This is a genomic window from Streptomyces sp. NPDC091280 (assembly GCF_044768565.1).
Taxonomy (GTDB): Bacteria; Actinomycetota; Actinomycetes; order Streptomycetales; family Streptomycetaceae; genus Streptomyces.
Genome location: NZ_JBIVUZ010000007.1, coordinates 230,687 through 288,134, shown reverse-complemented (window position 1 = coordinate 288,134; position 57,448 = coordinate 230,687). Strand labels below are relative to the sequence as shown.

Here is a 57,448-nt window from a genome sequence, read left to right as displayed (position 1 = left end):
CCCTGCCTCCTCGTCCACGGAAAGCTCCCGGCACCACAGGGCGTACGGACGTCGGCCCGTCCTCGCGGTGGCGGTCAGGACGACTCTCCACGCGGCGCCCCGGACCGTCCACCGCCCGTCCCATCAACCGGGACCGGCACCGACACCCCTGGTCGCACGCCTCCTACACTCGACCGGCCGTCGCAGGCCGACGTCCGCGACCGCCCCCCGCCCACCACGCCCAGGAGGCCGGCCCGTGGCCGAGACCGTGACCACAGACATCCTCATCGTCGGCGCCGGCCCGATCGGGCTCTACGGCGCCTACTGCGCGGGCTTCCGCGGGCTGCGGACCGTCCTGGTCGACGCGCTGCCGCAGTGCGGCGGCCAGATCACCGCGCTCTACCCGGAGAAGGAGATCCGTGACATCGCCGCCGTCCCCGGCACCCGTGGCCGCGACGTCGTCACCGCCCTCAAGGACCAGGCCGACGCGTTCGGTCCGACGTACCTCCTGGGCCGCCAGGCGGTCGGCCTCGCGCACGCGGCGGACGGACGACCGCAAGTGACCCTCTCCGACGGCGTGACGGTCGACGCGGGAGCGGTCGTACTGACCGCGGGCATCGGCACGTTCACCCCGCGGACCCTGCCGGCCGGTGAGGAGTTCCTCGACCGGGGACTGAGCTACTTCGTGCCCGACCCGGCCGAACACACCGGCCGTGACGTCCTCGTCGTCGGCGGCGGGGACAGCGCCGTCGACTGGGCCCTCGCCCTGCACCCGGTCGCCCGCTCGGTGACCCTCGTGCACCGCCGCGGCACCTTCCGGGCCCACGCGGCGAGCGTCCGCGAACTGCACGAGCGCGGGGTCGGCATCGTCACCAACGCCCAGGTGGAGACCCTGGCCGGCGACGAGCGGCTGCGCCGGGCGCATGTGCGCGTGGACGGGGAGGCCGAGGCCCGGGTGCTGGAGGTCGACGCGGTCGTGGCCGCGCTCGGGTTCATCAGCAACCTCGGGCCGCTCGCCGACTGGGGCGTGCGACTGGAGCGGCGCACCATCGTCGTCGACACCAGGATGCGCACCACGGTCGAGCGGATCTACGCGGCCGGCGACGTCACGGCCTACCCCGGCAAGGTCCGCCTGATGTCCGTGGGCTTCGGCGAGGTGGCGACGGCGGTCAACAACGCGGCCGTCGCCCTGGACCCCGCGCTGTCCCTGTTCCCCGGCCACTCCACCGAGTCCGCCTGAACCCGCTCGGCTCCCTCTCGAATACGCACCTTTCGAGAGGGAGCCGGGCGGCAGCGGATTCACGCACGTCTCGTGCCTAGCGGCTCCCGTCGGCCATGTCGACGGCGGCGATGTAGGAGAACGCCATCGACGAACCCACGGGACCGCCCGCGCCCGGGTAGATCCGGCCGGACATCGGCGCCATCGTGTTCCCGGACGCGTACAGCCCGGCGATCACCGAGCCGTCCGGCCGCAGCACCCGCGCACGCTCGTCCGTCCTGAGTCCGCCCTTGGTCCCCAGGTCGGACAGCACGATCGAGGCCGCGTAGTACGGCGGCTTGTCGATCACCCCGAGGCAGGGGTTGGGCCCGTCGGTGTGGGCCCCCGCCATGTGCGTGATCATCAGGTCCCAGGGATCCTCACCGCGACCGAACTCCTCGTCCTTGCCGCCGCGGGCGTACCCGTTGAACCGCTCGACGCTCTCGGTCAGCGCACCCGGCGGCACACCGATCGACTCCGCCAGCTCCTCCAGCGTGTCGGCCCGCTTGAGCACACCGGCGGCCAGGAACTTCTCGACCTCGAACCAGCCCGGCACCTGCGGTGCGACCGGCAGCCCGGCGAACGCCCTCCGGTTGTCGAGCTGCCGCTGGTCGAACACCCAGTGCGTCGGCAGGTGCGACACGCCCGACGACCTGTGCGCCTCCAGCATCTCGTGACCGGCGCGGTCGTAGGGCAGCCGCTCGTTCATGTAGCGCTGCCCGGCCGCGTTGACCCAAATGCCGCTCCAGACCGACGTGTAGAACACCGGGCGGGTGTCGGGCACGACCAGGCCCGGTGCGAACCAGGACTCGTCGAGCAGGTCCGTCGCCGCGCCGATGTCCATGCCCGCGAGGAGGGCGTCGCCGGTGTTGCCCGGGCAGCCCTGGGTCCACTCGTCGCCGACTCCGGGCTGGAACCGCTCGCGCAGCTCGCCGTTGCGCTCATAGCCGCCGGCCGCGAGCAGGACGCCCCGGCGGGCCCGGAACTCGACCGACTCGCCGCCGCTCAGGGCCTCGACGCCGACGACCGCGCCGTCCTCGACCAGGAGGCGCGTCAGCCCGGTGCCGGTCCGCACGGTGCCGTTGCCCGTCTCGGTGAACGCGAGCAGCGCCCGGCCGATCAGGGCCTGCCCGCCGATCATCCTCGGACCGACCTCGACACCCCAGCGTTCCGTCCACAGCGGCCTGCGCACCAGCGGTTCCAGCGCGCCGAGTTCGGACCGGTCGAGGTCCGGGGGGAAGATGGTGCGCCCCTGCGGCAGGCTCCCCGGCCGCCCGGCGAAATAGTCCGGCACGCCCTGCCAGACGAACTGCCCGAACCGCGGATTGCGCTCCAACTCCTCGATCAGGACCGGCCCCGCCCGCAGGAAGGCCTCCCGCAGCGCGGCCGGCGAGTCGTCGCCGACGATCGCGTCGAGATAGGGCCGGGCGACATCGGGACCGTCCTCGACCCCGGCCCGCTGCTCGGCCGCGTTGCCGGGCAGCCAGATCCCGGCGCCCGAGTAGGCCGTGGTCCCGCCGACGTACTCCGTCTTCTCGATGACCAGCGTACGGAGTCCGCGGGAGGCCGCCGCGTACGCGCCGACGAGCCCCGCGCCCGAGCCGACGACCACGACGTCGTAGGTATCGGCTGTGCCTTCGTCGCTCATGCCGTTTCCTCTCCCCAATTCCCTTGTCAACGGCCCGCGTTCGACGCGGCCTCAAGGTGTGCGAACCCCTGGGCGGATGCCTCGTCCAGCTCCATCACCTCGACGTAGTGGCCGAGTTCGGCCGTCATGTCGAGATAGCCGAACCGGATGCCACCGCTGTCCCCGTACTGCTTCCAGGTCCGGCCGCTCGCGGCGACGATCGCGGACGCCTCGTCGAAGTCGGCGACGCGGAAGCCCAGATGATGGAGCGTCGCCGGTTCCCCGGGCCGGACCGCGCCGCGATAGAGGTCGACCGCGCCGCCGACCGGGCGGATGATCTCCAGGTTGGTGGGCCCGGCGTTGACCAGCGCCACGTCGATGACCCATTCGTCGGCGGGCGTTCCGTCCACCACCACGAAGGGCGCGCGCGGGGCACCGGCCCCGACCGGCGGACGGCCGCCGCCCAGCGAGGACTTGAAGTGCTTGACGCACCGCACGGTCCCGAGCCTCGATTCGAGGAACGTGGCCGCCGCGTCGATGTCGTCCGTCACGTATCCCAACTGCATGAAATTGCGGAAGAGGTCACTCAACGACCGCACTCGGCACCCCCTGCTCTGGCTGGCCCGGCGGACCACGGGGCACCGACTGTCCACCCGCCGCCCGGGACCGTCCACCGGATGTCCCACCAGACGGAATCGGCGGCCCCGGCCCGGAACCCCCGTGGCACGATGCGGCGATGACCACATCCAGCGCGGGAGCGGCTCACCTGCCCGTGGACCGGGCGTCGATCGAGCACCGGCTCATCACCATGCGCAAGTCGGTCGGCCAGCTCGACGGGCTCGAAGCGCTGGACAGCGCCCGCCTGGCCGCCGATCCGGGAGCCGGGCTCGTCATCGAACGCATCCTGGCGCTCCTGTACGACCTCGCCGCGGCCGTCAACTCGGCCGCGCTACCGGGCCATTCACCAGGCACACCGGCGACCTCGTTCGGCGCGGCCGAGGAGGCCGGCATCATCGACGCCGAACTGGCCGGCGCCCTCGCTCCGGCGGACGGCCCGCACCACGTCCTCGTCCAGCTGTACCTGGACACCGAACCCGAGCGGGTCCCCGCGATCGTGGCCGCCGCGCGGTCCGCGTACCGGGAGTACGTACGGCGGGTGACCGACTGGATCGCCGCCGGTCCCGGCGAGGACTGAGCAGGTCAGGACGGCCATTCCGGTTCGGTGACGGTCATGGCGAGCGCGTCGAGGAGCACCTGGGCGGGCTGGGACGCGGGCGGTTTGCCGTGGACGGCGGCCACGACCTGGCGGCGCATTCCCGGGACGGGGTGGAGGCGCACCCCGGGATGCCTGTTGGCCAACAGCGTGAGGCCCGGCAGCAGGCTCACCCCGAGACCGGCCGCGACCAGCGCCTGCACGGCCACGTAGTCGTCGGTCTCGAACTCGACCACCGGCTCGAACCCGGCCCGCCCGCAGGCCGCGACGAGATGCTCGCGGCAGCGTTCGCACCCGGCGATCCAGCGCGCGTCGGCATAGGTGGCCAGCTCCGCCCGGGGGCCGTCCCAGCACCGGTCCGCCGGGGTCACGATGTACAACGGCTCGTCGAGCAGCGGGATCATCGTGGTGTCGCGGCGGTCGCGCTGGGGCGGATCGCCGTGCTCGAAGATCAGCGCCACGTCCACGTCGTTGTTGCGCAGAGCGGTGAGCGCGTCGGGCGGTTCGGCCTCCCGCAGGGTCAGCCCGACGGCGGGATGCTCGGCGGACACGCGGGCGGCGGCGAGCGGCACCAGGGTGGCCAGCGCGGAGGGAAAGGCCGCCAGCCGGACCCGGCCGGTGCGCAGTCCGGCCAACTCGTCCAGTTCCGCGTGCACCGACTCCACCTGCGCGAGGATCGACTCGGCCCGGTCCACCAGCAGCCGGCCGGCGTCGGTGAGCCGGATCCCGCGCCCCATCCGCTGCAACAGCGGAACCCCGACCTCGGCCTCCAGCTTGGCGAGTTGATGACTCACCGAAGGCTGTGCGTAGTGCAGCGCCTCGGCGGCTGCCGTGATCGAACCCTCGCGGGCGACGGCGACCAGGACGCGCAACCGACTCAAGTCGATCATTCGCGAATCATAGACCGCGTCGATGAAAGCCTCGAAAACACGCATTGGACCATTACCGGGCTCACTGCGACGGTGAATCGATAGTGGGTGCGAGAGATCTCGGCCGTACGTGTCCCGTCGGCGATCTCACCCCTCACGCCTGCCCGGATCCCGGACCCCGGGCGCCGAAAGGAGATGGCGCATGACCACGGCTGTGAATCCACCGTCGCGATCGATGTCGGTGAGCGACAGCGCGGCGCGGACCCTCGCGAACGCCACCAAGACCGTTCCCCAGATGAGCTCCATCACGCCTCGCTGGCTGGTGCACCTCATGTCCTGGGTCCCGGTCGAGGCCGGCATCTACCGGGTGAACAAGGTCGTCCACCCCGAGTCGGTGCGCATCGAGTGCGACAACTACGACGAGTCGCCGCTGCCGGACACCTTCGTCGACTACGAGCGGGAGCCCCGCGAGTACCGGCTCAAGGCCGTCCAGACCGTCCTGGACCTCCACACCCGTATCTCCGACCTGTACTCCAGCCCGCACAACCAGACCGCGCAGCAACTGCGGCTGACCATCGAGGCGGTGAAGGAACATCAGGAGGGCGAGCTGATCAACAGCCCGGAGTACGGGATGCTGGCCAGCGTCGCGGACACCCAGCGGATCTCCACGATGGGGGGCCCGCCGACCCCGGACGACCTCGACGCCCTCATCACGAAGGTGTGGAAGCAGCCCGCCTTCTTCCTCACCCACCCCGAGGGGATCGCCGCGTTCGGCCGGGAGTGCACCCGGCGGGGCGTACCGCCGGCCACGGTCAGCATGTTCGGCTCGCAGTTCCTGACCTGGCGCGGCCTGCCGATCATCCCCTCGGACAAGGTCCCGCTGGAGAACGGCAAGACCAAGTTCATCCTGCTGCGCACGGGTGAGTCCCGCCAGGGCGTGGTGGGACTGTTCCAGCCCGGGCTCTCCGGCGAGCAGGGAATGGGCCTGTCGGTGCGCTTCATGCAGATCGACCGCAGCGCCATCGCCTCCTACCTGATCTCCCTCTACTGCTCGCTCGCGGTCCTCACCGACGACGCGCTCGCCGTCCTCGACGGTGTCGAGGTGGACAAGTTCCATGACTACGCGCCGAGTTACCGGTAGCCATGACCACGCCCTCAACCACCGGTAACGAACCCGCCCCGGCGTGGCTGCCGGACGAGGAGACGTTGAGCCGTATGGCCGGGGAGTTCTTCCGAGCACTCCCCGGCCAGTCGGCGGCGGACACGTCTCCCGCGGCAGCCACAGCGGCTACGGCCCCCGCGGGACCACCGGCCGCGGCGTCCGCGCCCGCGGTCCCCGCGGGTCCACCGGCCCCGGTTCCGCTTCCGGCCACGCCGACCGCGGACCCGCTGCCTCCCCTGCCCACCGGTCTGCCGTCCATGGACCCGCCGCCCCCGGCACCCACCGCCGGGGCGAGTCCGCCGTCCGGGCCGCCACCCACCAGCGCGCCCGCCACGTTCATGGCGAGCCCCTACGCGGTGGGCGCGCCCATCGGCGCCGGACCTGCCCCGCAGGCACCGGTCCCGCCGGAGGCCCCGGGGCCGCCGCCGGTCCCGTCGCCCGCCGCGCCACCGCACCTCCCCGACCCCGGGCCGTACTACTTCCTCGCCGAGGCCGCCGGGTACCCCGCCCAGGCGCCGGAGCTCCCCGGCTTCGGGCACCTCGGGCTGCCGCGCCTGCCTGAGGCGATGGCACCGACCGCGACGAGCGCGCCGTACTACTTCGTCCAGGAACCGGAGGCGGCGGGCGCGCCGTCGGGACTGCCGATCGACCAGCACCCGGGCTTCGACGTGCACGCGGTGCGGCGGGACTTCCCGATCCTGGCCGAGCTGGTCAACGGCCGTCCGCTGATCTGGCTCGACAACGCGGCGACCACGCAGAAGCCGCAGGCGGTGATCGACAGGCTGGTCGAGTTCTACTCCCGGGAGAACTCCAACATCCACCGCGCGGCGCACGAACTGGCGGCCCGCGCGACCGACGCCTACGAGGGCGCGCGGAAGACCGTCGCCCGGTTCGTGGGGGCCGGTTCCGCCGAGGAGATCGTGTTCGTCCGGGGCACCACCGAGGCGATCAACCTGGTCGCCAAGGCCTGGGGTCCCGCGCACATCCGCGAGGGCGACGAGATCGTGCTCTCCCACCTGGAGCACCACGCCAACATCGTGCCCTGGCAGATGCTCGCCGAGCAGACCGGTGCCGTGATCAAGGTGATCCCGGTCGACGACAGCGGTCAGCTGCTGCTCGACCGGTACACCGCGCTCCTGTCGGAGCGGACCAAGCTGGTCGCGGTCACCCAGATGTCGAACGCGCTGGGCACCGTCGTACCGGTCGAGGAGATCATCGAGATCGGGCACCGGGCCGGGGCACGTGTCCTCGTCGACGCGGCGCAGTCCGTCCCGCACCTGCCGATCGACGTCAGGGCGCTGGACGCGGACTTCCTGGTCTTCTCCGGGCACAAGCTGTTCGGACCGACCGGCATCGGAGTGCTCTACGCCAAACGGGAGGTGCTTGAGGACATGCCTCCGTGGGAGGGCGGCGGCAACATGATCACCGACGTCACCTTCGAGAAGTCCACCTTCCAGCCGCCGCCGGGCCGCTTCGAGGCCGGTACCGGCAACATCGCCGACGCGGTGGGACTGGCCGCGGCCATCGACTACGTCGAGCGCATCGGCCTGCCGAACATCGCCGCCTACGAACACACCCTGGTCGAGCACGCCACCGAAGGCCTGCGGTGCGTACCCGGGCTCCGGCTGGTCGGCACGGCACCGAACAAGGCGAGCATCGTGTCGTTCGTCCTCGACGGCTACGAGCCGGCCGAGGTGGGCACCGCCCTCAACGAGGAGGGAATCGCGGTCCGTTCGGGCCACCACTGCGCGCAGCCGATCCTGCGCCGGTACGGCCTGGAGGCCACCGTCCGGCCCTCGTTCGCCTTCTACAACACCCACGCGGAGGTGGACACGCTGATCACGGCGGTCAGGCGGCTCGCGGACCGCCGGGGTGCGACCCGCTAGTCGGACCACCCTTCTTGAACCGGTGCGGCGGAGACCTGAACGACGTCTCCGCCGCACCGGCCTGCCACGCCTCGACGCCGGTCGCCTCTCCGGCCGTCCGGCTCAGGGCAGTTCGAAGCGGTGCCGGGGCGCGGACCAGTCCGCCGCCGCGGCCGTCGCACGGTCGACGTCCTCGACCGGCAGCAGCCGCCGCGCCGCGAGTTCCTCGGCCGCCGCCCTGATCCGGGCCACGTAACCGGCCGCGTCGCCGTACCGCTCCTCGACGCTCGGGCGGGAGTCGCCCGTGATCAGCCGCTCGTCCTCGGTGGCCGCGAACGGGAACGTCGAACCGCTGAACTCGTGCAGCGCGCCGTGCCCTTGACCCGGGGCGCGGGTGTTCCAGCCGGTGTAGGTACCGAGCGGCACCGACACCATCGGGGCGCGCACGCCCGCCGTCTCGTTGCCGTCGCCGTCGACGGCCGGGACCAGCACCGTGTAGCCGTGCGCGCGGTCCGCGACCGGCGGCACACTCGAACGGTCCACGGCATACAGCTCGTTGGGCCCGTACGGCCGCAGCGCCGAGGGCACCGCCGGGAACCGCCGCGACCACTCCGCCATCGTCACCAGGCTGCCGTCGGCGACGGTGGGCACCGTGCTCGGCGGCGGCTCCACCTCCTCGCTCACCCATGCGTCGAGCGCGTCGAGGACGCCCCGGAACAGCGCGGACGTGGCGACGACGTTCTCGACGTGATTGCAGATGCCCTTCCCCGGAGACTGCGGCGTCGGACTCGCGACATGCTGGCTCGACGACCACAGATAGCCGCGCACGTTCGGCGGAAATCCCAGGTCCCGCCCGTCAGTTGTGGTGTGGACCAGCGAGCCCCGGCGCTGCCAGTACTCCGTGGACGTCTGCGTGTGCAGCACCTTGGGATCGCTCGCGCGCTTCATGATCGCGTCGCGTGCGCCGGTCAGATGGTCCACCGTCTCGGCGTACGCGAAGGGGAAGGCGTCGGCCGCGTTGAGATGGTCCTCGTACTGCTGGCCGCCCGGCACCGTCAGGTTGGCGAACCGTGCGGTGTCCAGCCGTCCCGCGCCGGAGACGTGCGGCAGCAGTCCGTCGAACACCCGGCGGCCTTCGGCGTCCTCGTTGAGACCCCGGTGGATGAAGTCGCGGATGGCGCGCCCGGTCTGCGAACGCCCCCAGCCGTACACGTAGTTGATCTCACCCACCGGTTGCGCCGGGTCGTACCGCAGAGCGCTGACCAGGTCGCGCACGGCGACGAGACCGAGGCCGAGGACGAGGGGTTCCTCGGCCTCGTAGGTCAGTTCGTAGATCCAGCCCGGGCGCAGTCCGCCGTCGACATACAGGTCGCCGCGGCTCGGTACGACGGCGACGGCCTGTGACCTCAGGTCGGTTCCGCCGCCCTGCAACCGGGCGAACCGCCATGCGGCAGCAGGGAGTTCCTCCGGCGTACTGTGCGCGTACCGTCGCCGGGTGAGCCGCGCGGTGTGTTCGCTCGCCGCGCTCACGGGGGACGGTCTCGTGCTCGTCCAGCGCGACAGCGGCAGCGAGAAGGTGGGCTCCTCGACGATGAACTCGGCCGTGGTCAGGCCGCGTACGGGCTCCGTGCCGCGCCTCGCCACGGGCAGGTCGAGCAGCAACCGCCCGTCACCGGGCAGCAGATCACCCTGCCAGGCGCCGAAGACGACCGTGTAGCCGCGCCGTAGAAGGTAGCCGTTGCCCGCGTCGGCGAGGGTGCGGGGGCGGTTGGTGTGCGGGGCGTCGCAGAAGTACTGGACGGCCCGCTTGTTGCCCCGGTTCCCCCAGTCGAAGAACAGCCGTCCGCGTCCGCCGTCGACCGGTCGCAGGATCTCGACGTCCCCGCTGAAGCGCACCAGACCGTCACCGTCGCGCGGCGCGAGGTCCAGATCGGTGATCGAGCGGAGGGCGGGCGCCTCGGGGTCCACGGCGTAGTGGGCCGTGGCGGTGAGCACTTCGTACGCCCCACCCTCGGCGAAGCGATGACCGTCCGCGAACGGCTCCCTGCGCCGGACTTCCAGTCGTACGGCGTTCATCGCGCGGCCTCCAACCGCGCCGGGCGCCAGCCCAGTTCGGGCGCGACCAGGTGCAGCACGTCGTGCAGGATCTGTTCGTACTCCTCCCGCCGGAACTCGTACGGCAGCTCAAGACGCAGCTCCGAGACCCCCGACACCACGGGATCCGCCGCCAGTTGCTCCAGGATCTGATCCGCCGTGCCGACCACATCGGGCGCGAACAGGGTCCGCCTGGGGCCCTGCGGGGCGAGGGTGCGGGCATGCCGGCTCTCGGCGTACGCCCGGTAGCGGGCCCTGGTGGTCCGGTCCGCGCCGTCGAACGGGACGACGACGCGGCCCACCGCGACCCGGGCGGCGGGCTGGACGCGCCGGTACGCGGCGAGCAGGTTCGCCTGGGCCGTGGTGAAGTCGTCGGTGTGCTCGCCGGTGACGATGTTCCCGGACAGCAGATTGAGGCCGCTCTCACCGGCCCAGCGGGCCGAGCGCAGACTCCCGCCGCCGTACCAAATCCGGTTCACCAGGCCGGGGTTGTGGGGTTGCAGGCGCGGTCGCTGGACGTTGCCCGGTGACTCGATCACCGTGTCCGGGCCGCCCAGGTAGTCGCCGCGCAGGTTGTCGACGACACGGGCGACCCGGCCGTACGACAGGTCGAAGGCGCGCCAGTCGCCGTCGTACACCAGGTCGCCCAGCAGCTCGGCGTGCGGCATGCCGGTGCTGAAGCCGACCTGGAGCCGCCCTCGGGACAGCACGTCGGCCAGTGCCAGGTCCTCGGCCAGCCGGAACGGGCTCTCGTAGCCGATCGGGATGACCGCGGTCCCCAACTCGACGCGCTCGGTGCGTTGTCCGGCCGCGGCGAGGAACACCGCGGCCGAACCGACGCCGTGTTCGAGGTGCCGCTGCCGGATCCAGGCGCCGTCGTAGCCCAACCGCTCGCCGTACTCGAAGAGTTGGAGGGTCTCCTCCAGGCCCGTGTAGGGGTCGTCGTCGGCGAAGTTGCCCGGGGTGAGAAAGGCGAGGGAGGTGATGCTCATGCGGTCCGCGTCCTCAGGTCGTGGTCGGTCCGTCGGCCGGGGATCGCCGCGAGCAGTTCGCGGGTGTATTCGTGCTGGGGGTGCGTGAACAGGTCCTCGGGGGCGCCGGTCTCGACGACACGGCCGGCCCGCATGACCGCGACCTCGTGCGCGATCTGCCGTACGACGGCCAGGTCGTGCGAGATGAACAGGTAGGCCACCCCGATGTCGGCCTGCAACTCGGCGAGCAGGTCGAGGACTTGGGCCTGGACGGAGACGTCGAGGGCGGACACCGGTTCGTCGCACACCACGAGATCGGGGGAGAGGGCGAGCGCCCGTGCGATGGCGACGCGCTGCCGCTGTCCGCCGGAGAGTTCCGCCGGGCGGCGGTCCAGGGTCGCGGCGGGCAGGGCGACCCGGTCGAGCAGGTCGCGGGCCCGGTCCAGCCGGGAGGCGCGGTCGCCGACCTTGAAGGCGCGCAGCGGCTCGGTGATGACCTCGCCGATGGTGAACCTCGGGTCGAGCGAGGCGTACGGGTTCTGGTAGACGAGCTGGGCGCGTCGGCGCAGTTGCCGGGCCTCGGCGCCCCGGGCGGTGGTGATGTCGGCGCCGTCGAACAGGATGTGTCCGGAGCTCGCGTCGGTGAGGCGGAGCACCAGGCGGGCGGTGGTGGACTTGCCCGAGCCGGACTCGCCCACCAGGGCCAGGGTCCGGCCGCGGTGGAGGGTGAGGCTCACGTCGTCGACCGCGCGCAGGGTCCGGGACTCGCCGCCCGCCCGGGGGAGCCTGAACTCCTTGACGGCGTTGCGGAGTTCCACCAGCGGCGTCGGGTCGGTGGCCGGAGGCGCGGTCGCCCCGGCGCGGGGGATCGCGGTCGTCAGGCTCGGCGCGCTGGCCAACAGGCGTCGGGTGTACTCGTGTTGGGGGTCGGCCAGCACCTCGCGGGTCGCCCCGGCCTCGACCACCCGCCCCTGGGACATGACGACGAGGCGCTGTGACCGGTCGGCGGCCACCGCGAGATCGTGGGTCACCAGCAGGATCGCGGTGCCCGACTCCTCGGTGAGGCTCTGGAGATGGTCGAGGATGACGCGTTGCACGGTGACGTCGAGCGCGCTGGTCGGCTCGTCCGCCACGATCAGCCTCGGCCGGGCGGCGATCGCGATGGCGATCAGGGCGCGCTGCCGCATGCCGCCGGAGAGTTCGTGCGGATACTGCCGGGCCCGGGTGGCCGCGTCCGGCAGTCCGGCCCGGTGCAGGATGTCGACCGCCTCCGCCGGCGCGGAGCGGCGGGTCGCGAGGCCGTGGATGCGCAGCACCTCGGCGACCTGCTCGCCGATGCGTTTGACCGGGTTGAGGGAGACCGAGGGGTCCTGGGGGACCAGGCCGATCCGCGCGCCGCGCACGGTGCGCAGTTCCGCCTCGCTCAGCGTGGTGAGGTCGTGCCGGCCGAAGCGGATCGTGCCCGCGTCGATCGTGGCGTTGGCCGCCAGGAGCCGGGTGATGGCATGCGCGGTGGTGCTCTTTCCGGAGCCGGACTCGCCGACCACCGCGGTCACCTCGCCCGGACGCACGTCGAGATCGACGTCCCGCACGGCCGGTACGGTGCCGCCGCGGGTGCGGTACGACACGGACAGGCCGCGTATCTCCAGCGCGGCGTCCGCGCCCGCGCCGGGGTCCGGGTCGGTGCTCGGTGTCGTGCTCAAGTCCTCATCCGTTCCAGGTGTGTTCGGCGGGTGACCGGTCATGACTGCCGGGACCATTCGCCGTCCAGCGCGCGTGCGACGCGGTTGGTGGCCAGCACGGTCGCCGCGATGGCGAGGCCGGGCAGCGCCGTCAACCACCAGGCGTTGGCGAGGTAGTTGCGGCCGTCCGAGATCAGCGTGCCCCATTCCGGTGCCGGTGGCGGGGCGCCGTAGCCGAGGAAGCTCAGGGCCGACACGGCGAGGATCGAGGAGCCGAAGTCGAGGGTGGCCAGGACGATCACCGGACCGGCCGCGTTGGGCAGGACGTGCCGGCCGAGCACCGAGTACCAGCGTGCCCCGCACGAGCGCGAGGCCTCGACGAAGACCGCCTGCCGTACCCGCAGCACCTCCGCCCGGGTCACCCGCGCGAAACCCGCCACGCTGGCGACACCGACGGCGACCGCCACCTTGACCGTGCCGTAGCCGAGCGCGGTGACCAGGGCCAGGGAGAGGAACAGTGCCGGGATGGAGAGGAGCACGTCGACGAAGCGCATCAGTACGTCGTCGACCCAGCGGCCCACGAAGCCGGCGACCAGCCCGATCAGGCTGCCGACGACGAAGGCGACCGCGACCGCGATGAGGGTTGCCTTGAGGGAGAGTTGGGCGCCGTGGACGACCCGGGAGAACACATCGCGGCCGAGTTCGTCGGTGCCGAACCAGTGCGCGCCGCTCGGGCCCCGGAAGTTCTGCGAGGGTATCCCCGCCAGCGGGTCCCGGGAGGTGAACAGGCCGGGCCGGAACGAGGCCAGCACGACCAGGACCAGGACGAGGACGGAGAGCAGCAGACCGGGACGGCGCACCAGGAACCGCAGGACCCGGCGCACCTCGACGCGGCGTCCCGGCCCGGACCCTGGCCCGACCGGCCGCGCGGGGCCGAGCGCGGCATCGGCGGGGGTGCCGGCGGCGGTGTCGTCGACAAGACCCTGACTCATACGGTGACCGCCTTCCGGCCCGAGGTCATCACGATCCGCGGATCGAGCAGTGGGTAGACGAGGTCGACGAGCAGGTTCGTCAGGACGAAGATCAGCGCGCCGAACACCACCACGCCCTGCACCAGCGGGATGTCCTGGGCCGTGACCGCGGCGGCCGTCACCCGGCCGAGGCCGTCGCGCGAGAACACCGTCTCGACGACCACCGAACCGGCGATCAACTGCCCGACCAGCAGGCCGACCACGGTGAGCGCGGGCAGGGACGCGTTGCGCAGGGCGTGCCGCAGATGGACGCGCCACCGCCCGGCGCCCTTGGCCCGGGCGGTCTCCACATAGGCCTGGTCCAGCGCGGTGAGCAGGCTCTTGGCCAGGACCTGTGCCACCTGCGCGCCGGTCGGGATCGCCAGCGTCAGGGCCGGCAGGATCAGCCCCCGCAGCCCGTCGTTGCCGAACGCGGGGAACCAGTGCAGGCGGAAGGAGAACGACTCGACGAGCAGCAGCCCCACCCAGAACGTCGGGACCGACACCCCCAACGGCGGCAGGGACAGCAGCAGTTGGCGCAGCCACCGACGCGAGGTGTAGGTCGCGACCACCGCCAGGCCGCCGCCGAGCAGCACGGCGAGGAGCAGCGCGGCGCCGGTCAGCTGGAGGGTCTGCGGCAGGGCGTCGGCCAGTGTCGAGGACACCGGCCGGCCCGTGGAGACGGAGTTCCCGAAGTCCCCGCGCACCGCCCGGCCGAGGTAGTCGGCGTACTGCGCCAGGACCGGCTTGTCGAAGCCGTACTCGTGGCGCAGCGCCGCCAGTTGGGCCGGGTCGACCGTCCCGGAGTCCATTCCGGCACTCGCCATCGCCGTGACCGGATCGCCCGGCAGGAAGTCGAGGACCAGGAAGGACACCGTGTAGGCGGCCCACAGCACGCCGACCGCCTGGGCGAGCCGTTTGATCGCGTAGCGGCGCACGGGTCAGCCGATCCAGGTGTCGTGCAGCTGGATCCGGCTGGAGGCGTCGAAGTTCAGGGCGTGCACCTTCTTCGCCACGCCGATCTGGGTCTGGAGCTCGACCACCGGCGCGTAGTAGGCGTTCTTGACGAGCAACTCCTGCGCCTGCTGCACGAGTTGGGCGCGCTTCGCGGTGTCCGTGGTGGCCGCCTGTCCGGTCAGCGCCGTGTCGAGCGGGCTCGCGGGCAGGCGGTAGAAGTTCGCCAGCTTGGTGGAGAAGGAGCTGCGCAGGATGTCGGGGTCGGCGCGGGTGATGTTGCTCCACGCCACGTCGAAGTCGCCGGACTGGAGGGTCGGGGCGAGCTGGGTGACCTGGAGCTGCTTGAGCGTCAGACCGATGCCGACGGCCTTCAGTTGCTGCTGGATCAGCTCCAACGCGGGCTGGTTCGTGGCCGAGTTGGGGATCCAGTCGACGGTGAGGCTCAGCTTCTTGCCGTCCTTCGTCCGGACGCCGTCGCTGCCGGTCTTCCAACCGGCCGCGTCCAGCAGGGACTTCGCCTTGGCCGCGTCGGTCGTCAGGTCCGAGGACAGGTCCGTGTAGTCGGGTGTGGTGTGCGCCAGGACGCTGGTCGCGGGCTGGGTCCCGGTCGGGAACACCGCGTCGGCGATCTGCTTGCGGTCGATGGCGAACCCGATGGCCTGGCGCACCCGCGCGTCCTTCAGGACCGGCCGCGAGTTGTTGAGCGCCAGCCCGAACACCACGCCCGGATTGGCCCGCCGCTGGAGGGTGACCTGACCGCCCTTGAGCGCCGCCTCGTTGGCCTTGCCGACGCTGCTGATCGCGTCGACCTGCCCCGACTGGAGACTGCCGGCCCGTACTCCCGCCTCGGGCACGACCTTGAAGACCACCTTGTCGAGGTAGGCCTCCCCGCTCTTGCGCCACAGCGAGGAACCCCACGCGTATCCGGTGCGCTTGGCGAGCGTGATCGACTGGTTCTGCACATACTGCTTCAGCACGAAGGGCCCGGAGCCGACCACGCCCTTGCTGCACTTCTCCTGCGGGCTCCGCTGCACGCTCGCCGACGACTCGATGCCCAGCGAGTGTGTCGAAGTGGCTTGCAGGAACTGGGCGTTGGGCTGCTGGAAGGTCACCTTCACGGTGAGCGGGTCGACCACGGTGGTGCTCTTGAGGCCGCTCAGATAGCCCTCGGCGAGGGTGCCCAGCGCGCCGAGCTTCGGCACCGCGTCGAAGTTGTCCTTGACCACCTGCGCGGTCAGCTTGGACCCGTCGCTGAAGGTGACACCCGATCTGAGATGGAACGTGAACGTCGTCGCGTCGGAGCTGATGTCCCAGCTCTTCGCCAGCCACGGCACGATCTTGCCGGTCTGGGGGTTTTGGTCGGTCAGCGAGTCGACGATCTGCCGCACCGAGTAGATGGTGTCGTTGCTGGCCACCTGCTGCGGGTCCACGCAACCGGCGTCGGAGCCCACCGCGAAGGTCAGCGTCCCACCGGACGTGGCCCGGCCGCCGGTGTCGCCGGCGCCACCGCCCCCCGATCCGCAGGCGGTCAGCAGGAAACTGGTGGTCACGAGAGCGGCCGTAGCCGCCCGTCGGGTGGTTCGGGAGACCGGATGTGCTGTCACGGGAGAGGTGCTCCTACTCGTGTCACCCCGTGCACACGGACCTGTGCGGAACGTGGCGGGGCGCGCGGACGGTATCGACCCCGGCGGGGTGGATCCGGTGGGGCGGGGAGGACGTGCCGGCCGGCACGGGACGCGCCCGCGCGCATGTCGACTCGTCGAAGAAGGGAAGGTGAAGGGGGAAACGGGGCTGTGCCGGAGAAACAGCGGTGACGGATGTCAGGCTCTGCGGCCGGACCTGGTCAGCTGTGACAGAGACAGCCGGCGCAGCGCTTCAGGTCGATGTGGCGCCGACGGGAGAGCCGGGAGAAAACCACGGCGTCGGGACAGGAGGCACTCAGGTCGTAGCTGTCGGGCACGCCGTCCTCCATGTCCGGGACCCCGGTCACGGGGTCGCGCGCTTGCAGAGTCGTCAGTGTCTCTGCCGGGCTTTCACCTGGAGCACCCCACCGCGTCGGAGGGTTGCCGGTCAGCCAGCCAGGGCTTGTTGCTGACACTCGATGCCACTGGAGATCGTAGGGAGTCGTCTCGCTGTGCGTCAATGCCGGGGCAGAGGTCCGGCGTCGGGGAAACTTCTGAACCTGCCGTCGCGCGGTCGCGGACGAGGCTCTCCCCGCCCTGCCCCCACGGCACTGAGTCGATCGCTCCCTCTTCCCGAACTGCCGTCTGCCGCCTGCCGGTTCACGGCCACCAGAGGACCCACCATGAAGCGCTACATCCTCACCGGCGCGCCCGGTGCCGGAAAGACCACGATCCTGCGCCGGCTGCGCGCGGACGGATTCGACGTCGTCGAGGAGGCCGCCACCGCGGTCATCGCCCACGAGCAGGCCGGGGGAGACGCCGAGCCCTGGACCCGGCAGGGCTTCGTCCGGAAGGTGGTCGATCTGCAGCGTCTGCGACAGGTGACGTCCGTGACGGAGGGCGTGACCCGGCAGGTCTACGACAGGTCTCCGGTGTGCACACACGCCCTCAGTACCTACCTCGGCCGCCCCGCGCCGGCCGCGCTGCTCGCCGAGATCGACCGGGTCACCCGTGACCGGATCTATGAACCGCAGGTCTTCTTCGTCCGCAACCTCGGATTCTGCGAGCCCACGGCCGCCCGCCGGATCAGCTTCGAGGAGTCCCTCGTGTTCGAGCGCGTCCACGAAGAGAGCTATCGGCGGTTCGGCTACGACCTCGTGGAGGTACCGGCCGGTGACCTGGCCGACCGGGTGGCGCTGATCGCGGACACCATCGCCCGACTCACCGACGACGTGTCCGACCGCGGGGCCTGAGCGGTGGTTCCGGGAGGGTGCGGTCACCGCAGCGGTCGACGCCCCCGGTCGTCCCACCGCTCGGACGCGTGGTGGACGCACCTTTCCGGGTGTGCTTTGATCCGGCCATGGACACAACTGGCCAGGCACACACGGTGCTGCTCGACCCGTTCTGGGTGAGCCGCCGCGCCGACCAGTTCGACGAGGTCTGTTGCTGATCGCCGTTCCACGGCCCCTTCCCCGCACCCCTTCGCTCCCTCGCAACCGGTAACCCCCGTACGGCCGTTGAGTCGCTGTGCGAGGAGACGCCGAGCGCCGTCCGCTCCCTCTTCGCGCTGCCCGACGACCCACGGGTGGTGACCGGGCACGTCGACTCGCGCCGCTTTCGCGGCTCCACGCGCACCGGTGCCGAGGACCGGCGGACGGCCCCGACCAGCCGCACGCCCACCAGCCGCACAGCAGTCGCCGCAGAGGAGAACGCCATGACCACCGCCGCCCGTCTCGACATCCTCAGGGCAGGGCCCCGCTTCGGCGCCGAAGTCGCCGGCGTCGACCTGACCGCGCCCGTCGACGAGAGCACCGCCGAGGAACTGCGCCGGGCCTTCCGCGACCACAAGGTCCTCGTCTTCCGCGGTCAGCATCTGACGCCCGATCAGCAGGTCGCCGCCGTAGGCCTGTTCGCCCGGCCCTTCGACCACCCCACCGCGCTGAAGCACCCGGACAACCCGCTTGTGTATCCGTACGACGTCAAGCACACGGGCAAGGCCAGCACCTGGCACATCGGCGGGCTCTGGCGCGAGCCCGTCTTCGCGATCGAGTCCCTCACCTACGAGGTCGTGCCCGAACTCGGCGGCCACACCCTGTGGGCGGACCTCCAGGCCGCCTACGACGACCTGTCGGAGCCGTTCAAGGTGCTGCTGGAATCGGTCGGCGCCCTCTACGCGGGCAACGCCGAGAACTACGCGCAGGGCAGCAGGAAGAACGCACCCGGCGAGCCCGTCGAGCACCCCGTCGTCCTCACCCACCCCACCACCGGCCGCAAGGGCCTCTTCATCAGCAGCTCGGCGAAGCAGCTCACCGGTGTCACCCCGGCGGAGAGCAAGGTCCTCCTCGACCATCTGCTGCGGCACGCCTCCTCGCCGGACTACACGATCCGCTTCGGCTGGCGGCCCGGCGACTTCGTCCTCTGGGACAACCGGGCGACCTGGCACTACGCCGTCGACGACTACGGCGACGGAGAGCGCGTCTACCGCAAGGTCCTCGGAGTGGAGCCGGACGCGGGCACCACGGCGCGGCACGCCTGAATGCTCCCCGGAGAAGACCGCGCCGCCCGCCGCGTCCTGCTGGTGTGTCTGGCCGCGGGGGCAACCACCCTGCTGGACCAGGCAGTTCTGAACATCGCGGTCCCCAGCCTGCGGCACTCGCTGGGGGCCGGCGCGGCGGACGTCCAGTGGATCGTGGCCGGTTACTCGCTGGCGTTCGGACTGGCCCTCGTACCCGGGGGCAGTCTCGGCGACCTGCACGGCCGCAAGCGGCTCTTCCTCGCCGGAATGGCCGTCTTCCTCCTGGCCGGGGTGGTGGCCGCGACCGGCGGCGGGCCGGGGACCGTGATCGGCGCCCGGCTGGTGCAGGGAGCCGCCGCCGGACTCGTCAACTCCCAGGTCATCGGGACCATTCAGGACGTGTTCCACGGGCTCGACCGGGGCCGCGCGCTGGGAATGTACGCGGTGACGGCGGGCGTGGCCGCCGCACTCGGCCCACCGCTCGGCGGCGCCCTCGTCGCCGGATACGGGGCCGGGACCGGCTGGCGCTACTGCCTCCTGCTGAGCGCACCGTGCGCACTGGTCACCCTGACCCTCGCCACCCGCTGGCTGCCGCCGCCCCGGCGCACCGCCCGTGACTCCCGGCTGGACGTGACCGGCCTGGGCCTGGCCTGCGCGTGCACGCTGACGGTGATGGTGCCGTTCATCCGGACACCGGGCAGTGGGGGAGCGGCACTTCTGTGGGCGGCCGGAGCGTGCGCCCTGGCCGGGGCGTTCGTCGCGCAGCAGCGGCTGCGGGTACGGCGGGGCCGGGTGCCGCTGGTCCATCCGGCGCTCGCGTCGTCCCGGCCGTACCTGCTGGGCACCGCCGTCGCCATGGCCCAGTTCGGTTCCTCCATCGCCGCGTCGCTCGTGCTCACCGTCTTCCTCCAGGACGGGCTCGGACTGTCGGCCCTGATGACGGCGGCGGTCTCGCTCCCCTCGGCGCTCGCGATGGGCGTCTCCTCGGCGCTCGCCTGGCGGCTGGTGCGGCGGATAGGGGTGCGCACGGTGAGCGTGGGGCTGGTGTCGGGGATCTGTGCCGCCCTGGCCGGGGCGGTGGCCGTGCTCTTCGTGCCGGCCGCCGCACTGCCGATCGTGCTCGCCGCGACCCAGGCGCTGTCCGGCGCGGCGGGCGGCCTCGCCGTCTCGCCCAACCAGACACAGGTCCTGCAACACGCCCCGGCCGAGGCCGCGGGCGTGGGCGGCGGCGTCCTCCAGATGGCACAGCGCATCGCTGCGGCCGTCTGCCTCAGCGCCGTATCGGCGGTCTATCTGCACACCGCGTCCGGCGCGACGGCAGTGGGCGGCGGCCCGCGAACCGCGTACGCGCTGGCCTCCTGCGTCTGTGCCGGTCTGCTCGCCGCCGCGCTCGTGCCGGCGCGGCTGCGCCGGGCCGCCGTCCCGCCCCGTCCGCCCAGGCCCGGGGACCCGACCACGAACGGTCCCGGTCCCCGGCACGACCGGCGGCGCGAGGACCGCAGTCCGCAGGAGCGGTAGCCGTCCTGGCGCGGTGTGCCGACGACTGTCGTGGTCCCCGCAGGGACGAGCGGGTCGGTCCGGTGGCCGTGCGGGCGGAGGGCTGCACCGAGGACGACGGCCCGGCCGGGAGGGCCGTTGCGGCGGCACTCGGTACGGCGGGCGCCGTCCGGCTCACGGTCGTCCCCCGCCGCCGAGAGGCCGCTACTCCCGCCCCTGGCCGACGAGTTCACGGACGAGCGCCGCGACCTGTTCCGTCTCGATCAGGAAACCGTCGTGGCCGTACGGCGACTCGATGACACGGAGCCGGTCCGCGCCGGGGATGCCGGCCGCCAACTCCGCCTGCTGGGACGGGGGATAGAGCCGGTCCGAGTCGACTCCGGCGACCAGCGTCCGCGCGGTCACCCGGCGCAGGGCCGCTCGCGTGTCGCCGCGGTCGCGGCCGATGGCGTGAGTGTTCATGGCCTCCGCCAGCGTGACGTAGCTGCCCGCGTCGAACCGGCGCACCAACTTGTCGGCGTGGTGGTCGAGATACGACTCGACCTGGTACCGGCCGCCGTTCCACGGATCCTCCGCGTCCTGCGGCGCCCGGCCGAAGCGGACCGCCAACTCCGGCTCGCTGCGGTAGGTGACATGGGCCAGACGACGGGCCAGGCCGAGACCGGCACCCGGACCCCGGCCGCTGTCGTGGTAGTCGCCGCCCTGCCAGTGCGGGTCCGAACGCACCGCATGGAGCTGGATGTTCGTCCACGCGATCTGCTCGGCGCTCGCCGCCGCCGTGGTGGCGAGCAGCAGGAGCGCGTCCGTACGCTCCGGATACGTCACGGCCCACTCCAGCGCCCGCATCCCGCCCATGGAACCGCCGAGCACCAACGCCCAGCGCTCGACGCCGAGTTCGTCGGCCAGACCAGCCTCCACGGCCACCTGGTCGCGCTGCGTCAGGAACGGGAAGGCGCCGCCCCAGCGGCGCCCGTCCGGGCGCGGGGAGGACGGGCCGGTACTGCCCTGGCAGCCGCCGAGGACGTTCGGCGCGACGACGAACCAGCGGTCCGTGTCCAGCGCCCGCCCCGGCCCGATCAGGGCGTCCCACCAGCCGGGGGTGGGGTGACCGGGCCCCGCCGGGCCGGCGACATGGCTGTCTCCGGTGAGGGCGTGCAGGACGAGGACGGCGTTCGAGCGGTCCGGCGCCAGTCGTCCCCAGGTCTCGAACGCCAGCCGCACACCGGGCAGTTCACCGCCCGCCTCCAGCGCGAGGGGCTTCTCCCGGGCGTGCCACTGGCGTCGTCCGGGCGGGTCTCCCTCCCGCCAGGCCCCGGAGGCCGGCGGAAGGGGGACCACCGACGGAGTCGGTACGGTGCTCAGGACGCGGCCTTGGCCGCGCGGAACCCGGCCTCCAGGTCGGCCTTCAGATCGGCGAGGTTCTCGATGCCGACGGACAGCCGCACCAGGCCCGGAGAGGTGCCCGTCGCCGCCAACTGCGCCTCGTCCAGCTGACTGTGGGTCGTCGACGCGGGGTGGATGATCAGGCTGCGCACGTCCCCGATGTTGGCGAGATGACTGAACAGCTCGACCGCGTCCACGAAGCGCTTCCCGGCCTCGACCCCGTCCCGCAGTTCGAAGGCCAGGACCGCCCCGGCGCCGCGCGGGAGGTAGCGCTGCCCCGCCTCGTACCACCTGTTGGACTCAAGTCCCGGGTAGTGGACGGCGGCCACCTCGTCGCGCTGCTCCAGCCACTCCGCGAGGGCCTGCGCGTTGGACGAGTGGCGCTCGATGCGCAGGCTCAGCGTCTCCACGCCCTGGAGGAGCAGGAACGCGGAGTGCGGGGAGATCGCCGGTCCGAGGTCGCGCAGCAGCTGCACACGCAGCTTGATGGCGAAGGCACCCGGACCGAGCGCCGGCCAGTACCGAAGGCCGTGGTAGCTGGGGTCCGGCTCGCTGAAGTCCGGGAAACGCTCGGCGTGCGCGCCGAAGTCGAAGGTGCCGCCGTCGACCACGACACCGCCGATCGTGGTGCCGTGCCCGCCCAGGAACTTCGTCGCCGAGTGGACGACGATGTCGGCGCCGTGCTCGATCGGCCGCAACAGGAACGGAGTGGGCACGGTGTTGTCCACGATCAGCGGGACGCCCGCCTCGTGCGCGACGTCCGCGACGCCACGGACGTCGAGGACGTTGCCGCGCGGGTTCCCGAGCGTCTCCGCGAACAGGGCCTTGGTGTTCGGGCGGATCGCCGCGCGCCAGGCGTCGAGGTCGTCGGGGTCGTCGACGAAGGACACCTCGATGCCGAACTTCGGCAGCGTGTGCCGGAACAGGTTGTACGTGCCGCCGTAGAGCGAGGTGCTGGAGACCAGGTGGTCGCCCGCCGACGCCAGCGTGAGGATCGCGAGGGTCTCCGCGGCCTGCCCGGAGGCCAGCGCCACCGCGGCGACCCCGCCCTCCAGAGCGGCCACGCGCTGCTCGAACACGTCCTGGGTGGGGTTGTGGATACGGGTGTAGATGTTGCCGGGCTCGGCCAGCGCGAACAGGTCGGCCGCGTGCTGGGTGTCACGGAAGACGAACGAGCTGGTCTGGTAGATCGGCGTCGCCCGTGCCCCGGTCGTCGGGTCCGGCGCGGCACCGGCGTGGATCTGCTTGGTCTCGAACGACCAGGCCGAGGTGTCCGGACCTGCGGGCTCGTCCTCGGGCGTGTGACCACCGGTGACGGAGTCGATGGGCTGGCTCATGGTTCTCCCTTGTGCGGGGCGTGCGGGTGCGTGGGACGGCCGCGGCACCGCCGTCCTGAGAAGGGCACGGCGGGGACCGGCGCGGCGCGCTCGTGGAGAGGGGAAGCGAATGCCGGAGCGGTGCGTCAGCTCAGGGCGGGACACCCCGTGCTGGTGACACGCACGTAGTCGACGTGGCGGCGGGTCACGAGCGGGGTCATGCAGTGAGAGAACCACAGCCCGTACCGGAGAACCAGTGTGACGTGCGCAGTTGAAACACGACTGCCACAACCGCACCGGTCCCCGGCACGGATCACGCGGTCGACGCGAGCACCGCCGTACGGCCGCCCAGCGCGCCGGAGAAGAGATCCGTGACCTGCTCCAGCGCCGAGGCGGTGGCGGGCGCCACCGTCAGGGTGCCGTCCTCGGCGACCGTGATGTCCTTGTCGAGCGTGAACCAGCCCGGCACGATGTGCGAGGGCCCCATGGAGTTCAGCACCGGACGCAGCGCGTAGTCGATCGCCAGCACATGGGCCGTACTGCCACCGGTGGCCAGCGGCAGCACCGTCTTGCCGGTCAGCGCGTACTGCGGCAGCAGATCGAGCAACGACTTCAACAGGCCCGAGTAGGCGGCCTTGTAGACCGGCGTGCCGATCACCACCCCGTCCGCCTGCTCGAACAGGGCGGTCGCTGCGACGATCGCCGGATGCGCGAAGTCGGCGCCCAGCAGCGCCTGCGCGGGCAGGGTACGCACCTCCAGCGGAGTCACGTCATGACCCTGGCGGCGGAGCCGGTCGTCCAGGTGACGCAGGAGCCGGGTGGTGCGGGAGGTGGGAGAGGGGCTGCCGGAGACGGACAGGATCGAGGCCATGACGGGACCTTCCGAGGTCGGGGTTCAGACGGTGTGCCGAGCGGGAGGAACAGCACTCACCAGGCGCTCGACCGCACCGTGAGCAGCGGCCGGAGTTCGTTGCGCAGGGTCTCCAGGAAGGTGACCACCTCGGCGGCCACCGTGCGGTGCTGGAGGTCGTTGAGCACGTCGTGGTGCGCGCCGTGCACGACCGAAAGCCGGGCGCGGGCAAGGGACTTGGCGGTGTGCGCGAGCGCCTCGTGGTCCGCGAGCGGGTCCGCGTCGCCGACCAGGAACAGGACCGGCACGTCGGCCTCGGCCTCGTACGCGGCGGCGAGCACCGCCTCCGGGATCGCGTCGTCGAGCGAGCCGCGCCGCACCTCGGGGTCCTGGGTGAGGTTGCCCCGGTGGGTGGGGCAGGAGGTCCGCACGTCCAGTTCCTCGTCCCACGTGCCTGCGGTGGCGGTGGCACCGGGAGCACGGCCGGGCAGGCCCGCGAGGACCACGGCGTCGGGCCGGACACCGGCTTCCCGGCCGAGCAGCGCGGCCACGGCGGCGGCGCCCGAGTCGGCCCCGACGAGCACCAGGGGCCGTACGACGCCGTTCTCGGCGGCCGTGTCCTCGGCGGCCTCGGTGAGGCGGGCGGCGAGGGCGGTCAGGTCCTCGGTGTCGAGGTCGGGTGCGTCGAGCACCCGGACCCGGTAGGCGTCGGCGGCGAGCCGTCGCCCGAAGCGGGTGTAGGTGGCCCGGGTCTCGCCACGGCCCGGCACGATGAGGACCGTGCCGCGGACGAGCAGGCCCTCGGGGCCGAAGTGGTCGCTGTACTGGGGCATTTCAGACTCCTGCGGATAGGGATGCGGGTTCGGCGGACCGCGCGGGCTTCCAGCCCAACGCGGGTGCCACTTCGGTGGCGATGAGTTCGAGGGCGCGTACGGCGGCGTCGTGGTCGGGGACTGCGGGGTTGAACTGGGTGATCAGATCCGTCGCGACGGGCAGCACCCGCTCCTGCCCGAGCGCGGCGACGATGTCCTCGGGGTGGCCGTAGAAGGAGTGGAAGCGACGCAACGCCTCTTCCTGGCCGAGGCCCTTGGGGAACGCGCCGTGCTCCGCCATGCGCAGCGCGGCCCGGTGGACGTCCTCGCCGACCGCCGCCAGCGCGGTGTGCCGGTCCTTGGCCGGGAACACGAACCGGGACAGGCCGATGCGCGGGCGGTGCGGATGGTCCCAGGCGGCCAAGTGGGCGTCGGCCCAAGGGCGTTGCACCTCGTCGGTGGGCGCGTCGAAGCCGTAGGCGGCCCGGTTGAGCAGCAGGTTCGAGCCGTTCCGTGCCGCGTACTCCGCGCCCTGCGCGCTGAACACCCCCTGCCAGAGGCGGCCGTTGAAGTCGCCGGGCCGCGGCTGGATGCGGAAGCCGGCCGTGCCGACCTCGCCGCCGTCGAGGGCGCGGCGCACGATGTCGAGGTGCGCGCTGGTGAGTTCGCGCTTGCGGGCCACGTCCTTGCCGAACGCCGCGTACTCCACCTCGCTCGACCCGCTGCCCGCGCCGAACTCCACCCGGCCCCCGCTGAGCGTGTCGACGGTGGCGATGTCCTCGGCGAGCCGGACCGGGTCCTCCAGCGGGAGGACGGTGATCGCGGTACCGAGGCGGATACGGCTCGTACGGGCCGCCGCGTGGGCGAGGAACGTCCACGGGGAGGACAGCCCGCCGCCTCCGAGCGAGACGTGGTGCTGGGCGACCCAGCCGACGTCGAAGCCCAACTCGTCGGCCACGACGAAGAGTTCCTGCGCGTTGCGGTAAGTGCGGGCGATGTCGTCGTCGCGGCCCTGGACGTGGGTGAGGAAACCGAGCCGGAAGCGTGGTCTCTCGCTCGTCATGGGGTGATGGCCTTTCGGTGTCAGGCCGCGGTGGGGACCGGGCCGGTGGGATGTGCCGCCGGCGCGCCGGCCTCCTGTCCCAGCACCTGGTCGAGTACGGCGGCGGCGCCCGCGTCGGGCAGCCGGGTGCCGCGCCAGACCACGTGCTGGTCCGGGCGGACCAGGACGTTGGTCGTGCCGTAGACGGCCCGCGCCGCCGGGTCCGTGAGGTGGACGACCGTGAACGGCAGCCCGCGCGCGGCGGCTTCGGCGGCGAAGGCCCGCTCGACCGCGCGGTCCTCGGAGAGGACGAGCAGACCGAAGGAGGTGCCGAGCCGGTCGTAGAGGGTGCCGCCGCTGGGGTCGACGGGGCCGTCCGGCGCACGGTGGCCCGGGCGCGGGTCGTCCTCGTAGACGTCGGCACGCCACGGCTGTTCGGCGTCGAGCTGGCCCGGCTCGTACCAGACCACCGACGAGGCGTCGTACCGCTCGTCGAAGGCGACCCCGTCGCTCCCGGACCGGTCCCGGCGCAGCCGCGCGCCGATCTCGGCCCGCCGCCGCACGGCCTCCTCGCCGAGGTCCGCGTCGTCGGGAACGCCACCCGCCCGGATCTCGGCCAGGGCGGCCTGCGAGCGCCGCGAACGCTCCAACGCGTGCTCGGCGACACGCCAGTTGTGCGGGCGGCGCTCCTGGTCGTAGGAGTCGAGCAGGCTCGGCGGGGCGTGGCCGTCGAGGACCGCCGCGAGCTTCCAGCCCAGGTTGACCACGTCGCCGATGCCCTCGCCCAGGTTGCCGCCGGGCGTGCGCACATGGGCGGCGTCACCGGCCAGCAGGATCCGGCCGCGGCGGAAGGTCTCCGCGATCCGGGTGGCGTGGTAGAAGGTCGTCGCGGACACCAGCTCCAGATCGATGTCGAGACCGAACGCCGCCCGTCCCACGTCCAGCAACTCGCCCTCGGTGGGCTCGTGTTCGAGCGGGTACGGTCCGGCGTACACCCGCCACTCGCGCGCGCTCACGGCGGCGAGGAAGCCGGAGGCGCGGGCGTTGACGACGATGTTCGTCGCGCTCGGCGCGGGTCCGATCCGGTCCGCGACGTCGCCCGTGCGGACGATGAGCCGCAGCCGCTTCTCGGTGGCGTGCTCGCCGGTACGGTCGATGCCGGCCAGGCGGCGGGTGGTGCTGCCGCCGCCGTCCGTGCCGAGCACGTAGGCGGCGCGGACCGTCCGCGCGCGGCCGGTTCCGACGTCCACGACCCGCGCGTCGACGCCCTGCGCGTCCTCGCGCAGCGCGGTCAGCTCCTGGCCGCCGCTGACGCTGACGCCGCGCTCCGTCAGGTGGTCCAGGAACACGCGCTGGAACACGGTCTGCGGGCGGCGCAGCGCCTCGTCGGCGGAGTGCCCGGCCGTGCCCGCCCGGTCGGTGAACGACGGGGCGGGCACCGGCACCAGTTCGTGTCCGGCGAGGGAGGTGACCAGCCGGGTGCCCCGATGCCATTCCGGCGGGTACGTCCACGCGTCCCGGACGCGCTGGAGCAGTCCCCAGCGCCGCAGGTGCTCCACGACCCGGGGGGTGTGGCCCATCGCCCCGGCGCGGACCAGGGTCGCGGCCGGGGCGCGGTCGACTACGGCGACCGCGACACCCCGCGAGGTGAGTTCGACGGCCGCCGCGAGGCCGACCGGGCCGGCGCCGACGACGAGGACGTCGACGTCGGCCGGGGGAGTGGCTGCGGGGAAGCGGACGGTGTGGACGTCGCGGCCTCCCGTCGCCGACAGTTCGGTCATCGCGCGCCCTCAGTCGTTGACGAGCTGGCGCTCGCGGGAGTGGCGGTTGGCGGGGATCGGCAGGCCGAGGTTGCCGCGCAGGGTGTCGGACGTGTACTCGGTGCGGAACAGGCCGCGCTTCTGGAGGATCGGGACGACACCGTCGACGAAGAGGTTCAGCTCCTCCTCGGTGCGGAAGGCGAGGTTGATGCCGTCGAAGGCGCGGGCCTCGAACCACTGCTGGATCGTGTCGGCCACGGTGTGCGGGTCGCCGACGAACGGCGACTGCCGGAACTGGTTGACGGACTCGGCCACTTGGCGCAGCGTCAGATTCTCCGCCCTGGCCCGCTCGATGAGCTGGGCGGCACCCGTCCGCCCGCCCTTCTCGGCGAGGTGGGCGACATCCGGGAACGGTCCGTCCAGGTCGTGCACGCTGAAGTCGTAGGCGCCGAAGGAACGGCCCAGCAGGGCGAGGTTGCGGCCGAAGTCGTCGTCCTCCTCGAAGATCTCCCGCTCGCGGCGGCGGGCGGCCTCGTCGGTCGCGGCGACGACCGGGCCGCCGTGGATGAGGATCTTGACGTGCTCGGGGTCGCGGCCGTAGGCGGCTGCGCGCCGCTTGACGTCGGCGTAGTAGTCGCGCGACGCCTCCAGGGTGCCGCCGGGCGCGAAGATGCCCTCGGCCACCTGCGCGGCGAGATCGCGGCCCTCCTCGGAGACCCCGGCCTGGAAGATCACCGGCTGGCCCTGCGGGGACCGCGAGAGGTTCAGCGGGCCCGCGATCTTGAAGTGCTCGCCCGCGTGGTCGAGTTCGTGCAGCTTGGCCGGGTCGAGGAAGACGCCCCGCTCGACGTCCGCCGGGAACGCGTCGTCCTCGTAGGAGTCCCACAGCCCCCGGGCGACCTGCACGAACTCCAGTGCCCGGCCGTAGCGGGTGGCGTAGTCGAGGTGCTCGTCGAGGCCGAAGTTCCGCGCGGTGCCGGTGTCGAAGCTGGTGACGACGTTCCAGCCGGCCCGGCCGCCGCTGATGTGGTCGAGCGAGGCGAAGCGGCGGGCCAGGTTGAAGGGCGAGTTGTACGTCGAGCTGGCCGTGCCCACCAGGCCGAGGTGCTTGGTGTGGGTGGCGACGGCCGACAACAGGGTCAGCGGTTCCAGGCGGTTGAGGTAGTGCGCCGGGTAGGTCGAGTTGATGAACTGGCTGTCGACGATGAACAGGGCGTCGAACAGGGCGTGTTCGGCCGCCTGCGCCAGCCGGATGTAGTAGTTGATGTCGATGCTCGCGTTCTTCGCGACACGCGGGTCCTTCCACAGACCGTGCTGGCCGGGGCCGCCGACGCCGTAGGGGTGGAGGGCGAGGTGGAGCGTGCGGGACATGACTGTTCCTGTTCTGTGAAGGGCGGTTGACGGGCCGTCAGACGTGCAGCAGGGCGCGCAGTGCCTCGCGCTCGGCGCGGTCGGCCGCCGCGCCGCGCAGGGTCGGCGCGGAGCGGACGAGCAGGCGGGTGTAGACGTGCTGGGGCCGGTTGATGACGTCGGCGGCGGCACCGGCCTCGACCAGCTCGCCCTGGTAGAGCACGGCGATGCGGTCGGCGACCCCGGCGACGGACCCGAGGTCGTGGGAGATGAAGACCAGGGCGACGCCGTCCGCGCGGAGTTCCTTGAGGATCTGGAGGATCTGCACCCGGTTGGCGGAGTCGAGCGCGCTGACCGGTTCGTCGAGGATCACCAGTCGCGGCTCGGTCACCAACGCCCGTGCCACCGCGACCCGTTGCCGCTGGCCGCCGGACAACTCGCCCGGCAGTCGGTCGAGCAGATCCTCGGAGAGGTGGACCCGGTCGAGGAACGCGCGCACCCGGGTCGCCGCCTCCTGCCGGGACACACCCTGGATCAACAGCGGTTCGGCCAGGGACGCTTCGACCGTCACGTCCGGGTCGAGACTGCGCAGCGGGTCCTGGAAGACGTACTGGATCACACCCCGGCGGCGCAGCGCGCGCCACTGGCGGTGGCCGTACGCGCCCACCTCCTCGCCGTCGATGACGATCGATCCGGCGGAGGCGCGCACCAGGCCGAGCGCGGCCCGTGCGAGCGTCGACTTCCCGGACCCGGTCTCCCCGATGATTCCGACCGTCTCGCCCGGGGCGATGCTCAGGGAGACCTGGTGCAGGGCCTGGCGACGGCGCCGGCGCGGGCCGTAGTGCACGTCGAGGCCGGTGATCTCAAGGACGGGACCGGTGAGTTCCCCGCTCATGCGCTGTCCTCCGTGTCCTCTGTGGCCGCCGGGACGAGGAACTTGTCCAGGCCGTACTGCTCGTGCTCGGCGATCAGCAGCCGTGTGTACGCGTGCCGGGGGTGGTGCAACACCTCGTGCGTGGGGCCCTGTTCGACCACCTCGCCCTCGCGCATGACGAGGACCTCGTCGCACAGCTGGGCGACGACGGCCAGGTCGTGGGAGACCAGGACCAGCGCCAGCCCGGTGCGCTCGCGCAGATCGGCCAGCAGGTCGAGGATCTCGGCCTGGACGGTGACGTCGAGCGCGGTGGTGGCCTCGTCGGCGATGAGGATGCGCGGACCGGCGGCGATGGCGGCGGCGATGAGGACCCGTTGGAGCATGCCGCCGGAGAGCTCGTAGGTGTACTGGCCGTAGACCAGCTCCGGGTCGCGCAGATGCACGGCGTGCAGGAGGTCGATCGCCTCTCGGCGGGCCTCGCGCCGCTTCAGGCCCTTCTTGACGCGGAAGACCTCGGCGAGCTGCGCGCCGACGCGGATCGAGGGGTTGAGATAGGACGCCGGGTCCTGGAAGACCGCGCTGATCGTGGCGCCCCGCAGGGCCGTCCACTGGGACGAGGACAGACCGGAGATGTCCTGGCCATCGATCTCGATCGAGCCGCCGGTGACCTCGAAGTGGGCGGGCAGGATGCCGAGCGTGGCCCGGCAGGTCAGGGTCTTGCCGCTGCCGGACTCCCCGACGATGCCGACCGAAGTGCCGGGCCTCAGCGTGAAGTCGACGCCGTGGACGATCTCCCGGCCGGCGGCCCGGTCGCTGATGCGTACGTCGCGCACGGACAGCAGGGGAGTGGTGGGTGCGGTCGGCGGGCGGACGGGGTCGGCCGCACCCGATGTCGTGGGTCCCGGCAGGACTTTGGCGGTGGAAGTGGCCATCACGCACCTCCGGCGTGGACGTGGGCGAGGTCGCCCTCGGAGTCGGTCCCGGCGAGGCGGTTGGCGCGTGCCCTGCGGTTGTTGACGAGCGCGCGGCCCGCCTCGCCGGAGACGTCACGGATCGCGTCGGCGAGCAGGTTGCAGGCCCAGACCGTGACCATGATCAGCAGGGCCGGGGTGAGCGGCGCCCACGGCTTCTGGGTGAGATAGCCGAGGTCCGAGGCGAGCAGGCCGCCCCAGGTGGGCGCGGGCGGCTGGACGCCGATGCCCAGGAACGTCAGCGTCGAGACGATGACGAAGCCCACACCGATGGTCTGCGCGAGCGCCACCGCGATCGGCGGGAGCACCTTGACCCAGACGTGCCGGCGCACGACCCACCCGATGGAGGCGCCGGAGATGAGCGCCGCCTCCACGTACGGCGAGCGGGCCACGGCCAGGGTGGAGGCGCGCGCCACCCGGTAGAACAGCGGGGACACCAGCACCCCGGTGACCAGCATCGCCTGGGTGATCCCGTTGCCGAGCAGGGCGACGACGGCGACGGCGAACAGCAGGAAGGGCAGGGCCACCAGCGTGTCGGTCAGCCGGAGGGTGATCCACTCGAAGGCCCGGCCGAAGTAGACCGACAGGATGCCCGGGATCGCCCCCACCCCCAGTGCGGTCAGGGCGACTTCGAGGGAGCCGAGCACACTGACCCGGGAGCCGTCGAGCAGCCGGCTGAGCACGTCGCGGCCCAGGTAGTCGGTGCCGAGCCAGTGCGCGCCGGACGCGTCGGCGAGCGTGTCGGAACTGGTGGCGAGGGGGTTGTCGGGCGCGATGAATGGCCCGAGGACGGCGAGGAGGGCGATCACGGTCAGGATCACCAGGGCGATCCGGCCGGACGTCAGGGAGAGCACGCGGCGCACCATGGTCACACCCCCCGCTGCGAGGCCGGCGTCACACGCGCCAGCACCAGGTTGACGATCAGGTTGAAGACGACGACCAGGACGATCGACACCACCAGCACCCCTTGCACGGCCGGTACGTCACCGGCCTGCGCGGAGTCGTTCGCGAACCGGCCGAAGCCCTGGAGCCCGAAGATCCACTCGGTGACGACGGAGGCGCCGACCAGCGTCGGGAACTTCAGGCCGAGCGTGGCGAGCGTCGGTCCCAGACCGTTGCGCAGGACATGCCCGAAGAAGATCCGCCGCGGGCTGAGCCCCCGTACCACCGCGCCCGTCACGTAGTTCTCGCGATAGGCCGCGATGAGGCTGGTCCGGAGTTGCCGGGCGACGTCGGCGATGACGTCGAAGCTCAACGCGAGCGCGGGCAGGGTGATGTGGGCCAGCCAGGGGCCCACGCCCTGGGCCGCCGGGACGTAACCGGCGGACGGGAAGACATGCAGGCCCACCGCGAACACCGCGACCAGCACGATGCCGACGACGAAGGCAGGCATCACCGAGATGACGGTGACGAAGCCCGTGATCGCGCGGTCGACCCAGGTGGTGCGGCGCAGCGCGGCGACCGTGCCGAGGGCGAAGCCGACGACCACGCCGATGAGCAGCGCGAAGAACGCCACCGACAGGCTCACGCCCAGGCCGAGGCCGATCAGGGTGGAGATGTCGGCGCCGTTGGTCCAGCTGGTGCCGAGCTGCCCGTGCAGGACACCGCCCAGCCAGTCCGCGTACTGGACGAGGAAGGGCCGGTTCAGGCCCCACTGTGCTTCAACTCTGGCTACCGCCTCGGGAGTCGCCTCCTCGCCCAGCTGGATCCGCGCCGGGCTGAGCCCGCTCAGTGACCGCAGCGCGAACGTCACGAACGTCGCGACCAGGAACACGGGCACGAAGATCGCGATCGACCGGGCGAGGGTGACCAGGACGCGGCCCAGCGTGTGCCGCGCCCCGGTCGTGGCGCCCCGGTGACGGACGTCGGGCGGTGTGGCGGGTGCCTCCGTCGTCGTCATGGCTCGCCCCCTCTCTGTAGTGGCTGTACGGGATGTGACGGAGTGTCAGTTGGAGCCGGAGATGGTGACGCCGGTCCAGTCGATGTGCGCCGGGTTCTTCGGCAGGGCGGAGATGGACTTGCTCTTCGCGAAGAGGTTGGGCGAGGAGTAGGTGAAGACCAGCGCCTTGCTCTGGAGTCCGGCCCGGGTCGCCGCCTGGAGGACCGTCGCGTAGTCGGGCGCGTCCAGCGGGGTCTGGCGGACCTTGGCGATGGCCGCCTCGAAGCCCGAAGGCTCGTACGGCGTACTGAGGTTGAGCGGGCCGTTCGGACCGAAGTGCGCGGTCAGGGTCTGCGCCGCCGAGTCGCGGCCGGTCGTGCCGTACAGCGAGAACGTCAGGTTCTTGGCGAAGAACGGGGTGGCCCAGTTCTTGTCGACCTTGATGCTGACGGTGATGCCGACCTTCGCCAACTGCGCCTGGACGATCTCCGCCTGGGGATCCTCGGCCGGGATGACGAGGCTCAGCTTGATCTGGCCCGCCTTGTAACCGGCCTCGGCGAGCAGCTGCTTGGACTTGGCCGGGTCGTAGGCGTAGTCGTTCGCGGACTGCGGGTCGTAGGCCACATAGCCCTTCGGGAAGGGCTGGTTGGTCACCGAGCCGTAGCCGAAGGTCAGCTTGTCCACGAACTCCTGGCGGTTGATCGCGTAGCGGACCGCGTCGACGACCTTGTCGTTGTCGAACGGCGCCTTGTTCACGTTCAGGCTGATGTTGTTGGCGTTGAAGCCGGGCTGGACGAAGACGTCGAGGCCCGCCTTCTTCGCGGCCTCGGCCTGACTGGGCGCGATGTCGGCGAAGTTGTAGACGCCGGTCTGGAGCCCGGAGACGACCGTCGCCGCGTCGGGCGCCGAGGTCAGCTCGACGTTGTCGATGTGGATGTTCTTCGCGTCCCAGTAGTCCGGGTTCTTCTTCAGCAGGACCTTGGTCCCCGGGACGAGCTGCGTGACGATGAACGGGCCCGCGCCGACCGGGCTCTGGTCCAGCTTGGTGGGCGACTTGGCCGCCTTGGGGCTGGCGATCTGGAGCACGCGCTCGCCCAGGAGCTGCGGGATCTGGTAGTCGACCTGGCTGAGGTGGAACACCGCGTCGAGCCCGTCGGCGTCCACCGACTTGATGGAGGTGAGGTCGCCGAAGAGCGCGGAGTTCTTCTGCTTCTGCGCCCGGACGACGGCGTCCTTCACGGCACTCGCGTCGACCGGCGTGCCGTCGCTGAACTTGAGGCCGGAGCGCAGATGGAAGGTGACCTGGTCGCCCTTGGCGTTGTACTCCCAGCTCTTGGCCAGGTCGGGCACGGCCTTGCCGGCCGCGTTCGTACGGGTCAACGAGGCGTAGACGAGGGCCAGTTCACGGAACTGGGCGCCACTGCCGCTGACCACCGGGTCCCAGTGGGTGGGGAAGTAGGAGGAGGCCCACTTCAGCGTGGCGTTGCCGCCGGCCGTCGAGGCGTCGCCGCCGCAGGCGCTGAGCGCGGGGACGAGCACGGTGGCGAGAGCGGTTCCCAGGGCGGCGGCGCGCAGTCTGCCGGGTCGGATGGCCGCCCGTCGGCTGCGGGGCGTGAGTCGTCCGGACATCTTCGTTTCTTTCTTCGAGGGCTCCCGGCCGCGCCGGGGCAGCGGAAAGGGAGCGAGGGCGGCACACCCGGGGGACCGCACACCCCACCGGCCGGGACGACGGACATGCCGGTGCGGCTTCGAGACGCACGCAGGCATACCGCGCCCGGACAGGGGGCGTCGGCGGATCACGGGAGAGAGCCGGGATACGGAGGCGGAGAGGGGCGGCGAAGCGCGAGGGCGACGGCGCGGCGCGAGAGACGGGCGCCGGTCGGCGAGGCGGTGGGGCGCCGGTACCTACGGGAACGTGGTCAGGCGCCGGTGGGCCGGGGGCGGCGGGTCAGCGACAGAGAGCGCTACAGGTGCGCCGCAGGTCCACGTAGCGGCACACCACACCGGGGTGCGTCGTGAGCATGCTGCACATCCTGGGGCCGACGGTCGGAGACTGTCAATGGACACCAATTGGTGTCTCATTGGGCGGGACGGTCTCTGACCGCTGATCAGAGGCCTGTCAGGGGCTGGAGGCCAGTGCCGGGTGCACGGCTGCCTCGTCCGGGTGCAGCCACAACGGCCCGTTGCCGGTCTCGACGCGGACGGCGTCACCGGGAGCCAACGGGCCGCCGTCCCCCAGCGACGCGAACTCCGGTCCGGTGAGCGTCCGGTACCGCGCGAGCGCCTCCTTCGCGGGCAGCGCGGTAGGAGCGGGCACCAGTCCCGGACCGGCTTCGAGGACGGCCGAGACGTACTCCTCGTACGGCCGCCAACCGGGCACCGCACGCGACGCGGCGCCGCTGCCGCGCACCAGCAACGTCGGCAGCGCGTACCGGTGTTGACCGTCCACGGTCTCCTTCGCCGCGCCGGGATGCGGCGAGTCGCAGCCGCGCACGGACAGCACCTCCGCGACCGGACGACGCGCCTCGGCCCGGTCGGCACGGACCCGCTCCAGCACGGTGGCCGACGCCGCGTCGACGGCGAGGCGCCCGACGTCGAGACCGGGTACGCCCGACACCACCGAGACCGCCGCCTCGGGCGTGTCCGCGGGCTCCCCGAGCACGAACACGCTCTCCCGCAGCCGTCGCAGCACCCGGTCGGCCACCTCCACGCCCTGCGCCTCGGCCGCCTTGGCGACCAGCGAGGCGGGCCAGGAACTCGCGGCCACCCGGCTCAGCCGCAGGGCGTGCGGGGCGTGGGTGTGGGCGCTGATGTCCTCGACGTAGCGCGTGTACCAGGCGGTCTCGGCGGCGGGATCGGGCGCCGGGTCGTCGTCGTGGTCGAAGAGGATGCAGTACACGCGACGCCAGCGGACCTGCCCGGCGAAGGCCGCCCGGAGCCGCCGGAACACTGGCTCGGACCCCCAGGCCCACGGACAGAGCGGGTCGGTGAACTCGACGACCTCGACCGGGAGTTGGCCCACAGGAGTGGTCATGCGGCTCCCTGGCGGCTCAACGGCGCGGCCGTCGCTTGGTCTTCGGTGGCGGCGGGCAGGAGGGTGGCGATCGTGGTGCCGCCCAGCACGGCGGCGGCCTCCTCCTCGATACGGCGCCACACTCCCGGCAGGCCGGAGGCGGGGCCCGGATAGTCGAGCCCGCCGAGCGGTTCGCCGCGCAGGGTGATCAACTCGCCGTCGACGGCGCGGGAGACGTCCAGCAGCGTGATCTCGTCGGCGGGCCGGCCGAGCCAGTAGCCGCCCTCGCAGCCGCGCTGGCTGCGCACCAGACCGGCTCTGCGCAACTCACCGACCACGGACTTCAGGAACCGGAACGGGATCTGCTGAGAGGAGGCGATGGCCTCGCACGTGAGCGGACGGGCAGGTTCGCGGGCGAGCTCCAACAGGGCCCGCGTGGCGTAGTCCGCCTTCGCGGAGATATGCATGCGCACATAATGCCCGACGCGGGCCCCGGCACGAGGACTTCCACAGCTTCCGCGCACGGGTTCCCCCGTCCCTCCCCGCGTACATTGCGGGAACATTGCCGCAGGTGAAGGACAATGGATACCTCTTGACATCCTTTCGAGGGCAGCCCTAGCGTCACCGACCATGAGCGAGCCGTTGACCACTCCCGGCGAGGGTTTCCACCCTCATCTCCACGACGCCGCGGGGCAGCCCGCGACCCCCCTGCGCAACCGCCTGCACCACATCCGCGCCGACGCCCTCGACGGCGACACGGCGCAGAGCGGGGGCATGCGCAGGTTCGCCGCGGTGAGCGGCCGGACGGTCGGCTCCGAGAAGCTGTGGATGGGCCAGACACACGTCGCCCCCTCCACCGCGTCCTCCGACCACCACCACGGCGAGTCCGAGACCGCGATCTATGTGGTCAGCGGAAACCCCGAGTTCGTCTTCCTCGACGACACGGGCGCGCGGCCGGAGGAGATCCGCCTGCGCACGTCCCCCGGCGACTACATCTTCGTCCCCCCGTTCGTCCCGCACCGCGAGGAGAACCCCGATCCGGCGGAGGAGGCCGTGGTCGTGATCGCCCGCAGCACGCAGGAGGCGATCGTGGTCAATCTTCCAGGGCTCTATGTGCTGGGTGCGGAGGAAGGCTGAGCGGACGCCGATGCCCAACCCGGCGCGCCGCAAAGGTCGTTGAGACGCGACCGGGCGTGGTCCCGCGTTCGTCGGCGTGCAGACGACGGAGCGTCCAGAGCCCGTACAGCGCCAGCAGCGGTTTCGCGATCAGCCACTCGACGGGACGGTAGTCGTCCGCGCGTACGAGCCTCTGCGCGAGGTCGGGGCGTTGCCGCCGCAAGTAGGCGCGGGCCTTGAGGGCGTGTGCCGGCTGGGAGACGATCTTGATGCGGTCGACGTCCTCAAGGAGCGGGATCACGTTCGTGACGTTCTCCCAGGTCGTCGTGCTCTCCTCTTCGAGCAGCACCGTGCCGTCGAACCCGAGCACCGACCGCGCGTAGTCGGCCATCAACCGGGCCTCGGAGACCACGCCGCCGGTCGTGCCGCCGCTGAAGATCACGCGGGTCCTGCGAGTGGTGAGGGTGCTGTCGGCGGTGACGGAACGGATCCCGGCGCGGACGCGCCAGCGGGTGACGAGGTTCGCCGTCGCCTGGGGGTTCCGATATCCCAGCACGACCACGGCCTCGGTATCACCCTCGCCGTCTCCCACCAGAGTCAGGGACCAACGCCGGTTCAGCCACTCGCTCCAGGCCAGGATCGCCGTTCCGGCCGCCGCCACACCTGTGAGTCGTCGCATCCGGAGACTCTAAAGGCTGCCGAGGCAACCGCGGTTAGGGTGATCCGATGGATGTCGGTGCGGTACTGATCGCGGTCGCCGGTGTCGGCGGAACGCTCGGGGGCGCACTGCTCACCCAGCGCGGTGCCGACCGCGCCAAGCGGCGCGAGCTGGAGACGACCCGGGCCTTCGAGGAGGCCCGCGAACACCGCGAGCTGCGACGCGGCTGCTACACCGAACTGCACAGGGACGCACGGCAGTTCGCCACCGCACTCAGCCGCCATCTGTACGTCATGCGCGACCGCACGGCCGAGGCCGAGGACGTCCAGGCGCTGGAGCGGAGCAAGGACACCTACCGCGACCGCTGGTCCGAGGCGTTGATGATCGCCTCCGACCCGGTGGTCGCCGCGGCCCACGACGTGAACGAGGCGCTGACCTCGGTCTACGGCCAGGTCAAGCGCCTGGAGCAGGGAAACCCCCGACCGGGCGAGACCCCACGGTCGGCGGCCGAGGCACAGCACGCGCTCTGGTCCCTCATCGACACCATGCGGAAGTCCATGCGCGCCGATCTGGGCGTGACCGACCGGCTGCCGCACTCGACCGCCCCCAGCCACGAGCGACTTGAGGCCATGCGCGAAGACTTCGGAGGAGCGGAGGACTCATGAAGTGCGGGAGCGGAGGACCCATGAAGTTCGGAGAAGCAGCGGACCCATGAAGAAGGAACCCAACGTGCCCGACCGCCTCGACGCCCAGGTGCCCTACTGGGATGCCGCCGCGGCCACGAAGACCTTCACGCACCCGCTCCACCCGCCCTGGCTGGCGGACATCAGCAGGCAGGCCGCGATCCTCGACCACGGATGCGGCTATGGCCGCACGCTGGGCGAACTCCACCAGCACGGCTTCCGCGATCTGACAGGTGCCGACATCTCACCCGCGATGATCGAGCGGGCTCAACACCTGTATCCCGCTGTGCACTTCACCACCCTCGACACACCCCCGTCCGTGCCCTTCCCGGACGCGGCCTTCGACCTGGTCCTGCTCTTCGCCGTACTCACCTGCGTCCCGGGCGACGAGGCCCAACGCCGGCTGATCGCCGAACTGCACCGCGTCCTCAGGCCCGGCGGCATCCTCTACGTCAGCGACCTCCTGCTCCAGGACGACGAACGCAACCGCCGCCGCTACGACGCCTACAGCGCGGGGAGCCACGGGTGTTACGGCGTGTTCCGGACCGGCGACGGCGCCGTGTGCCGCCATCACTCCCGTGAACGGCTGGCCACCCTGCTCGCCGACTTCGAGAGCATCGGCACCCGGACCGTGACGGTGTCCACGATGAACGGGCACCGGTCGAAGGGGATCCAGCTCCTGGTTCGCAAGGCTCCCGTGGCGTGACCTCGGACCGGATCGAGGATCGCGCTGTCGGCTGTCGGCTGTCGGCTCTCAGGTCTCCTTTCCGGCTCGGGCCAGTGCCTCTTCGGCCTGTGTGGCGAGGGAGTTGACGAGGTCGGCGGCCGAGGGAAGGTCGTCGATGAGGTCGACGGCTTCGCCGGCCCACACGGGCAGGGGCGGTATCTCGCCCTGGGACAGGGCGACTTGGTAGGCGTGGCGGGCGTGGGGATCGTCGGCGAGTTCCGACTCCCGGTCGCGCCACTGGTCGAGGAAGGGATGGCCGAGCGTGCGGGCGGTGTACCTCGACGGCCAGGCGGAGCCCCGGGCGATGTCGAGGATTCCGTTGCGCTCGGTGTCCGCGCCACGGCCCTGGACAAGGGCCTCACGGGTCGAGGCGGGGACCAGGGCTTCGGTGGTGGCCTGGAAACGGGTGCCGACGAGCGCCCCGGCGGCACCCAACGCGAGCACGGCGGCCAGGCCACGGCCGTCCGCTATGCCGCCGGCGGCCAGTACGGGTGTCGGAGCGGCCAGATCGACGACGACCGGCACGAAGGGGAGCGTGGAGCGGCCGTGCCGGGCGCCGTGTCCGCCGCTCTCGCACCCCTGCGCCACGATGACGTCGGCGCCCAGGTCCACCGCCCGCCTGGCTTCCTCCAGATCGGTGACCTGGACGACAAGTACCGTACCGGCACGGCGAATTCGTTCGGCGAACGGGCTCGGATCCCCGAAGGACAGCATCACCGCGCGGGGTTGCTGTTCCAGGGCGTGCTCCAGTGCGCCGACGTCGAGCTGCCAGGTGAGGAAGCCGATGCCCCACGGGTTCGTGGTGTTCGCGGTGAGGACGGCCAACTCCCTTGCCAGCCAGCCGCGTTCACCGTTGCCACTGCCCAGCAGGCCGAGCCCGCCCCCACGGGACACGGCCGCGGTCAGCGCGCCACCGGCCGATCCGCCCATCGGCGCCAGGGCGATGGGGTGTCGCACGCCGAGCAGCTTCGTGAACGCCGTCGTCAAGGCCATGGTCCTCATCATCACCCCCGGCCCCGCCCGGGGAAATGGGCGGACCGGTCATGTGATCGCCGTCTAGTCTCGGCCCATGAAGCGGCGGCGGCAGAAGAAGCTCTCCAGACATCTCTTCGGGGCGATAGCCGTCCATGACACCGGCTCGGTCAGGGCCGCGCTGCTGGCCGGAGCCGACCCCGCGCGAGCCGACGGCGAGGGCACCACACCGCTCTACGCCGCCTCCGTCAACGGGCAGGCCGCGATCGTCCGCCTCTTGCTGGAGGCCGGTGCCCCGCCCGGCACCGAGAGCCGCGGCCTCGGCGCCGAGGGCCTGCCGCTGTGCGCCGCCGCCTGCTGGGGGCACACGGAGACGGTCCGGGAACTGCTGGCCCACGGCGCCGACCCGGACGTACGGGAAGATCACGGCACCGGTCTGTCACCGCTGGAGTGGGCGAACAGGGGACCTCATCCGGAGACGGCCGCCCTCCTCGGGGCGGCGGCCTCGGGAGGCGTGTGACCGCGCTGTTCGGCGGTCATGGCGGATACTCGGGTGAGGCGGGGCACGTGGGTGCTGCGCGGGCTGGAGGTGCGCCGGCGTATGGAGAGACTTGTGCGTGGCCTGCCCGGCCGGATCCCGGCGTGGTTGCGCGCCCACGATCCCGGGCTCGCGGCGACGCGCAGGGCCGCGCGCACCGCACTGGTGATGCCCGCGCTGTTCGCCCTGTGCGGCCAGCTGCTGAAGTCCTCGACGATGGCGACCTACGCGGCGTTCGGATCGTTCTCGATGCTTCTGCTGGTCGAGTTCACCGGCCCGATGGTGCAGCGGCTGCGGGCCCACGTGGGGCTGGCGCTGGGCTGGGCGGTGCTCATCTGTCTCGGCACGCTGGTGGCGCGGACGGACTGGCTGGCCATCGCGTCCATGGTCGTGGTGGGCTTCCTGGTGCTCTTCTCGGGGGTGGTCAGCTCCGTCCTCGCGGGCGCCACGACCGCGCTGCTGCTGGCCTTCATCCTCCCCGTGACCTCGCCGGCCCCGCTGTCGCAGCTGCCCGACCGGCTCGCGGGCGCGGGCCTCGCCGCCGTCGCCGCCATGCTCGCGATCTCCCTGCTCTGGCCCCGGCCCACCGCCGACCCGCTCAGCGCGCCCGCCGCCCGGGTCTGCCGCGCGGCGGCGGCACAGCTGCGCACCGACGCCTCCTGGCTGGACGGCGGGCCGCAGGCGCCGACCGCCCGGCAGTGCGAGGCCGCCGCCGACCGGGCCACCGCGGCGGCTGCCGATCTGCGCACCGCCTTCGACGCCACGCCCTACCGGCCCACCGGTCTGTCCGTCGGCTCCCGCGCGCTGGTCCGGCTGGTCGACGAACTCACCTGGCTCAGCGCCATCGTGGAGGACAGCGGGCCCGCGTCCGACGAACGCCGGGTCTGCGACGCCGACGCGCGCACAGTACGGCGGGCGGCGGCCACGGCCCTGGACGAGGCGGCCGTACTCCTCGAATCCCCGCGCTCGGCGCCCGACGCCCTCCGCGCCGCCCTGACGCGTCTGCGCGCGGCGATGGACGGGATGGAGGACGGCGCCACCCACCGGCTGCCCGTGGCACAGCCGAGGCCGCGCACGGACGCGGAGGTCCGCGCCTTCGTCGAGACCCTCGATCTGTCGTTCCGCGCCCAGGAGTTGGGCTTCGCCACACTCCAGATCGCCGGCAACGTGGACCTTGCCGCGGCGGCCGAACGCCGCAGCTGGCCGGAGCGGCTGCTCGGCGGGGAACCAGGCGCACTCGCCCAGCCGCTCGGCTCGGCCGTCGAGCGCGCCGCCGCCCACCTGGAACCGCGCTCGGTCTGGCTGCACAACAGCCTCCGGGGCGCGACGGGACTGGGCATCGCGGTGGCACTGGCGAACGCGACGGGCGTCCAGCACTCGTTCTGGGTGCTGCTCGGAACCCTGTCGGTGCTGCGCTCCAACGCCCTCAACACCGGGCAGAACGCGCTGCGCGCCCTGGCCGGCACCTTGGTCGGCTCGCTCGTGGGGACCGGGCTGCTCCAGCTCATCGGCCACCACGGCACCGTGCTCTGGTTCCTGCTCCCCGTCGCCGTGCTCGTCGCCGGCATCGCCCCCGCGGCCATCTCGTTCGCGGCGGGACAGGCGGCCTTCACCGTCACCCTGGTGATCCTGTTCAACATCGGGCAGGACCCCGACTGGCACATCGTGCTGCTGCGGATCCAGGACATCGCCCTGGGCTGCGCGGTGAGTGTGCTGGTGGGCCTGTTCTTCTGGCCGCGCGGAGCCGGGGCCGCCGTGGACCGGGCGCTGTCCGCCGCGTACGACGCCAGTGCCCGCTATCTCGCGGACGCGGTCGAGTACGCGGCCAGCCGGTGCAGTATCGGCTGCCTGCCGACCGACGCACCGCTGGAGGCCGGCCGGCAGGCGGCTGCCGCGGCCCGCCGGCTCGACGACGCCTTCCGCAGCTACCTGGCCGAACGGGGCGCCAAGCCGGTACGGCTCTCCGACATGACCACCCTGGTCACCGGGGTCGTGGGACTGCGCCTCGCGGCGGACGCGGTGCTGGAACTGTGGCAGCGCAACGGCGGCGACGAACAGGTCCAACCCGACCGCTCCGAGGCCCGGTTGATCCTCCTCGACACCGTCGTGCGGCTGGCCGACTGGTACCGCGACCTCGCCGCGGTCCTCGGCCGGCACACCGCCGTACCCGCTCCGTTGGCACGCGATCCGGAGGGAGAGGCGCGCCTCGTCGACTCCCTGCGCCGCGACCTGCGCGACGACGACGGACGCGCCACGGCCACGGCCGTGCGCATCATCTGGACGGCGGACCACCTCAACGCGGCCCGCCGACTCCAGCACGTCCTGACGGCGGCGGCGAGACCGGGCGCCGCGGCCTGAGGGCCGGGCCGCCCACCTGACCGCCCCGGCCGCCCGTTCACCCGGCCGCCCGGCGGTCCGCTGTGCGCACGCGACCGTCGGGCCGTCACTGCCGCGGGCGCGCCGCACCGACCGTCGACTGCCACAACTCCCGTGCCTCCGCCGCGACTTCGGGCGCGGCCAGCAGCAACGGCTCGTCGTACGCAGGGAGGTGCGGCAACGCGACCGCGCCCGCCTCCGTCGCGATCAGCAGCGCCGGCAGACCGTCCACCGGGTGGAACTCGCCGATCGCGGCGGCGACCGCCCGGCCGGCCGCCACCTGCACCAGGGACAGCGCCGTCGAGCCCATCACGCGTGCCGTGCAGTGCCGGTCCGCCAGCCGGGTCAGCAGCGCGTCCAGGCCCGGCCAGTGCGCGTGCGCCGCCCACTCCGTCATGAACACATGGCCGGTCAGGGTCGTGTGGTCGGCCGCGCGGATCGGGACGCCGTTGAGGTGCGCGCCCCCGCCCAGTACGGCCGTGAAGACCTCGCGCCGCCACGGGTCCGCGACCAGGCCGAGCAGCGGGGAGCCGTCCGGCCGCGCCAGGCCCAGCGAGAAGGAGCACCAGCCCAGCCCGTGGGCGTAGTTGGTGGTGCCGTCCACCGGGTCGATCACCCAGTGCGGGGCCTGTGACACGCCCTCCTCGACGCCGTACTCCTCGCCCTCGATGCCCCAGCCGGGGAACTCGCGCCGCAGCACCGACCGTACGTGCCGCTCCACCGCCTCGTCGGTGTCCGTGACGATGTCGGCCGGGCCCGCCTTCTCCCGGACCGGTCCCGAGGCACCCGCGTCGCCTTCGCGGATCGTCTGCGAGGCCCACTCGGCCAGCTCCACGGCCACGCGCAGCGCCGCGTCCAGGTCATGCTCGTTCGTCACTGCTCTTCCTCACTCCGCTCCGGTGCGGGCGGACCTCTCCGGGTCGGCCCCGGCACAGGAGATCACGTCCGCGTACGTCGCTGTCGGCGTGGTTGGCGGTACATGACGTGCGATGCGGCGGTGTTGCGGTTGGTATAGGCGGTATGCGACGACGAATATCGAACCGGGACGGACTCTCCCGTCTGTGCGTGGCCGTGGTGGTGTCCGGCCTTCTCCTCACCGTGACCGGTATGGCCCCCGCGCCGGGCACGGTCGAACCCCGGCCCGTGCGGGGCAGCGCCTACATGGGCATGGGCGTCATGGCTCACGACGGAGCCGCCGGCAGGACCGGCGCGGTGTCCCCGGAGGAACGGGCCGGGCAGACCGAGGGCGTCGACGTCTCCAGCTACCAGCGCGATGTGGCATGGCCCAGCCTGTGGAGCGCCGGGACCAGGTGGGCCTACACGAAGGCCACCGAAGGCACCTCCTACCGCAACCCGTACTTCGCCGACCAGTACGAGGGCGCGTACGACGTCGGCATGGTCCGCGGCGCCTATCACTTCGCGACGCCGGACTCGGGCGGCGGAGCCGCGCAGGCCGACTACTTCGTGGACCACGGCGGCGGCTGGTCCACGGACGGCCGGACGCTGCCGGGGGCCCTCGACATCGAGTGGAACCCCTACGGGGACTCCTGCTACGGCAAGTCCGCCAGCGGCATGGTCACCTGGATCGGTGACTTCCTGAACCGCTACAAGGCCCGTACCGGTCGGGACGCCGTGATCTACACGTCCACCAGCTGGTGGAGCGGCTGCACCGCCGACTACCGGGGTTTCGGCGCCACGAACCCCCTGTGGGTGGCCCGGTACGCCTCGTCGGTGGGGGCGCTGCCGGCGGGCTGGTCGGCGTACACGATGTGGCAGTACACGTCGACCGGGCAGACGGTCGGCGACCACGACCGGTTCAACGGCGCCCAGGACGCGCTGAGTTCGTTCGCGGCCGGCTGACGGACCGCGCCGAGCCGGGGGCCCGGCCCCCGGCCTCGACGCGGTCCCGGTTCCGCGCGCGGGCCGTCAGCCGTTCCTGGGCTGTGCCGGTCCGGCCAGCAGGACGGGCTCGATGGCTTCGTAGCGGTTGCGGGCGCGGGAATGGGACCTTCGGCGGGACAGGACGGTGGCGACGAGGCCGCTGAGGAACCCGGCCGGCACGGAGACGAGGGCGGTCGTGGTGAACGGGAACCAGTTGAAGTCGGCGTCGGGGAAGGCCGATTGGGGTGTGCCGGAGACGAGGCTCGTGCCCGGGAGGAGGACGAGCACGCTGAGCGTGCCGCCGATGAGCGTGGCGAGCAGGCCGGTGCGGGTGTAGCGGCGCCAGAAGAGGCTGTAGAGCAGTGCCGGGGCGATGGCCGACGCGCCCAGGCAGAAGGAGAGGATGGCGAGGGGCTGGAGACTGCGGTGCTGGGCGAGTACGGCCAGACCGATCACGGGTATGCCCACGGCCAGGGCGGACAGCCGGGCCAGCGCCATCTCGCGCAGCGGGGGTGTGTCGGGGCGGGCGGCGATGTCGTGGGCGAGGGAGTTGGCGCAGGCCAGCGTCATGCTGGCCACGGAGGCCAGCAGAGTCAGGAAGATGGCCGTGGTGACGGTGGTGAACAGCAGGCTCTCCGAACGGGAGAGGTCGGTGCCGAACGCGGCGCGCGCCCCGAGGAGATAGGCGGTGGAGCCGCGCGGGTCCGCCGCGGTGATGGCCTTCGCTCCGATCAGGGCGGTGGCCCCGACCGCGACGACGGTCATGACGGCGATGAACAGGGCGACCGCCGACACCGCCCAGGACATCGCCCGCCGCACCTGCCGGGTGCTGCCCGCGGTGTACATGCGCATGGTGACGTGGGGGAGCGACGCACCGCCGAGGACGATGGCGCACTGGGTGCTGACCATGTCGAGGGCGGGGTGCCGTCCGCCCGCGAACTGGAGCCCGTAGCGCAGGTAGCCGGGGCCCGCCCCGCTGTTGTGGGCGGCGGTCCGGAACAGCGCCGGGGGGCTCCAGCCGAAGGTGTGCAGGATGAGCGCGGCGACGACCAGGCCCGAGCCGAGGAGGATCACGGTCTTCAGGATCTGGATCAGCGCGGTGCCCCGCATGCCGCCCAGGGCCGCGTACGTGATCATCAGCCCGCCGGCCCCGATGACGCAGCCGGTGCGCATGGTGCTGTCGGAGAAGCCGAGGATGTAGGCCAACAGCTGCCCCACGCCCGCGAGTTGGACGACCATCATGGGCACGAGCGCGGCGAGGGTGACGGCACACGCGGTGATGCGTACGGCTCTGCCGGGCATCCGGCGGGCGAGCACGTCGCCCATGGTGAACCGGCCGGTGTGGTGCAGCGGTTCGGCCAGCAGGAACATCAGGAGCAGCAGGGAGAGCAGGGTGCTCAGGGCCAGGACGACACCGTCGTAGCCGCAGAGCGCGATGATGCCGCCGACCGTCAGCACGGTGGCCGCGGAGATGTAGTCGCCCGCGATGGCAAGGCCGTTGCGCAGCGGGGAGAGGAACCGGTAGCCGGTGTAGAACTCGTCGAGGTCGTCGCGGTCGGGGCCGGTGACCACGCACAGCAGCAGGGTGAGGGTGACCACGCTGAAGAACGCCACGAGCGACCAGGACTGCGCGGCGCCCTTGAAGTCGGTCACGGCTCGGCCCGCTCGTCGCTGGAGTGCGGCGTCTGGTGGCGCACCCGGCGGGCGAGGGGGTCCACGTGGCGTCGCGCGGTGAACTCGTAGAAGAGCACCGCCAGCCAGGTGACGGGGAGTTGGACCAGGGCCAGACAGAGCCCGGTCGGCAGGCCGCCGACGGCGGGGGCGGTCATGACCGAGGGGTAGGCGACGGTGAGGGTGAGGAACACGGCGAAGTAGCCGAGCGCGACGAACGCGGCGACCCGGCGCTGCCGACGGCAGGCCCGGCGCAGGAGCCGTAGATCGCGGTGCGGTCCGGTCCACGAACGGGCCCTCACCGCACGCCAGTTGCTGTTGTGCGGAACGGGCGGCGGCGCGGCCGGGACGGGGGAGGCGTGACGTGCGGGCCGGTGGCGCAGCGGTTGTAACTCGGAGCTGTCGGTGGACATTCCAAGGTCTCCTAGTGGGTCGTGGGCCCCAAGAAGTGCCGACCGCGAGAACGCGGGGGAGCGGTCCCGGTCATCGCACGCTATGCGGGCACCGCAGCGCGCGCAGCACTTCCGACGAACTTCCAGGTGAAATCCACTGCGACGCGCTGACCTCGGATGTTGTGGGTGTGGGGGGTGGGGCGGGGTGGTACGGGAGTGGCGGGTGGGCCGCTCGGGCGTTCAGCGGATCACCTCTTGGACCATTCGCGGGCTCCCGCCTGACGCATCAACTTCTCGGCGGCATCGAGATCGGCCAAGAACGGATGGACGAGCTGTGCGTAGTCGGCGTGCCCCTGGAGTGACTTCCGTAGCTGCTTCTGGTTCTTGGCGCTGAAGGAGATGCCACCGCGCTTCTCCACGACGCCTATGGCCATCGCCAGCTGCTCTACGTCCACCGTCAGGCAGTAGGCGTCCCTGTGCAGTTCGACGCTGCCGCTGATGGTTCCCTCCCTGTAGCCGAAAGTGATCCGGTATCCGACAACAGGGCCTGCGTAGTAGGTACTTGGCGCCACCAGGTCGCTCTCCTCGGGGCCGGTGAGCCCCAGGGCCGCCGCGACGGGGGTATAGACCGTGCGTACCTCGGTGAAGAAGACCTTCGCCGATGGGACCATGCGCGCCTCCTGTCCGGACTGTTCACGCCACCCGGCCCACGAGTACGGAGACCCGGACGCCTTCGAGGTACGGGCCGGGCGGGAGCGATCGGTGGACGCGCTCGGCGAACGCCGGTCGGTCCTCCTGCGTGGGCAGTCTGTCCGCCGACAGCGCGGAGTAGACGCCTCCGACGATTTCGTCGAGGGTCAGTTCGGCGTCGTAGTCGATCGCCGTTTCCCGTACAGCCGTGAAGCCGGCCGCGCGGAGCGCTTCCGCGTAACGGCGCCGGTCCTGCGCGGCGCTCCCGCAGGTCGCCTCCAGGCGGGTGCCGAAGTGGTCCTCCAGGCAGCTCCGCAGGGCGCGTGACCAGGCGCTGTCCTGGAGCCACAGCGGTGTGCCGTTGGCCACCACGGCGACACCGCCGCCCGGACGGAACAGGGGCGCCAAGGTGCGGAAGAGGTCCTCGTACCGCATCCAGTGCAGGGCCTGCCCGATCACCGTCATCGCCAGGGACCCCGGTCCCAGCAGTGCCCCCAGCGCGGGGACGTCGCTGTCGGCGCCCAGCACCCAGGTCGCGTTGCGCACGCCCTGCCCCGCGGCCGTCTCCTCGGCGAGGCGCAGCATGTCCGGCTCGGGGTCCATGCCGATGACGGAACGGACCTGGGCAGCGAGGGGAACCGCGAGCTGGCCGGTGCCGCAGCCGAGGTCCAGCACGACGTCGTCGGTGTCGAGTGCGAAGGCCGCCCGCAGGGCCTCGACGACCGGGGGCGGATAGCCGCGACGGTACTTCGCGTAGTACTCGGCGACCTCACCACTGAAACCCACGCTCATGTGCAACCCACAGTCATGTCGGTGATTTTGCAGGAGACGGCCGCCCGGCGGCTACGGCAGGACCCCGACGGCGGACCACGCGTCCAGCACCGCGCGGTGTTCGGCGCCCTCGCCGTAGAGCCGCAGCGCCGCCGTTGCTGTCAGCTGGGCGAAGTCGGCGAACCGTACGTCCTCGTGGAGTTCGGCGCTGGTCAGGGCCGCCCACCAGATCTGCCCGGCGCGCTCCCACGCCTTGCCGCCGAGCCGTTCGGCCACGAGGTAGAACGCGTGGTTGGGGATGCCCGAGTTGAGGTGGACGCCGCCGTTGTCGTGCTCCGTCTCCTGGTAGCCGGCCATCGTCCGGGGCTGCGGGTCGGTGCCCAGGACGGCGTCGTCGTAGGCGCTGCCGGGGTCCTTCAGGGAGCGCAGGGCACGGCCGTGGACGCCGGGGGCCAGCAGCCCGGCGCCGAGCAGCCAGTCCGCCTGATCCACGGTCTGATCGAGCGTGTACTGCTTCAGGAGCACTCCGAAGACGTCGCAGATCGAGTTGTGGAGGGCCCCGGGCTGGCCGCTGCCGGAGATCCGGCTCAGTTCGCCGATGCCCTTCCAGACCTCGACGCCGATGATGTCGACGCACTTGCCGAACCGGGTGAAGATCCGGTCGTCGCCGTCCCCGAGGACCAGGACCTCGCCGTTCCAGAACGCGTTGTTGTACTTCCGGTCGTAGTGGACGACCGCCGCGATCGGCCCCTCGTCGGGCGACGCGACGTACTCGCGGCCGAAGACCTCGCGCAGAAACCTCGACGTGGCCACGATCCCCTCGAACGCCTCGTCGACCGCCGGGTCGCCGACCGGGCCTTGACCGGTCGAACGGGCCACCGTGGAAAGGCTGTTGAGGTCCGTGCCGGACCGGGCGTCGAAGACCACGTGCCGCACGTCGGCGGCCGACGCGATGTCCGGGTTCCGTACGACGCGCCCCTCCTCCACGTACACCGCGCCCCGGTGGAAGACGAACTGCGGCGCGGCCCGGTCGGTGAGCCGTTCCAGCAGGAGCAGCGGGACCACGCTGGAGCGCAGCAGCGCGGGCTCCAGCGGACTGGCGCTGCGTTCGACCAGTTCGAGCCGGCCGGTCCACGCCCGGATCTGGCCCTTGGAGATCCGGGCCACCTCACCGATCTCGGTGATCGCCCGCACCAACCGCTGCACGGCGTCCCGGGCCAGGTCCTCGCGGGCCTCCTCGGAGACCGTGTCCCCGGTGATGAACGGCATCGCCTCCAGCGCTTCATAGCCGCGCAGCACGGCTTCGAAGATCCCGCTGTCGCGTTTGCGCGCGAGCAGCGGCCCGTGGTCGTCCCACGCGGTGCGGCTCGGCGCGGGCGCCGCCCAGTGGCCGTAGCGGCGGTAGTACGCGACCGCCGTGCTGTTCCTGGTCAGTTCGGCGTAGATCAGCCGGGCCGCCGTACGGGCGTTGCTGTGGGTGCGCAGCAGTCCACCGGCGGCCGTGGCGATGCCGCCGCCCGCCGCGCCGATGAGCGCGGCTATCAGCGTGCTGTCCATGGTTCCCCCTGGCGCTTCCCCGTTGCCCCCCGGCGTTGCCGCACACCTTTCAGGCAAGCAGCCGGCCTCGCCGACGTCCAGGGTTTCCACGTGGCTGTCGGCGGCGGCAAGGGCAGCGCCTGTGTCGGCGGCACCATCGTTGCCGCCGCAACCATCGAGCCCCGGGGCGAGCCGGGCTCCGGCGCTTCCTGATGTCAGGTCCCGGCGGCCGATCATCCCTTCCTCGCCGTGCGGTTCGCGAAGTCATGGCGTCGCGATGACCCGGCGCGGGAAGATATTTGCCGGAATCATTGCCGCGCCCGCAGGTTGCCGGACCGGTACGGGAGGTACGCGGTCGCACCGAAGGGTTTGCGGCGCGGTTTGCGCACACGGGCGAGGTGGGTCGGGAGGCACCGTGACCCCGGCATCGCCCTGGAGTGCCGTCGCCGCATACGGCCATCCGTGAACTTCGCTTTCAGAAAGTCCCGTTGGCCTCGTTGACATGCCATCAGCACACGCGTTTCACTCGACACTCGTGCATGGCAACGTTGTCAGGCCGTCGGGGGCGACCGGGACTGTTGCCTGTCGTCGGCGTTCCCGGACCCCGGTGCGCCGGCATCTGTTGTGCCAGGCACGAACTGCTGCGGAGGCAACCGATGGTGAGACCCCGACAATCAGCCGCGCCACGCGACCGCAAGAGATCCCGCCGACATCTGGCGGTGTTCTGCGTCCTGGGCATGGCCGTCCTCCCGCTCCCGGCGGTGGGCGAGGCCTATGCCGCGAGCGGTGCGACACCGGCCCTGGTGACCGATCCCGCGTCCCTCGTCAACCCGCTCATCGGCACCTCCGGTGCGGTGGACACCTTCCCGGGCCCGGACATGCCGGCCGGGATGGTGCAGTGGGGCCCGGACACCACGCCCGACCGCCCGGACGGCGGCGGCTACGAGTACAACGACAAGAAGATCTCCGGCTACAGCCTCACCCACGTCTCGGGTCCGGGCTGCCCCGTCGCGGGTGACCTGCCCGTGCTCCCGGTGACCGGCGCGCTGTCGGGCAACCTCGGCACCACGTCCGTCGGCTTCAGCCACACCGACGAGCAGGCGCGCCTCGGCTCCTACCAGGTCACCGACGCGAACGGCGTCAAGACCGAGTTGACCGACACCACCCGCGCGGGTCTCGGCCGCTTCACCTTCCCGGCGGGGCAGCAGGCGAACCTGCTGTTCAAGCTGAGCGGCGGTGCCACCCAGGTCGACGGGACCCGCGTCCAGGTCGTGAACGACCGGGAGATCAGCGGCGCGATCGACAGCGGGCACTTCTGCGGGGCCGCCAACAGGTACACGCTGCACTTCGACGTCAAGTTCGACCGGCCCTTCGCCGCGAGCGGCACCTGGGTCGGCGGCACCATCAACCCCGACGCGACCTCGCTGAAGGCGGGCAAGGTCCAACAGGCCCCGCGGAAGACGAAGTCGGCGCCGCTGAAGGAGAGGCACTTCACCGTCCCGGCGAAACCGGCCCCCACGATCCACACGAGCGCCGACAAGCACGCCTCCGGCACCCCGTCCGCGATGCCGAGCGCCGGTGCCACGACCGGCTCGTCCGCCACGGCCAAGGCCGCCCAGCCGCCCACCACCGGCGCCAACGGCATGTACCTGACCTTCGACACCACCACGAACACCACGGTGAACGCGAAGGTCGGCATCTCGTACACGAGCGACGCCGGAGCGGCGAACAACCTCTCCACCGAGATCAAGAAGTGGGATCTCGCCGCCGTGGCGAAGGCCAACCACGACGCCTGGAACGCGGTACTGACCAAGGTGCGGATCGGCGGCGGCAGTTCGGACCAGCAGACGCAGTTCTACACCGCGCTCTACCACGCCCTGCTGCACCCGAACGTCTTCTCCGACGACAACGGTCAGTACATGGGCATGGACAACCAGGTCCACACCCTCGCCAAGGGACAGAAGGCCCAGTACGCCAACTACTCCGGCTGGGACACCTACCGCTCCCAGACCCAGTTGATGGCGCTGGTCGAGCCCAAGGTCGCGAGTGACGTCGTCACCTCGATGCTCAACGGCTACGACCAGACGGGCCTGTTGCCCAAGTGGGCCTCGAACAACGGCGAGAGCTACGTCATGGTCGGCGACCCGGCCGCCGGCATCATCGCCGACGCGTACGCCTTCGGTGCCACCGGTTTCGACACGGCCAAGGCCCTCGCCGCCCTCCAGCACGAGGCCACCGTCCCCAACAACGACCGCCCCGGCGAGGCAGTCCGGGACGCGAAGGGCTACCTCCCGCTCGACGAGAACGACTACAACTGCTGCAACTTCTACGGCCCCGTCTCCACCCAACTCGAATACGACTCCGCCGACTACGCCCTGGCCGCCTTCGCGAAGTCGCTCGGAAAGACCGACGTCTACACGAAGTTCGCCACCCGCGCCCAGGACTGGATGAACGTCTTCAACCCGCAGACCGGCTACATGCAGGCCAAGAACAAGGACGGCCAGTTCGCGGGCGGCTTCACCCCGGGCACCTCCAACGGATTCGTGGAGGGCACGTCCGCCCAGTACACGCCGATGGTCCCGTTCAACCTGCGCCAGCTCATCCAGGCACGCGGCGGCGACACCGCGTACTCGACGTACCTGGACAGCCTGCTCGACGACATCACCCACCCCGGCAACACCGACGCCGACCTGAGCAACGAGCCCAGTGTGGAGATCCCCTGGGAGTACGACTACACGGGCCAGCCCTGGAAGACCCAGGCGGCCGTCCGCCAGGCCCAGCAGAACCTGTACTTCAACGCGCCGGTCGGCTCGTTCGGCAACGACGACCTCGGCGCGATGAGCTCCTGGTACGTCTGGTCCGAGCTCGGCATGTACCCGGAGACCCCGGGCACGGACACCCTGGCGCTCGGCAGCCCGGCGTTCCCGGTGGCCGAGGTGACCCTCGGCAACGGCAGGACCGTGCGGATCGACGCACCGCAGGCCGCACCCGACGCGCCGTACGTGCAGGCGCTCGCCGTCAAGGGCAAGGCGTGGAACAACGCCTGGCTGAGCTACCAGCAGTTCCAGAGCGCGGGCACGCTCGACTTCACGCTCGGTACCATGCCCAACAAGGCCTGGGCGTCGGCTCCTTCGGCCGCTCCGCCCTCGGACACCACCGGCGGCGGGCGCGTGCTGGCCGCGACCGGTCCCTCCAGCGACGGCCTGGTGCTCCAGCCGGGCGCGACCGGTGACGGCACCCTCGACCTGACCAACCTCGGCGGCACGGCCGTCACGGTCGACTGGAAGGCGACGGCTCCGTCCGGAGTCTCGCTGGACACCTCGTCCGGTTCGCTGACGGTGCCCGCGACGGGCAGCGCCGAGGCCAAGATCGAGGTGACGGCGGGCGCGAGCGAGGGCACCTACCCGGTCACCTTCGCGCTCACCGACCACGGCACGGGTGCGGCGCTGAGCGGGGCGACCCTCCGCGTGGCCGTGGCCAAGGCCGGTGCGCTGTGGCCGTACGCCACGAACGAGGGCATCTACCCGGACGGCACCTCCTTCTCGGGCGGCTTCGACAACGACGGCTGGGCGTTCTCGCAGAACGCGCTCTCCGCTGCCGGTGTCACCAGCGGCTCGACCGTCACCGCGGACGGCATCTCCTACACCTGGCCGACCGTGACGGCCGGGCAGCTGGACAACCTGGAGATGGCCGGCCAGACCATCCCGATGCCGTCCGGCTCGTCCGGCGCCTCGCTCGGGCTGCTGGGCACGGCGACCAACGCGCCGACCGACGGCAGCGGGGTCTCGGGCACGGTGACCGTCACCTACACGGACGGCACCACCTCGCAGGCGACGATCGGCTTCTCGGACTGGACGCTCAACGGCGGCGGCAGCACACCGCTCCCGGCGGACACGACGGCCGTCACGACCACGTACCGGAACACCGCGAGCGGCGGCCGGGACAGCGTCAAGGCCTACGTCTTCGCCACGAAGGTCCCGCTGGACGCGGGCAAGCAGGTCGCGTCGATCACGCTGCCGGTGACCGGGTCGACGGGCGCGGACCACCTGTTCGCCTACGGCTTCGGCCAGTAGGCACGAGTGGGCGCCGACGCCAAGGCAGCGGAAGAAGGGCACCAGTAAGGCAGTTGTGGCACTGGCTGTCCTGATGACGCACGGCCGGTTCCCGGACGCGAGCCCGGGAACCGGCCCCTGGATTGTCTGCTCCCGACCCATTGTGGTGAAGCCTGTGCACCTTTACTGTTCGGCTTTGCCTGAGTCTGTTTGATGCTGTTCGCCCAGTCGGTCTGGAGGCCGCCGTGCGAGGTAATCGGGACGGTTCAGTGGGTGCGAGACCCGGTCGACGCCGGTGGTGGAGGGCCGTCCTCGCGACGGCCGCGACCATCGCCCTCGCGGCGGGCCTGACCGCACCGGCCACGGCGGCGGCACGAGATGTCGGCGAGCGGGCACCCGCCGTCGGGACGGACGCCCCCGCCACCGCTCCACAGGCGCACACCGTGACCCTCGACGGCTACTCCTTCCTCGTCGACGGCAGACGCACCTACCTGTGGTCCGGCGAGTTCCACTACTTCCGGCTCCCGAGCCAGGACCTGTGGCGCGACATCTTCCAGAAGATGAAGGCCGCCGGCTTCAACTCGACCTCCCTGTACTTCGACTGGGGCTACCACTCGCCCAAGCCCGGGGTCTACGACTTCACCGGGGTGCGGGACGTCGACAAGCTCCTCGACATGGCCCAGGAGGCCGGCCTCTACGTCATCGCCCGCCCGGCGCCGTACATCAACGCCGAGGTCGACGGCGGCGGACTGCCCGGCTGGCTCAGCACCAAGGCCGGCGACAACCGCAGCGACGACCCGCGGTTCCTGAAGTACGCGGACGAGTGGCTGAGCCAGATCGACCGGATCATCGCCCGCCACCAACTCACCAACGGCACCGGCTCGGTGATCGCCTATCAGGTCGAGAACGAGTACTACAACGGCTCGGCCGCCGGCCGCTCCTACATGCAGCACCTGGAGGACAAGGCCCGAGCGGACGGCATCACGGTCCCGCTGACCGGCAACAACAACGGCACCTTCAACTCCGGCACCGGCGCCCTCGACGTCGACGGCCCCGACTCCTACCCGCAGGGCTTCAACTGCTCCAACCCGGCCAAGTGGAACGGCGTCCCCGACATCAGCTACGACCACCCGGCCGGAAAACCGCTGTACTCACCGGAGTTCCAGGGCGGCGCCTTCGACCCGTGGGGCGGCCCCGGCTACGACAAGTGCGCCCAGCTCATCAACGACCGGTTCGCCAACGTCTTCTACAAGCAGAACATCGCCGTGGGCGCGACCGCGCAGAGCTTCTACATGACCTACGGCGGCACCAACTGGGGCTGGCTCGGCATGCCGCAGAACTACACGTCGTACGACTACGGCGCCGCCATCCGCGAGACCCGCCAGCTCGACCCGAAGTACTACGAGGACAAACTCATCGGGTACTTCACGCAGTCGGTCGCCCCGCTCACCAAGACCGAGGCGATCAGAGCCACACCGCCGGACGACGCGGCGGTCGTCGACACCGCCCGGATGAACCCCGACACCAAGACGCAGTTCCACGTCCTGCGGCACGGCGACTCCACCTCCACGGCGGTCGACAAGACCCACATCTCCCTCGACTTCAACGCCCAGCCGGTCGACGACACCACCTACACCTGGGACGACCCCGACTCCGCGCTCCAGTACGCCGGTTCGTGGTCCCACGTGGCCAACACCAGCTATACGGGCGGCGATTACAAGCACACCGAGTCGTTCTCCAACAAGGCCGGCGACTCGCTCACCGTCCCCTTCGACGGCACCGCGATCCGCTGGATCGGCTCGAAGACCAACAACCACGGCTACGCCGACGTCTACCTCGACGGCACCAAGGTGACCACGGTCGACGACTCCGGCAGCGAGAACCAGGCCGTGCTCTTCCAGAAGACCGGCCTGGCACCCGGCGCGCACACCCTGAAGATCGTCGTCACCGGGACCCACGGCTCGGGCTCCACCGACAACTACGTGGCCGTCGACGCCATCGACGTACCCACGGCCGCCGCCGCGGAGCCCACCTACCCCGTCGTGCCGCAGCAGCCCGGCACCGCGATCACCCTCGACGGACGCGACTCCCACGTCATCGTGGCCGACTACCGCCTCGGCGACGCCCAGTTGCAGTACTCGACCTCCGAGCTCATGACCGGCGCGACCATCGGGAACCGGGACGTCGCCGTGCTCTACGGCGACCAGGGCAGCGACGGCGAGACGGTCCTGCGCTACGCCACGAAGCCCACGGTGACCGCCGACGGCGGTGCGGTCACGACCAGTTGGGATCCGTCCACCGGTGACCTCCGCCTGAACTACACGCACCAGGGCCTGATCCGCGTCAGCGTCGACGAAGGCGGGAACCGCCCGCTGCTGCTGCTCCTCGGCGACAAGGCCACCGCCGAGACCTTCTGGCGGCAGGACACGGCGAGCGGCCCGGTACTCGTGCGCGGCACCCACCTGTTGCGCACGGCCGCCAGCCTGCGCGGCGGCCACACCGTGGCGCTCACCGGCGACAACGCCGACGACAAGAACATCGAGGTGTTCACCTCCGCCGCCCAAGTCACCTGGAACGGGCGGACGTTGACCACTCACGCCACCGGCACGGGCAGCCTCACGGGCCGGATCCCGGTGGCCGCCCCCGTACGGCTGCCGGCACTGACCGACTGGAGACACGCCGACGAATCCCCGGAAGCGGCCCCCGGTTTCGACGACAGCAGCTGGCAGGTGGCCGACAAGGCGAGCACCAACAGCGTCTCCGGAGTCAACTCGCTGCCCGTGCTCTACGCGGACGACTACGGCTTCCACACCGGCAACACCTGGTACCGGGGCCGCTTCCGCGCCACCGGCAAGGAGACCGCCGTCCACCTGGTCTCGGACTCGGGAGGAGACGCGCAGGCGTTCTCCGTCTGGCTCAACGGCACGTTCCTCGGCAGCTCCACCACGGGCAGCGGCGACTTCTCTTTCCCGGCGGGTTCCGTGAAGTCCACCGGCGACAACGTCCTGTCCGTGCTCACCGTCAACATGGGGCACGAGGAGGACTACAACTCCACGAACGGCAACACGGCCGCGCGCGGCCTGACCAGCGCCTCCCTCGTCGGCGCGCCGCTCACCTCCGTCACCTGGCGCCTCCAGGGCGTCCGGGGCGGCGAGGAACTCCAGGACACCGTGCGCGGCCCGCTCTCGACGGGCGGCCTCTACGGCGAACGGGCCGGCTGGTCCCTGCCGGGCTACCCGGACGGCAAGTGGAACCGCGTCTCCCTCCCGACGACCGACACGACCCCCGGCGTCTCCTGGTACCGCACCGACGCCAGACTCGACCTGCCGCGCGGCCAGGACACCTCGCTCGGGCTGACGTTCACCGACGACCCGGCACGCAAGTACCGCGCCACGATCTTCGTGAACGGCTGGCAGGTCGGCAACTACGTCAACTACCTCGGCCCGCAGCACACCTTCCCGGTCCCCGACGGCATCCTGAACCCGAACGGCCACAACAGCATCGCCATCGCCGTGTGGAACCTCGACGGCAGCACCGGCGGCCTCGGCAAGGTCTCCCTCACCGACTACGGCAGCTACGCCTCCTCCCTGCGCGTCGCACAGAACGACAGCCCGCGCTACGACGCCCGGACCTACGCGATGCCGAAGCGCCCCGGAGCGGACGTCACCCTCGACGTACCGGACACCGCCCAGCCGGGACAGGCCTTCACCGCCCGGACGACGGTGGTGGTGCCGAAGGACCGACCGGCCGCCTCCGCGCTGACGGCCTCGCTCACCGCGCCCGAGGGCTGGAGCGTGAGCGCCCCGAGCCCGCT

45 protein-coding genes, 1 pseudogene and 1 riboswitch (1 of these 47 only partly in view) are annotated in these 57,448 nt (G+C 71.7%); of the genes and pseudogenes, 15 read left to right on the top strand and 31 right to left on the bottom strand.

Features of this window, described 5'->3' with window-relative positions; all coding sequences use genetic code 11:
• The first annotated feature begins 235 nt into the window (after positions 1 to 235).
• Positions 236 to 1,219, top strand: a complete 984-nt coding sequence (locus ACIQPR_RS22480) for an NAD(P)/FAD-dependent oxidoreductase (RefSeq protein ID WP_403651011.1) — start codon at positions 236 to 238, stop codon at positions 1,217 to 1,219.
• A 76-nt stretch (positions 1,220 to 1,295) separates the two neighbouring features.
• Here the strand turns inward: ACIQPR_RS22480 and ACIQPR_RS22475 are convergent, their stop codons facing one another.
• The gene (locus tag ACIQPR_RS22475) at positions 1,296 to 2,885 is read right to left on the bottom strand and encodes an FAD-dependent oxidoreductase (protein WP_403651009.1); all 1,590 of its coding nucleotides are present in this window, start codon (positions 2,883 to 2,885) and stop codon (positions 1,296 to 1,298) included.
• A 26-nt stretch (positions 2,886 to 2,911) separates the two neighbouring features.
• Positions 2,912 to 3,454 (bottom strand): VOC family protein, encoded by a 543-nt coding sequence (locus ACIQPR_RS22470; RefSeq protein ID WP_403651008.1) that lies wholly within the window; start codon positions 3,452 to 3,454, stop codon positions 2,912 to 2,914.
• A 146-nt stretch (positions 3,455 to 3,600) separates the two neighbouring features.
• Here ACIQPR_RS22470 and ACIQPR_RS22465 point away from each other — a divergent pair, with 146 nt between their 5' ends.
• Positions 3,601 to 4,059 (top strand): hypothetical protein, encoded by a 459-nt coding sequence (locus tag ACIQPR_RS22465; protein ID WP_403651006.1) that lies wholly within the window; start codon positions 3,601 to 3,603, stop codon positions 4,057 to 4,059.
• A 5-nt stretch (positions 4,060 to 4,064) separates the two neighbouring features.
• On the opposite strand, the gene ACIQPR_RS22460 is transcribed toward ACIQPR_RS22465, so the two are convergent.
• Positions 4,065 to 4,967, bottom strand: a complete 903-nt coding sequence (locus ACIQPR_RS22460; RefSeq protein ID WP_403651005.1) for a LysR family transcriptional regulator — start codon at positions 4,965 to 4,967, stop codon at positions 4,065 to 4,067.
• Between the two features lie 181 nt (positions 4,968 to 5,148).
• Between ACIQPR_RS22460 and ACIQPR_RS22455 the strand changes: the two genes are divergently transcribed.
• Positions 5,149 to 6,087 carry a family 2A encapsulin nanocompartment shell protein gene (locus tag ACIQPR_RS22455; RefSeq protein WP_403651003.1) on the top strand — a complete coding sequence of 313 codons (939 nt, stop codon included), beginning with the start codon at positions 5,149 to 5,151 and terminating at the stop codon, positions 6,085 to 6,087.
• 2 nt (positions 6,088 to 6,089) lie between these two features.
• Positions 6,090 to 7,994 carry a family 2A encapsulin nanocompartment cargo protein cysteine desulfurase gene (locus tag ACIQPR_RS22450; RefSeq protein WP_403651001.1) on the top strand — a complete coding sequence of 635 codons (1,905 nt, stop codon included), beginning with the start codon at positions 6,090 to 6,092 and terminating at the stop codon, positions 7,992 to 7,994.
• A 102-nt stretch (positions 7,995 to 8,096) separates the two neighbouring features.
• Here ACIQPR_RS22450 and ACIQPR_RS22445 read toward each other — a convergent pair whose 3' ends face one another.
• From ACIQPR_RS22445 to ACIQPR_RS22420, 6 genes are read right to left on the bottom strand one after another with little or no spacing between them, the layout of a single operon-like run.
• Positions 8,097 to 10,049: an alpha/beta hydrolase domain-containing protein gene (locus tag ACIQPR_RS22445; RefSeq protein ID WP_403650999.1), complete on the bottom strand. Its 1,953-nt coding sequence runs from the start codon at positions 10,047 to 10,049 to the stop codon at positions 8,097 to 8,099.
• A complete protein-coding gene (locus ACIQPR_RS22440) occupies positions 10,046 to 11,059 on the bottom strand; it encodes an LLM class flavin-dependent oxidoreductase (protein WP_403650997.1) in 1,014 nt (337 codons plus the stop codon). The genes ACIQPR_RS22445 and ACIQPR_RS22440 overlap by 4 nt, the downstream gene beginning before the upstream one ends.
• Positions 11,056 to 12,798, bottom strand: a complete 1,743-nt coding sequence (locus ACIQPR_RS22435) for a dipeptide ABC transporter ATP-binding protein (protein ID WP_403650996.1) — start codon at positions 12,796 to 12,798, stop codon at positions 11,056 to 11,058. The genes ACIQPR_RS22440 and ACIQPR_RS22435 overlap by 4 nt, the downstream gene beginning before the upstream one ends.
• Positions 12,780 to 13,712, bottom strand: coding sequence for an ABC transporter permease (locus ACIQPR_RS22430; RefSeq protein ID WP_403650995.1), 933 nt, complete (start codon positions 13,710 to 13,712; stop codon positions 12,780 to 12,782). Before ACIQPR_RS22430 ends, ACIQPR_RS22435 begins: the two co-directional genes overlap by 19 nt.
• A complete protein-coding gene (locus tag ACIQPR_RS22425) occupies positions 13,709 to 14,668 on the bottom strand; it encodes an ABC transporter permease (protein WP_403650993.1) in 960 nt (319 codons plus the stop codon). Before ACIQPR_RS22425 ends, ACIQPR_RS22430 begins: the two co-directional genes overlap by 4 nt.
• Positions 14,669 to 14,671: 3 nt before the next feature.
• Complete coding sequence (locus tag ACIQPR_RS22420; RefSeq protein WP_403650991.1) at positions 14,672 to 16,291, bottom strand: ABC transporter substrate-binding protein; 1,620 nt, start codon at positions 16,289 to 16,291, stop codon at positions 14,672 to 14,674.
• A gap of 389 nt (positions 16,292 to 16,680) precedes the next feature.
• Positions 16,681 to 16,793: riboswitch (SAM riboswitch) on the bottom strand.
• A 199-nt stretch (positions 16,794 to 16,992) separates the two neighbouring features.
• Between ACIQPR_RS22420 and ACIQPR_RS22415 the strand changes: the two genes are divergently transcribed.
• The 3 genes from ACIQPR_RS22415 (at position 16,993) to ACIQPR_RS22405 (ending at position 20,342) form a co-directional block, all read left to right on the top strand.
• Entirely contained in the window at positions 16,993 to 17,562 is a 570-nt protein-coding gene (locus tag ACIQPR_RS22415; protein ID WP_403650990.1) for an AAA family ATPase, read from the top strand.
• 461 nt (positions 17,563 to 18,023) lie between these two features.
• Positions 18,024 to 18,845, top strand: a complete 822-nt coding sequence (locus ACIQPR_RS22410; RefSeq protein ID WP_403650988.1) for a TauD/TfdA dioxygenase family protein — start codon at positions 18,024 to 18,026, stop codon at positions 18,843 to 18,845.
• Positions 18,846 to 20,342: an MFS transporter gene (locus tag ACIQPR_RS22405; protein ID WP_403650986.1), complete on the top strand. Its 1,497-nt coding sequence runs from the start codon at positions 18,846 to 18,848 to the stop codon at positions 20,340 to 20,342.
• 183 nt (positions 20,343 to 20,525) lie between these two features.
• Here ACIQPR_RS22405 and ACIQPR_RS22400 read toward each other — a convergent pair whose 3' ends face one another.
• From ACIQPR_RS22400 to ACIQPR_RS22335, 14 genes are all read right to left on the bottom strand, one after another.
• Positions 20,526 to 21,659 carry a homoserine O-acetyltransferase gene (locus ACIQPR_RS22400; RefSeq protein ID WP_403650985.1) on the bottom strand — a complete coding sequence of 378 codons (1,134 nt, stop codon included), beginning with the start codon at positions 21,657 to 21,659 and terminating at the stop codon, positions 20,526 to 20,528.
• A gap of 20 nt (positions 21,660 to 21,679) precedes the next feature.
• Positions 21,680 to 23,041 (bottom strand): bifunctional o-acetylhomoserine/o-acetylserine sulfhydrylase, encoded by a 1,362-nt coding sequence (locus tag ACIQPR_RS22395; RefSeq protein WP_403650983.1) that lies wholly within the window; start codon positions 23,039 to 23,041, stop codon positions 21,680 to 21,682.
• Positions 23,042 to 23,333: 292 nt separating this feature from the next.
• A complete protein-coding gene (gene ssuE, locus ACIQPR_RS22390) occupies positions 23,334 to 23,891 on the bottom strand; it encodes an NADPH-dependent FMN reductase (RefSeq protein WP_403650981.1) in 558 nt (185 codons plus the stop codon).
• Between the two features lie 56 nt (positions 23,892 to 23,947).
• On the bottom strand, positions 23,948 to 24,703 hold the full coding sequence (locus ACIQPR_RS22385) for an alpha/beta hydrolase (protein ID WP_403650979.1): 756 nt from the start codon (positions 24,701 to 24,703) through the stop codon (positions 23,948 to 23,950).
• Between the two features lies 1 nt (position 24,704).
• A complete protein-coding gene (locus ACIQPR_RS22380) occupies positions 24,705 to 25,745 on the bottom strand; it encodes an LLM class flavin-dependent oxidoreductase (protein ID WP_403650978.1) in 1,041 nt (346 codons plus the stop codon).
• Positions 25,746 to 25,765: 20 nt separating this feature from the next.
• Positions 25,766 to 27,505, bottom strand: coding sequence for an FAD-dependent monooxygenase (locus tag ACIQPR_RS22375; RefSeq protein WP_403650976.1), 1,740 nt, complete (start codon positions 27,503 to 27,505; stop codon positions 25,766 to 25,768).
• Positions 27,506 to 27,514: 9 nt separating this feature from the next.
• Positions 27,515 to 28,855, bottom strand: coding sequence for an LLM class flavin-dependent oxidoreductase (locus ACIQPR_RS22370; protein ID WP_403650974.1), 1,341 nt, complete (start codon positions 28,853 to 28,855; stop codon positions 27,515 to 27,517).
• Between the two features lie 37 nt (positions 28,856 to 28,892).
• The gene (locus ACIQPR_RS22365) at positions 28,893 to 29,729 is read right to left on the bottom strand and encodes an ABC transporter ATP-binding protein (RefSeq protein ID WP_403650972.1); all 837 of its coding nucleotides are present in this window, start codon (positions 29,727 to 29,729) and stop codon (positions 28,893 to 28,895) included.
• On the bottom strand, positions 29,726 to 30,640 hold the full coding sequence (locus tag ACIQPR_RS22360) for an ABC transporter ATP-binding protein (RefSeq protein WP_403650970.1): 915 nt from the start codon (positions 30,638 to 30,640) through the stop codon (positions 29,726 to 29,728). The genes ACIQPR_RS22365 and ACIQPR_RS22360 overlap by 4 nt, the downstream gene beginning before the upstream one ends.
• A complete protein-coding gene (locus ACIQPR_RS22355; protein WP_403650969.1) occupies positions 30,640 to 31,545 on the bottom strand; it encodes an ABC transporter permease in 906 nt (301 codons plus the stop codon). The genes ACIQPR_RS22360 and ACIQPR_RS22355 overlap by 1 nt, the downstream gene beginning before the upstream one ends.
• Positions 31,546 to 31,547: 2 nt before the next feature.
• Complete coding sequence (locus ACIQPR_RS22350; RefSeq protein WP_403650967.1) at positions 31,548 to 32,579, bottom strand: ABC transporter permease; 1,032 nt, start codon at positions 32,577 to 32,579, stop codon at positions 31,548 to 31,550.
• A 45-nt stretch (positions 32,580 to 32,624) separates the two neighbouring features.
• Complete coding sequence (locus ACIQPR_RS22345; RefSeq protein ID WP_403650965.1) at positions 32,625 to 34,187, bottom strand: ABC transporter substrate-binding protein; 1,563 nt, start codon at positions 34,185 to 34,187, stop codon at positions 32,625 to 32,627.
• Between the two features lie 490 nt (positions 34,188 to 34,677).
• Positions 34,678 to 35,592: a DsbA family protein gene (locus ACIQPR_RS22340; protein ID WP_403650963.1), complete on the bottom strand. Its 915-nt coding sequence runs from the start codon at positions 35,590 to 35,592 to the stop codon at positions 34,678 to 34,680.
• Positions 35,589 to 36,038, bottom strand: a complete 450-nt coding sequence (locus ACIQPR_RS22335) for an RrF2 family transcriptional regulator (RefSeq protein ID WP_403650961.1) — start codon at positions 36,036 to 36,038, stop codon at positions 35,589 to 35,591. Before ACIQPR_RS22335 ends, ACIQPR_RS22340 begins: the two co-directional genes overlap by 4 nt.
• Positions 36,039 to 36,201: 163 nt before the next feature.
• On the opposite strand from ACIQPR_RS22335, the gene ACIQPR_RS22330 reads away from it, so the two are divergent.
• Positions 36,202 to 36,708 (top strand): cupin domain-containing protein, encoded by a 507-nt coding sequence (locus ACIQPR_RS22330; protein WP_403650959.1) that lies wholly within the window; start codon positions 36,202 to 36,204, stop codon positions 36,706 to 36,708.
• Between the two features lie 64 nt (positions 36,709 to 36,772).
• Here the strand turns inward: ACIQPR_RS22330 and ACIQPR_RS22325 are convergent.
• Positions 36,773 to 37,366 (bottom strand): annotated as a pseudogene (locus tag ACIQPR_RS22325) (YdcF family protein); the annotation flags it as partial.
• A gap of 47 nt (positions 37,367 to 37,413) precedes the next feature.
• Between ACIQPR_RS22325 and ACIQPR_RS22320 the strand changes: the two are divergent.
• Together ACIQPR_RS22320 and ACIQPR_RS22315 are read left to right on the top strand one after the other, a co-directional pair.
• The gene (locus tag ACIQPR_RS22320) at positions 37,414 to 38,010 is read left to right on the top strand and encodes a hypothetical protein (RefSeq protein WP_403650957.1); all 597 of its coding nucleotides are present in this window, start codon (positions 37,414 to 37,416) and stop codon (positions 38,008 to 38,010) included.
• Between the two features lie 46 nt (positions 38,011 to 38,056).
• Positions 38,057 to 38,734, top strand: a complete 678-nt coding sequence (locus tag ACIQPR_RS22315) for a class I SAM-dependent methyltransferase (RefSeq protein WP_403650956.1) — start codon at positions 38,057 to 38,059, stop codon at positions 38,732 to 38,734.
• Positions 38,735 to 38,782: 48 nt separating this feature from the next.
• Here ACIQPR_RS22315 and ACIQPR_RS22310 read toward each other — a convergent pair whose 3' ends face one another.
• The gene (locus ACIQPR_RS22310) at positions 38,783 to 39,748 is read right to left on the bottom strand and encodes an NAD(P)H-dependent flavin oxidoreductase (RefSeq protein ID WP_403650954.1); all 966 of its coding nucleotides are present in this window, start codon (positions 39,746 to 39,748) and stop codon (positions 38,783 to 38,785) included.
• A 76-nt stretch (positions 39,749 to 39,824) separates the two neighbouring features.
• On the opposite strand from ACIQPR_RS22310, the gene ACIQPR_RS22305 reads away from it, so the two are divergent.
• Entirely contained in the window at positions 39,825 to 40,247 is a 423-nt protein-coding gene (locus ACIQPR_RS22305) for an ankyrin repeat domain-containing protein (RefSeq protein WP_403650952.1), read from the top strand.
• Positions 40,248 to 40,328: 81 nt separating this feature from the next.
• Complete coding sequence (locus ACIQPR_RS22300; RefSeq protein ID WP_403650950.1) at positions 40,329 to 42,623, top strand: FUSC family protein; 2,295 nt, start codon at positions 40,329 to 40,331, stop codon at positions 42,621 to 42,623.
• An 85-nt stretch (positions 42,624 to 42,708) separates the two neighbouring features.
• On the opposite strand, the gene ACIQPR_RS22295 is transcribed toward ACIQPR_RS22300, so the two are convergent.
• The gene (locus tag ACIQPR_RS22295) at positions 42,709 to 43,518 is read right to left on the bottom strand and encodes an inositol monophosphatase family protein (RefSeq protein WP_403650948.1); all 810 of its coding nucleotides are present in this window, start codon (positions 43,516 to 43,518) and stop codon (positions 42,709 to 42,711) included.
• A 143-nt stretch (positions 43,519 to 43,661) separates the two neighbouring features.
• Between ACIQPR_RS22295 and ACIQPR_RS22290 the strand changes: the two genes are divergently transcribed.
• A complete protein-coding gene (locus tag ACIQPR_RS22290) occupies positions 43,662 to 44,501 on the top strand; it encodes a lysozyme (protein ID WP_403650947.1) in 840 nt (279 codons plus the stop codon).
• A 66-nt stretch (positions 44,502 to 44,567) separates the two neighbouring features.
• Here the strand turns inward: ACIQPR_RS22290 and ACIQPR_RS22285 are convergent, their stop codons facing one another.
• From ACIQPR_RS22285 to ACIQPR_RS22265, 5 genes are all read right to left on the bottom strand, one after another.
• Positions 44,568 to 46,175 (bottom strand): cation acetate symporter, encoded by a 1,608-nt coding sequence (locus ACIQPR_RS22285; RefSeq protein WP_403650946.1) that lies wholly within the window; start codon positions 46,173 to 46,175, stop codon positions 44,568 to 44,570.
• The gene (locus ACIQPR_RS22280; protein WP_403650944.1) at positions 46,172 to 46,606 is read right to left on the bottom strand and encodes a DUF485 domain-containing protein; all 435 of its coding nucleotides are present in this window, start codon (positions 46,604 to 46,606) and stop codon (positions 46,172 to 46,174) included. Before ACIQPR_RS22280 ends, ACIQPR_RS22285 begins: the two co-directional genes overlap by 4 nt.
• A 227-nt stretch (positions 46,607 to 46,833) precedes the next feature.
• Entirely contained in the window at positions 46,834 to 47,256 is a 423-nt protein-coding gene (locus tag ACIQPR_RS22275) for a hypothetical protein (RefSeq protein WP_403650942.1), read from the bottom strand.
• 22 nt (positions 47,257 to 47,278) lie between these two features.
• Entirely contained in the window at positions 47,279 to 48,067 is a 789-nt protein-coding gene (locus ACIQPR_RS22270; RefSeq protein WP_403650941.1) for a class I SAM-dependent methyltransferase, read from the bottom strand.
• 51 nt (positions 48,068 to 48,118) lie between these two features.
• Entirely contained in the window at positions 48,119 to 49,603 is a 1,485-nt protein-coding gene (locus tag ACIQPR_RS22265) for a M4 family metallopeptidase (RefSeq protein WP_403650939.1), read from the bottom strand.
• A 635-nt stretch (positions 49,604 to 50,238) separates the two neighbouring features.
• Here ACIQPR_RS22265 and ACIQPR_RS22260 point away from each other — a divergent pair.
• Together ACIQPR_RS22260 and ACIQPR_RS22255 are read left to right on the top strand one after the other, a co-directional pair.
• Positions 50,239 to 53,655 carry a lectin gene (locus ACIQPR_RS22260; protein WP_403650938.1) on the top strand — a complete coding sequence of 1,139 codons (3,417 nt, stop codon included), beginning with the start codon at positions 50,239 to 50,241 and terminating at the stop codon, positions 53,653 to 53,655.
• 248 nt (positions 53,656 to 53,903) lie between these two features.
• A protein-coding gene (locus tag ACIQPR_RS22255; RefSeq protein ID WP_403650936.1) for a beta-galactosidase crosses the window boundary here: on the top strand, positions 53,904 to 57,448 show its 5' portion. 619 nt of this gene lie beyond the right edge of the window; 3,545 of the gene's 4,164 nt are visible here — the first part of the coding sequence; its start codon is at positions 53,904 to 53,906; the stop codon falls past the right edge of the window.

Bases quoted from the DNA above. Each gene is read 5' to 3' on its own strand.
- ACIQPR_RS22475 (WP_403651009.1), bottom strand. From the start codon at position 2,885: ATGAGCGACGAAGGCACAGCCGATACCTACGACGTCGTGGTCGTCGGC.
- ACIQPR_RS22465 (WP_403651006.1), top strand. From the start codon at position 3,601: ATGACCACATCCAGCGCGGGAGCGGCTCACCTGCCCGTGGACCGGGCG.
- ACIQPR_RS22460 (WP_403651005.1), bottom strand. From the start codon at position 4,967: ATGATCGACTTGAGTCGGTTGCGCGTCCTGGTCGCCGTCGCCCGCGAG.
- ACIQPR_RS22455 (WP_403651003.1), top strand. From the start codon at position 5,149: ATGACCACGGCTGTGAATCCACCGTCGCGATCGATGTCGGTGAGCGAC.
- ACIQPR_RS22450 (WP_403651001.1), top strand. From the start codon at position 6,090: ATGACCACGCCCTCAACCACCGGTAACGAACCCGCCCCGGCGTGGCTG.
- ACIQPR_RS22445 (WP_403650999.1), bottom strand. From the start codon at position 10,049: ATGAACGCCGTACGACTGGAAGTCCGGCGCAGGGAGCCGTTCGCGGAC.
- ACIQPR_RS22440 (WP_403650997.1), bottom strand. From the start codon at position 11,059: ATGAGCATCACCTCCCTCGCCTTTCTCACCCCGGGCAACTTCGCCGAC.
- ACIQPR_RS22435 (WP_403650996.1), bottom strand. From the start codon at position 12,798: ATGGTCCCGGCAGTCATGACCGGTCACCCGCCGAACACACCTGGAACG.
- ACIQPR_RS22430 (WP_403650995.1), bottom strand. From the start codon at position 13,712: ATGAGTCAGGGTCTTGTCGACGACACCGCCGCCGGCACCCCCGCCGAT.
- ACIQPR_RS22415 (WP_403650990.1), top strand. From the start codon at position 16,993: ATGAAGCGCTACATCCTCACCGGCGCGCCCGGTGCCGGAAAGACCACG.
- ACIQPR_RS22410 (WP_403650988.1), top strand. From the start codon at position 18,024: ATGACCACCGCCGCCCGTCTCGACATCCTCAGGGCAGGGCCCCGCTTC.
- ACIQPR_RS22405 (WP_403650986.1), top strand. From the start codon at position 18,846: ATGCTCCCCGGAGAAGACCGCGCCGCCCGCCGCGTCCTGCTGGTGTGT.
- ACIQPR_RS22395 (WP_403650983.1), bottom strand. From the start codon at position 23,041: ATGAGCCAGCCCATCGACTCCGTCACCGGTGGTCACACGCCCGAGGAC.
- ssuE (WP_403650981.1), bottom strand. From the start codon at position 23,891: ATGGCCTCGATCCTGTCCGTCTCCGGCAGCCCCTCTCCCACCTCCCGC.
- ACIQPR_RS22385 (WP_403650979.1), bottom strand. From the start codon at position 24,703: ATGCCCCAGTACAGCGACCACTTCGGCCCCGAGGGCCTGCTCGTCCGC.
- ACIQPR_RS22380 (WP_403650978.1), bottom strand. From the start codon at position 25,745: ATGACGAGCGAGAGACCACGCTTCCGGCTCGGTTTCCTCACCCACGTC.
- ACIQPR_RS22375 (WP_403650976.1), bottom strand. From the start codon at position 27,505: ATGACCGAACTGTCGGCGACGGGAGGCCGCGACGTCCACACCGTCCGC.
- ACIQPR_RS22370 (WP_403650974.1), bottom strand. From the start codon at position 28,855: ATGTCCCGCACGCTCCACCTCGCCCTCCACCCCTACGGCGTCGGCGGC.
- ACIQPR_RS22365 (WP_403650972.1), bottom strand. From the start codon at position 29,729: ATGAGCGGGGAACTCACCGGTCCCGTCCTTGAGATCACCGGCCTCGAC.
- ACIQPR_RS22360 (WP_403650970.1), bottom strand. From the start codon at position 30,640: ATGGCCACTTCCACCGCCAAAGTCCTGCCGGGACCCACGACATCGGGT.
- ACIQPR_RS22355 (WP_403650969.1), bottom strand. From the start codon at position 31,545: ATGGTGCGCCGCGTGCTCTCCCTGACGTCCGGCCGGATCGCCCTGGTG.
- ACIQPR_RS22350 (WP_403650967.1), bottom strand. From the start codon at position 32,579: ATGACGACGACGGAGGCACCCGCCACACCGCCCGACGTCCGTCACCGG.
- ACIQPR_RS22345 (WP_403650965.1), bottom strand. From the start codon at position 34,187: ATGTCCGGACGACTCACGCCCCGCAGCCGACGGGCGGCCATCCGACCC.
- ACIQPR_RS22340 (WP_403650963.1), bottom strand. From the start codon at position 35,592: ATGACCACTCCTGTGGGCCAACTCCCGGTCGAGGTCGTCGAGTTCACC.
- ACIQPR_RS22335 (WP_403650961.1), bottom strand. From the start codon at position 36,038: ATGCATATCTCCGCGAAGGCGGACTACGCCACGCGGGCCCTGTTGGAG.
- ACIQPR_RS22330 (WP_403650959.1), top strand. From the start codon at position 36,202: ATGAGCGAGCCGTTGACCACTCCCGGCGAGGGTTTCCACCCTCATCTC.
- ACIQPR_RS22320 (WP_403650957.1), top strand. From the start codon at position 37,414: ATGGATGTCGGTGCGGTACTGATCGCGGTCGCCGGTGTCGGCGGAACG.
- ACIQPR_RS22315 (WP_403650956.1), top strand. From the start codon at position 38,057: ATGAAGAAGGAACCCAACGTGCCCGACCGCCTCGACGCCCAGGTGCCC.
- ACIQPR_RS22310 (WP_403650954.1), bottom strand. From the start codon at position 39,748: ATGGCCTTGACGACGGCGTTCACGAAGCTGCTCGGCGTGCGACACCCC.
- ACIQPR_RS22305 (WP_403650952.1), top strand. From the start codon at position 39,825: ATGAAGCGGCGGCGGCAGAAGAAGCTCTCCAGACATCTCTTCGGGGCG.
- ACIQPR_RS22300 (WP_403650950.1), top strand. From the start codon at position 40,329: ATGGAGAGACTTGTGCGTGGCCTGCCCGGCCGGATCCCGGCGTGGTTG.
- ACIQPR_RS22290 (WP_403650947.1), top strand. From the start codon at position 43,662: ATGCGACGACGAATATCGAACCGGGACGGACTCTCCCGTCTGTGCGTG.
- ACIQPR_RS22280 (WP_403650944.1), bottom strand. From the start codon at position 46,606: ATGTCCACCGACAGCTCCGAGTTACAACCGCTGCGCCACCGGCCCGCA.
- ACIQPR_RS22275 (WP_403650942.1), bottom strand. From the start codon at position 47,256: ATGGTCCCATCGGCGAAGGTCTTCTTCACCGAGGTACGCACGGTCTAT.
- ACIQPR_RS22270 (WP_403650941.1), bottom strand. From the start codon at position 48,067: ATGAGCGTGGGTTTCAGTGGTGAGGTCGCCGAGTACTACGCGAAGTAC.
- ACIQPR_RS22265 (WP_403650939.1), bottom strand. From the start codon at position 49,603: ATGGACAGCACGCTGATAGCCGCGCTCATCGGCGCGGCGGGCGGCGGC.
- ACIQPR_RS22260 (WP_403650938.1), top strand. From the start codon at position 50,239: ATGGTGAGACCCCGACAATCAGCCGCGCCACGCGACCGCAAGAGATCC.